The sequence below is a fragment of the Aliirhizobium wenxiniae genome, assembly GCF_019511445.1.
GTDB lineage: Bacteria > Pseudomonadota > Alphaproteobacteria > Rhizobiales > Rhizobiaceae > Neorhizobium > Neorhizobium wenxiniae_A.
Window position 1 is genome coordinate 1 of record NZ_JAEUAN010000011.1, and the last position, 57018, is coordinate 57018.

Genomic DNA, 57018 nt, shown 5'->3' on the forward strand with positions numbered 1-57018 from the left:
TGGTTGCTGAGCTGCTTGGAAATGCTTACGAGCTGGCTACGCGCTGCCACCAGTGTGCGTGTCACCATGTTGTCGAAAGTCTTTACTCGCACGACTTTGTAAAATCCGGCTTCTGCCAACTGCGCTAGTCCATCCGCATCATTGGCATCAGTCTTGTTGAGGGTTTCATTCAGAACCTTTTGCGCATGACGTGCTTCAATGCAGATCGCGGGAATTCTTTCGGCGTTCAGCGCATGATAGAACCATGTCGACAGTGGACCTGTCTCAAAGACGACTAGCTTTGCGTGCGGAGCATGCTTGCGGATGATTTGCGATATAACTTTCGGATCAGAAGGGCATTTCCCCCGCCAGATACGCTTCCTATTCTCTCGGATCGAAACCGCAGTATCTTACAGCGAAACATCAAGCCCGATATATTGGTCCATGGTTGCCTCCCATTTGATGCTGGGCCCGGTTCCAATCGTGAGCCCGTATTTCCATCTTACCGGGGGCAACCACCCATGTCAGATATTGCTAAGGCAATGCCTTTAGGGAAACCGACCCGCGATTACCCCATGTTCAAGAGCTTAAGAGAGCCATGAGCGGGGAATGACGACGTGAAACTTTAGCTGGAATGCGTCATTCAATTGCACTACATTCTCATTGAATGTGGAGATAGCCATGGCCGCAAACGCTCTTGTACAAACACGTATTGATTCCGAAGTCCGGGATCGTGCTTCTGCCGTCCTTCAAAGCATGGGCCTCACGGTATCTGATGCGGTTCGTATCATGCTCACCCGGACTGCTAACGAGGGCGCTCTGCCTCTTGAACTTCTATCCGGCAGTGAGGCCCATGACGCTTGGTTTCGGACCAAGGTGCTCGAAGCGTTAAACGATACTCGACCGGATTTATCGGACGACGAGGCCGAGGCGCACTTTGCTAAACGTCGAGCGGCTGCCCGCCTTAAAGCTGGTGTGCCAGAATCTTGAAACTTACTTGGTCTGCTTTTGCGTTATCGGATCGTGACGCCATCTTCACATACATCGAGGCAGATAATCCCGCAGCTGCCGTCCTGATCGATGAACGGATAGCCGGCTGTCGCACGTCGCTTGCTCGATTTTCCTGCCAGTGGGCGCGTGGGTCGAATTGCCGGGACACGTGAACTCGTCATCAATGGCACGCCTTATGTCGCCGCCTACGCCATTACCGAGACGACAGTTCGGATTCTTCGCGTACTCCATGGCGCGCAAGAATGGCCAGAAATTCTGCCGCTAAGCTGATCGACCACGTTCGTGTGGGGGCAGACGGTTCGATCCCCATCAAGAGCTTTGTAAAGCATGTTTCTCCGGTTTTGCGTCGATGCAGATTGACGAAGGCTCTGTTGATCGAACTCATCGACTGATCGTGACACTCACTGGAACGGTGAAGAACGGGTTTACATCAGCTGGCGGTTTAGGGACGGGGGACGCGCGATGTAGGAGGTCCAGAACCTCGGCATCAAGCTCGCTTACTCCAGAGGGGTCGACCAACTCGACCGCCGTTTCGTTTCCATCGGGCAGGACCAGGAACCGCACCCGAACTGTACCTTCCCGCCGGCGAGCTTGTGCAAGACGCGGATATCGCTTGCGTCGTTCAAGATGTGCCGCTAACTGCCCAAGCCAACGCTGCTTGGAGCGCAAATCCTCAAACTCGCCTCGACCCGTTAAACCTCGACCTCATTGCGGGTCGCATTGACGCCGGACTGGCTGATTTCTCTGTTTGGAAGAGCTTTCTGGAAACCGCGGAAGGTTCTGAGGCAAAGCTATATGGGCCTCGTCTATCAGGCGGCCCATTTGGCCCTGGTGTCGGCATAGGTCTGAGAAAATCAGACGATGAACTCACTGCCAAGGTTAACATGGCACTCGAAAAAATCTCTCTCGACGGAACATTGAAGCAGATCAGCCAAAAATGGTTCGGAGCAGATCTCGTATCGAAGTGAGTTGATAGTTTCAGAGCGCCTTCGAAGATGGACTCCGCCGATGGTGGAGCCCGATAACTTCATCTTCGGTCTGACAATTGCCAGACAAAGTGCACACCGTTTCGCCCGCTAACTCTGAAAGCGTGACATAAACCGGAATAAACTAGCTCTGAGTTTCAGACGATATCGAACGATGATTTCTAAAGTGCCGGGCTTAAGCAAGATAGACTTTGACCGGGCCGACGCGCTGCGGGGGGCATTCTTAAGTCTTTGACGACCCCACGACGACCCACGTTAAGGCGTCATCAGTGCGAATAGGATCGTAGATGTCGTAATTGTCGCCTGCACAATCAACGAAAACACTGTTCATACGGATTGACATCTTCTAATGGCGAAACGAATGCTTTTGCGCCTGACAGAGGAGAACACTGATGGCCGACGAGACAATGACCGCAAACCCGAACGATGTTAAGACCGAAACGCCGGCCGCAGCCCCCGCTGCGAAGAAGACCCGCGCGCCGCGCCGCCCGAAAGCAGTCGCAGAAACAACTGCCGCTGACGTATCTGTCGCGGCACCGGAGACGCCGGCCAAAAAGACCCGCGCCAAGCGCGGCTCCAAGCAGGTTGCCGCGAAAGTTGAAAAGAGCGTTGCAGAACCGAAGAAAGCAACTTCCCGTGCACCTTCGGCCAAGAAGATTGCATCTGCACCGGTCACTACCAGCGACGACATCGCCGATCTGATCAAGCTCGAGGAAGAAAACAAGCAACTGCGCAAACAGCTTTCCGAAAAGCTGCGTGCGGAAAATGCCGATCTGCGCAAGCGCCTCGGTCAGGGCTGATAGCGGGCGTCAGGGTTTCGTCTCGGTCTGTCACGATAGCCCTCCATGCCGATGCAACGTTCACCGGGCCTGTAATCAGGCCCGGTCAATCCGATCCGCTGCAATGCGATGCTGCAGCCACGCCGAGGTTTTGATGCGATGAGAACACCATGGAAATTTGTAGCTGACCTGGTGTCACGTAAGCCGAAAGCGGACGTAATCGACGAAGATCTCCCGCACGAGATAGAAACACCGGCTCTTGAGTATCGGCCCGCCGTTGAAGAGGACGTTGGGTCATTTCAGTCTGCATCTTCTGAACAAGCAGCTGAAATTGAACAGGCGAACGAAACGGAAGCTAGCTCCTCGACGCCAGATCTAACTCCCCAGGCCCCAGCAGAAACAGAGAATAGCGGCCGTGAGCTGACCGCGACAGCTCCCTCCGTCACAACCGATGACGCGGTTTCAAAACCTGAAGCAGGCGAGGGCGCCAACGTTGCTAATCCTGCCCTGCAGGATGAACCCGACCGCCTCGTAACGGCTCGAGAGACAGCAAGACCAAATAAAGATGCCCGGGCCAATTCGAAGAAACTTACGGTCGGTAAGGCGGATGCAAACGCATCAGTTCCAGTGGACAGACCCAAGACAGTCGCCGAGGAAATGGCAGCGCTCGATGCGGAGGTATCGGTGTTGCGTCGACAGCTCTCTGTAAAGCTAGCCGAGCAAAACGCACAATTGCGCAAGATGCTCGAGAGGTTTGAAAGAAGCTAAGGCAACGGGCGCAAGCTGCTCAAAACACCAATGTCTGGGATGGGATTCAGGCGACAGCATGGGTGCACTCGTACTGTCGCCTTTTGCTTTCGACCGTCCATTTCATACTCCGCGACGCAATAGGCGGTTTACCTATTGGCAATAAGGTCCGAGCCTGACTGTCAGCCTGCTGCACAATTTCCATAGTCTCTCGGGCGTTTCCAATGACCACAACATTTGATTCTGACATCTTCAATCTCGCACCGATCGCCATGTGGATCGAAGATTTCAGTGAGGTGAAGACGCTGTTCGATCAATGGCGTGCAGAGGGCGTTACCGACATCAGGTCGTTCCTGGCGCAGGATCGCGATCTCATCGTTTCGTGTTCGACCAGGATCCGGATCCTCGACGTTAACGCAAAGACCCTGGAACTGTTTGAAGCAGACAGCCTGGAGCATCTAAGATCAAATATCGCCTCGGTTTTTCGGGACGATATGCTGGACACCCATATCAACGAATTGGCTGCGCTGTTCGATGGAGAGAATACTTTTTCAAGCACAACGGTGAACTACACGATCTCCGGCCGGCGGCTCGATATCCAACTCCGTGGTGCTGTCCTTCCCGGACACGAGGAAGCGCTCGACAAGCTGTTGTTGACGACCGAGGATATCACCGCTCGCGAAGACGCGAGACGCGCAGAGGCCGAGCAGCGCTTACTGGCGGAGGGCGTGTTTGAACATTCGCCGGTATCATTATGGATTGAGGATTTCAGCCGCATCCGCGCCCTGATCGAGGATATCCGCGACCGCGGCATTACCGATTTCCGCACTTTCATGGATGTGCATCCGGAATTCGTCCATCAATGCATGAGCGAAATCCGTGTCATCGACGTCAATCAGGCAACGCTAGATTTGTTCGGTGCGAAGGATCGCACCGATCTCCTGCAGCGTCTGGGCGAGGTCTTTCGTGACGATATGGAAAAGCCGTTCCGCGAACAGTTAATGGAGCTGTGGAATGGCAAGCTCTTCCACCATCGCGAAGTTATCAACTACGCTCTGGACGGATCGGTACGCCACATCCTTCTGCATTTTTCCGTCTTTCCAGGCCACGAGACGGACTGGTCGCGGGTCCAGGTAGCACTCGCCGACATTACTGCACGCAAGAAGGCGGAGGCCTATCTCGAGTATCTCGGCAAGCACGATGTCCTAACCAAGCTCTATAATCGTGCATTCTATGCAGATGAAATGAACCGGCTGGAGCGCAAGTCGCTACGCCCGGTCTCGGCGATCGTGATCGATCTCAATGGCCTAAAGGGAGCTAATGATCAGCTTGGCCATGACGCCGGCGACGGGCTGCTTCGGCGCTTCGGTGAAATTCTCAACGGCGCAGTCTCTGCACCAAACCACGCATGCCGGATCGGCGGGGACGAGTTTGCAGTTCTGCTGCCCGGTGCAGATGCCAAAACTGCCGGCACGATGATTGAAACGATCGCGGAACTGTTGAAGATAAACAACCAGTTTTACTCCAACGCACCGCTCAGCATGTCCTATGGCGTCGCGACCAGCGAGGTCGGGGAGACGATAGAAGCGGTGGTCAGACGCGCGGACGGGTTGATGTACGACCATAAGAAGGCGCATTACGCCAACCCGGATCTACCGGGCAAGGAATTGCGCAACAGGGCGCGCCCACGGTAAGCCGTTTGTCGAAAGGTGCCCCGTTCGACGGCAACAGCCTATCGTCTCACGAGTTTCAGACAGGTCGGAATAGGTTCTCCGACATGGTGACTATCTTGCAGATGCCGGATGGTAATCTGGATATCGTCAACCACCGGATCGATCAGCACAAACCCGAGATCAGGTGAGATTTCAAGAAGAGTATCGGAGCGTTCAGCATAGCGACGCCCAAAGGGCGAGAACGCGGGAATTCTCGACATGGTTTTTCCGGAGAAAAGGGCAGCCGCAGGAGGCTTGGCGAAGCAGAAGCCGGGACCGACTGCACCCGGCAAAATCGTTCCGCATTCTACGCCTTAAACAAGGCGCTTGCCCATCGTCGTTCTATCCGCCACCTGTCACAAGCAAACGAGCATGCCGGATGATCCGGCCCAATAGAGACGGCTCAGCGCCTGCCAGAACACCTGCTCACAGCACGACGACCGATCACTACGATATTCTCGCCGTTCTTGAAATGGAAAACCGGCGGCTCAAACAGCTTCTTGCGGACAAGCTCCGGTCAGAAAACATGCTGATGAGAGCAATGCTGCAGCGAATTGGGGCCCGCACTGAATGAAATGGATATTACTGCAGCCATCCAGCGCGCAAAAGCGAGCGTGGGCCACATGGCCAAGATAGAGGTCGAGGTGGATGCGCTCGACCAGCTGGAGGGGCCATGCAGATCGGCATCGACGCCGTGCTGCTCGACAACATGACGCCAGCGCAACTGCGCCAGGCGGTCGGATTTGTCGCCGGTCGCGCGATCACCGAGGCCTCAGGCAATATCAACCCGACGACAGCCGCGGAAGCCGCCGCATCCGGTGTCGATCTCATTTCCGTTGGCTGGATCACCCATAGCGCGCCAGTTCTCGATATTGGGCTCGACTACATCTGAGATACGCATCAGATCAGGATAAGTGCATAGTTGCAGCGACCCAGTGTGCAGACAAGTTATGGAAGGCCGCGCGGAGACTATGGCGCGGCCTTCCACACACAGCGCATGGGGTGAGGTAAAGTCCCCAGGCGCTGTCTGCCGCTCCCCCGGGAGCTAGAGAATTGGCGCCGAAAATTCCAGTCATGGCGCAATGGTCGATAAGGCCTCGAAACTTTTCGCGAGCATGGACAACCCGAGCACAACAAGGAAAACGCCGGCCCCCCGGTTTGCGATACCGAGGATCTCAGTACTCAAACGCTGCCTGACTGCCGACACGCCAAGTGCAAGCAGTGACCACCAAGCCAGTGAACCAGCGAACACGCCGATCGGCAAAAGCCCACCAGGGGCTGCAATCTGGCTTGCGAATGCTGCGAGACTTGCGGCACATAATGCAGGCGTTACTGGGTTTAGAAATCCGAAGCAGATTGCGCTACAATAGGCGCGTCCAAAGCTTGATGGTGCACCGCCCCTTGTGACGACCACGAGATCGCGGCGCCATAGCCGCGCTGCGAAATATAGCAGGAGCAATCCTGCCGCAAAGCTGAGAAGGCTTTCAGTTCCAGGCTGGCTCATGAGCGCCATACCACCGAGCAGCGCGATGGTGCTATATACGAGATGCACCGTGGCTATGCCTAGCCCCGCCGCGAGCCCGGCACGCTTTCCTTCGGTGAGCGTGCGCTCGACACACATCATGCTTGTAGGTCCAAACGGTATCGCGATGGAAAGCCCCGCGCCGGCTCCTGCTAAAAGGCATGCCATCCCACTCATGCTTTCCCCCAACCTTGCATGGTGGAGTAAACCGACGCGGGTGGGAGTTTATTCGCGCGGGTCGGAAATTTTCTTAAGGCTTGCCATCAAGCCGCCTTTGATAGAGCTCGGCAAAGGATGTCAATTCGCCCGGGTTGAGATCGGATACGGCCCAATAGGTCAGGTCGCCTTTTATCCAACTCACCACATTCGTACCGTTGAACACGTCTCGTGTGGATATGGCCCGGTCGGTGGAATCAGTGACCGTCACACTGATCGTATGCTGGCGGCGCTTGTAGACCATGACCGGAACCGGAGTGCGACCGATGACATCGATGCGTCCACCGACGAGTGGAAAGCCCTCGGCAGAAAAATCCGGTGTGGTTGGCGCAATGGTCGTCTTTCCGTTGAACCAAGGCTTCACGACATGGCCCTGTGACGAGGCGATATCGAATGGCTGAGGAGCCACCAATCCCCGCAGATGCGCGGTGAGGATTTCACTCTCGATTGTGGCCGCCGGCATGACATCCTCTGTGACGCGAGCCAGATAGCTTCCGCCGAGACCGCCTCCGATGAGCCCAACCAGCAGCGAGGCGGCAATCGGCCACCGCGCATTCGCTGAGCGATTGATATGCGCCGGTCCGGCGTCGCCGACAGGCTCATCCGGTGCGTCAACGGCTTCCCGATCCGGGAAAATGGAGGCGAGAATGGCGCCTCGTAGATGTTCCGGTGCGGGCTCTCCGGGGAGCACATCGACCAGTGCAGAGGAAAGACCAGAAAGTCTGCATGAAATATCTGCCAGTTCCGGCTCACGCTCCAGCCTTTGCTGCATGGAAAGCGTTTCGCCGGGTGACAATTCCCCATCATGATAGGCGTTAAGGAGAAGAAGCGTCTCTTTGTCGATTGTCATTGCTCCGTCTCCTTCAAACGCGACAGAAGCGACTGCCTTGCTTTGGCAAGGCGCGACATCACTGTTCCAACCGGGATGTCGCTGATAGCGGCAATCTCTCGATAGCTCAGTCCATGAAATTCACGCAAAACCAGCGTTTCTCTCAGGTGAAGAGGCAACGTCTCCACTGCCTTCTGTAGTTCTACCGATCGCTGTTTTGCAAGAAGCAGGTCTTCCGGAGTAGGAACGGCACCGTTCATCAAGCCGCCAACTTCGATTTCCTGTTGGACGACTGGTGAAAGATCCTCAAGCGACACGAGCTTTGCCGGTCTGTGACGCTGAAGCCAGGAATAGGCCACGTTGCGAACGATTGTCAGGAACCAGGCCCGAGCATTGCCTTCGGCAAAGCTTTCGATCGCCCGATATGCTTTGATACAGGCCTCCTGCATCACGTCTTCTGCATCGGTTGCACTGCCGGTCAGCCATCGTGCGAGCCGGTACCCCTCGTCAATTCTGGGCAATACGATCTGCGCAAATCGCGCCTTGGCCAATGTCGTCATCGATATGCATGATCACTGGAAGCATACATTACGTTGGCCTCTCGGTCTCATGGCGGCACCAGACACTTCAAGAAGGCACCGAAAATCTCGGGCGAGTCAATGTGAAAGACGAACGAGAGCTTGGTGACGTATTTCGTTGATGTATTAAATGTCGGCCCAATCGCTCATTCATCGAGGAAGCTGCTGTATCGCTCCGCACCTGGCGGGTCGGGTATTGTTGCGACCAGAGGCTGCAGGTGGAAAATCGAGGTGGATGAAGATACGGCAGGCCTCGGCGGAAAATACATAAAAGTTTACACTTAGTTAGATGCTGATGACGAATATATGACGATCGTCAAATCCCAAGCGCAGGCTTCCGTGACCTCCCTATCATCCAGTGAAGCGATCGCTTCAAATGCCGAGTTGCGTGCACTCAACCAGTTGTTCGGTACGGTTCGCTATGGGCGGGATGGCAAGATCGTGTCCGCCAATCACCACTTCGTCCGATTGGTTGGTTACGCGCTCGATGAGTTGATTGGCCTGGATACCTCCATGTTCATTTCGAGCACCTATGGGCGCAATCAGAGGTCGGAACTCTGGGACGCGCTGGGAAATGGAGACATAAGAGAGCAGACTAGCCTCTGGATTGCGAAGTCGGGAAGAGAGCTCTGGCTTGCCTCGCGTTATGTTCCGCTCAAAGACGAGGATGGCGAGGTCACTGAAATCGTTCAGGTTGTCCAGGACGTTACCCAGGAGCAGGATCGTCTGTCTGATGAGCGCGGGCAGATCGCTGCCATCAACCAGAGTCAGGCTGTCATTCATTTTTCGCTCGATGGCGTCGTGTTGGATGCAAACGCGCTCTTCTGCGATGCCATGGGATACGAGCTTGCCGAGATAGTCGGTCGCCGCCATGCCACTTTCGTCGACGCTGAAACGCGTGATAGCCAGGACTATCGCGACTTCTGGAAGTCGCTTGCGAAAGGTGAGCATAAGGCCGGCGAATATCGGCGCCGACACAAGAACGGCAGGGACGTGTGGCTGCAGGCCGTCTATAGCCCCACTTTCGATCTGGCAGGCCGCCCGATCAAAGTCGTCAAATACGCTTCCGATGTTACGGCGGAGAAGTTACGTCGCGCCGATTACGAGTGGCAGGTTAACGCGATCAACAAGTCGAACAGCGTTATCACCTTCGACATGTATGGCACCATCCTCGATGCCAATGATAAATTCCTGGATGCGACCGGCTATAAGCTGGAGGAGATTGTCGGACGTCACCACCAGATCTTTGTCGATGGGTCACATGCTCATGGTGCCGAATACAGCACGTTCTGGGAAGATCTTCGCCGCGGGAAACATCGCTCCGGTCTCTTCAAGCGCTTCGGCAAGGATGGTCGCGAAATCTGGCTGCAGTCCAGCTATAACCCGATCTTCGACGCCGCCGGAAACCCGGTAAAGGTCGTCAAGTTCGCCTCTGTCGTTACCGATGAGCGGCGCCTCCAATCTGAATACCAGGGGCAGATTGCGGCCATTCACCACGGGCAATGCGTGATTTCGTTCGAACTCGACGGCACCATCATCGACGCCAACGAGAATTTCCTGAACGCGACCGGCTACCGCTTCGGTGAAGTCCGTGGCCAACACCATCGCATGTTTGTCGATGCCGACTTCAGCGAAAGTGATGAGTACAAGTTGTTTTGGGCCGACCTTGCCGCAGGCAGGCATCGTGCCGGAGAATACAGGCGCGTCGGCAAGGACGGTCGGCAGGTCTGGCTGCAGGCGACCTATAATCCAATCCTCGATATGAATGGCCGCCCCTTCAAGATCATCAAATATGCGGCAGACGTAACTGCACAAAAGCTCCGACAGGCTGATTATGGCAGCCAGATCGAAGCGATCAACAAATCTCAAGGCGTCGTCGTCTTCGCACTTGATGGGACGATCCTCGACGCCAATACCAACTTCCTCGACATGGTCGATTATGCGATCGACGAGGTGAGGGGACAGCACCACCGCCTTCTCGTAGAGCGGGATCTTGCATCTAGCGAGGATTATCAGGCTTTCTGGGAGACCTTGCGGACCGGCGAATATCACTCAGGTTTGTACAAGCGGATCGGCAAGGATGGTCGAGAAGTCTGGATACAGGCGTCTTACAATCCTATCCTGGATCTGAACGGTCAGCCGGCAAAAGTCATCAAATACGCAACCGATGTAAGCTCAAACGTTGCTCTCGCGGAAGCTTTCGATGACGCAAAGCGGCAGGCTCAGCACGATTCCGCAACGTCTCTGCCCAATCGGGTCAAGCTTTCCGCTTTTATGGAAAGCGGATTAGGTGGCGCAGAGGCAAGCATGGCCATCTTTTATATCGATCTTGATCGCTTCAAGCCTATCAACGACACGTTTGGCCATCATGTTGGCGATCGCGTGCTCGGCGAAGTCGCCGATCGGATGCGGCGCGCCTTGCGAGAGGACCAGATGGTTGCACGCGTGGGCGGTGACGAATTCGTCATCGCAGCCCCAGGCATGCCGATCGATGCGATTGAGCGCTTTTGTCAGCATCTCTACGAGATCATAGCGGTGCCGATCCGTCACGATGGCGGCGACATACACGTCGGAATGTCGGTCGGCATCGCGATCGCTCCGACCGACGGAACGACACCTGACGAGTTGTTGCGAGCTGCTGATGCAGCTCTTTACAGGTCCAAACAGAACGGCCGCGGCCAGTTCAGCTTCTACGCGACGGAGATGAACGAGAAGATTATCGCGCAGCGAAAACTTGCCGAGGATATGCGCCACAGTCTTTCGGCAGGACATTTCTATCTCGAATATCAGCCTCGTTTCGATACCCACGCGAACAAGATCCGAAGTGTCGAAGCGCTCGTGCGCTGGGCTCATCCCGAGCGCGGTCGCATCAGCCCAGCCGACTTCATCCCACTTGCCGAGCAAAACGGACTGATCGTTCCTCTCGGCGACTGGATCCTGAAATCGGCATGCGAAACCGCAGCCTCATGGGAGGGTATCGGGGTATCCGTTAATGTCTCACCCGTGCAGTTCCGCGACGGCAACCTTGTGAAGACTGTCAGGGAGGCCCTAGAATTCTCTGCCCTTGATCCGGTCTTGCTGGAACTTGAAATCACCGAAGGTGTCCTGCTTGAAGATGCGGATCGAGCAATAAAGGTTCTCGATGAGCTGAAAAACCTCGGCGTCAAACTCGCAATGGACGATTTCGGAACCGGATATTCATCGTTGAGCTATCTGCGAAACTTCCCCTTCGATGTCATCAAGATCGACCGCAGCTTTATCAGCGATCTCGATACCCGTGAAAGCGCTCGGCCAATCGTCCAGGCAATCCTGGGCCTCGGTAAAGCGCTCGGTCTTTCCGTGACGGCTGAAGGCGTCGAGACGAAGGAACAACTGGCGCTTCTCGCCGCAGATCAATGCAATGAGGTTCAGGGCTTCCTGATGGCAAAACCGCTAAGAGCTCAGCAGATTGACGAGTTGCTGGCGGAAATGCCGACCTTGAAGCGTGCACGGACAGAGGGCGTGGCGGCGTAATTTCCGGGCAGGATGACTGCGGCGCATAGGCGTGGTAGCTCTCCACGCACGAGATGCGAGGAAAATCAGGATTGCCGACCCAGTTTGATATGTTCTCTGACGAACCGCCTGCGGGAGAGGGGACCGTACCTCTGCAAGTCGGTGAGCGGATGCTCAACCGGCAGATGAGCGAGTCGGAGATGGTCGCTCATCTTGCTGCAACAGGGCGCTATCGGATCCTGCAGAAGCTGGAACCACGTGCGAGGGCCGATTTCATCCGGCCTGAATTTCAGTTGAAGGGTATCATTCTCGACACGGAAACGACCGGTCTCAATCACCGGAAGGACGAAATCATCGAGATTGGACTGATCGCCTTCACATTCGACGAGCGCGGAGCGATTGGCGATGTGACGGGCATTTATGGTGGCCTTCAGCAGCCGAGCATACGGATTCCGGCTGACATTACGAAGTTGACCGGCATCACGGATGAGATGCTAGCCGGTCAAATGATCGACATGCAGGCTGTTCAAGATCTGGTCGCTCGGGCGGACCTCATCATCGCGCATAATGCCGGCTTCGACCGCCCCTTCTGCGAGGTATTTTCGTCAGCATTTTCGGACAAAGCCTGGGCATGTTCGAATTCGGAGATTGATTGGTCGGCGCGCGGTTTTGAAGGCACCAAGCTGGGTTATCTTATCGGACAGGCCGGCTATTTCCACGATGGCCACAGGGCAGTCGATGATTGTTTCGCTTTGCTCGAGGTCCTCGATCGGAAGACGGAGGCCGACATCGCCACGCCATTTGCAGAGCTATATCTCAACAGCCAGAGATCTCGCGTTCGCATCTTCGCTGAAAACAGTCCGTTTGATCTGAAGGATCATCTCAAGGCGCGCGGATATCGGTGGTCGGATGGTAGCGAGGGCCGACCAAAGTCTTGGTGGATCGAAGTTGATGAACACGATTTGGCCAGTGAACTTCACTATCTACGGACCGACATCTACCGCTACCCGGAAGCCGACCCACCGACCAAGTTTCTGACGGCCTTCGACAGGTTCCGGGCCTGATGGCACGAAATTAAGCATTCACTACGATCGAGTTGCGCATATCGCATAGCTGGGCTGCAGCAGGATATCTAACGGGAACCCACGGATCCTGTATAAACGACACCAACGAAGCGATGTACCTCCTCCCACAGAGCTTCGGGTTTCAGGCGGCCCATTCCTCCTCCCAAGGGTAGCCTGGCAAGAACACCGGCACTCCTCCTCCCAGCCGTTGTTCTATTGTTTCGAAAAGCCTGCCGCATCTCCTCCCGCGGCGGGCTTTTTCGTTTGTGGGCGGGCGGCAATCTGATTTCCTGCTACCGATCACGTAAGCAGTACCAACGTGACGGCCGTTCATGGAATTACACACGAGCGGATACAGTCTTTGCTTCGCATCGTGGTAGCGTACGATGCGATGAGCTCACGGTTTTTTCCGGCGTCCTGCTGCATGAGAGCGACTTGCGTCGGCGACGAGCCCGCATATAAAACTTGATAAAATAAGTTATGTATTCTAGTCATGCGCATTCTCTTCGACCAACCAGCAGGATTGCAGTGGCGAGAGTTTTTCCTTGCAACGATCTCAGAATATCGTTGGGTTTGCGCTTTTCGAAAGGTTGCATAAGCGGATGGCGGCGTCGAGGGACGATGGATATGATCTGACTTCGGTCTATCTCGATCAGTGGTGCTATTTCCGCTCCATCCTTACCAGGCGTGTTGGCTCACGCGAACTCGCCGAGGATGCGCTGCAGGAAACCTGGATGCGCCTCTCGACAGTGGAGGTGAGGGAGCCTATCCGGGATCGTCAGGCTCTTATTTTGAGGATCGCCGCAAACATAGCAACGGACCTCATTCGCCGGGAACGGCGCCACAGTTCACGTTGCATAAGCGACGAAGCAGTCTTGCTCGCGGTCGAAGACGAACAGCCTTCCCCTGAGCGAACCACAATCGACAGAGATCAGTTGCGAAGGCTTGTGCTTGCACTGTCAGAGCTCCCCTTGAAGGCCCTGCATGCCCTTCTCATGAGCCGATGCGATGGCCTGACCCATCGCGAAATCGCTCGAAAGCTTGCGGTATCGGAAAGCATGGTTGCGAAATATCTGGCTCAGGCGATGAGACATTGCCGCGACTATCTTCGCGCGTGCGAATAGTTCTCTTTCGAGCTGCAAGTTTGGTTGCGTAATTTCGTCTTGTAAGAGGCATGCCGTAAGCTGCTCACCGTGCCTGATATGCTGAAATGAAGATATTTGCGGTATTTTGAATGTGATGGACGGGAATCCCAAAAATACTAACGCCAGTATCACGCTCAGTGATGAAGCGATCGATTGGCTTGTCCGCTTACGGTCTGGACATGCAACCGAGGCAGACCAGCAGGCATGGCTGGAATGGCGATGTCGCAGTGATGAGCATGAAAATGCCGCGCTTGAAGCTGAGACCATATGGCATGGTGTCGGCTTTGCCGGCAATGACTATAGAAAACGCGACCGTACAAGGCGTATCACCCGAAGGGTGGTCATCGGTGGCAGTCTTGCGGCGCTGGGTGCCGGAGCTGCATTTCGAGCAGATCTTCTTTCACCCATGCTTTTCTCGGACCACGCGACATCTGTTGGCGAGAGGCGCAATGTCGTTCTCAATGACGGCTCGTCCGTCCTGATGAACTCGGATACGGCGTTTTCCGTCGACTACAGCCAGACCACACGGCAACTCACGCTTTATCGAGGGCAGGCGACGTTCCGGGTTTTTCACGATCCGGCTCGGCCGTTCGTCGTAAATGCTGCCAGCGGACGCGCCCAGGCGATCGGCACAACCTTTGATGTCGATATCCGCCAGGGGCAGGTAATTGTCACAACACTTGAAGGCTTGGTCCAGGTCACGACGGACGCCAATGGCTTGCGCGGCCTCAGAGTTGAAGGTGGACATCAGGCTCGATACAGCGCTGATGGCCAGCTATTTCCTCTTCAGATGGTTGATCTCGAAGCCGAAACCGCATGGCAGCGGGGCAAGTTGAGATTTGATCGCCGTCCGCTGAACGATGTCGCCTTTGAATTGCAGCGTTACAAGCGCGAGAAGATCATCATCGCGAACGCCTCGCTCCGATCCCTGGAAGTATCCGGCGTGTTCGACATAAGTGATCCGGAAGCGGTCCTTAAAACGATCGAGGAAAGCTTGGCCGTTCAGGTCATCCGGCTTCCGTTCGTGACCATCATTCGCTGACTGGCGTGATGCCCGAAAGAAAATATCGAGCCCAATCAATAATATGACTGGAATACGAAGGTTTTTTTGATTTCCTGCTGCAAGTTCAGTCGATCCGTTTCGTCAACGCATTGGGCAGCAAGAGTGCGCATTTGCCGCATTCGCCCTCCGATGATGTCGAAATGTGAATTGGGCGAACTATGCGCAACAGATTGAACTTGAAGAACTGGACACCCGCGTCTCCACGAAGGATCGCAGCCGTTTATCTCGCCTCAACCGCATTGTTCATTTCCTTCGATTGTAATCTTGCAGCTCACGCGCAAACTGTCGCTGCGGAAAATCAGATCAATCTCAACCTGCCGGCGCAAGACTTGGGGCGGTCACTGACAAGCTTTGCCGACAAGGCAAATCTGAGGCTCATATTCCCTTACAGCCTTGTTGCAGGCAAGGTTGCGCCGAGACTGGCGGGCTCCTATTCGCCGGAGGGTGCACTTTCAGCCCTCTTGGCCGGTAGTGGCCTTCGCTATGCATTCACGGGCTCCGGTACAGCAACGATTTCCGCGGCAGGTGAGGGCGCTGACGCTGGAGAAGGCGGAGCGACGGACCTTGCACCTATCGTGCTCAAGCATTCCGGGGATTTTGTAAACGCGCCGTATGAGACTGCAGGCTCAAGCAGCTATATCTCTAATGAGCAGATCGAGCGGTTCCGCGGCTCATCGGCCGGCGATGTCTTCAAAGGGACACCCGGCGTCATTGCCGCGTCCAACCATAATGGTGCAGCACTCGATGTGAACATCCGCGGCGAGCAAGGCCAGAACCGCGTTAAGGTCGCGATCGATGGCACACAGCAGACTTCGACGACATGGCGCGGCTATATCGGCGTTGACGAACGCACCTATATCGATCCAGATTTCATCGGCGGTATCAGCATCAACAAAGGCCCGACCGGCGGAGCGGAAGGCGCCGGGACAACCGGTGGCGTGGTCGCGATCCGCACCTTGAATGCAACCGATATCGTCGATGAGGACAAGGAGTTCGGCGCCCGCTTGAAGGTTGGGACGAGCGACAACGCAGCAGCTCCTCCGGCTGGCAACACCTACGAGCAAAGAACAGATGCGCCCGGGTTCTTCGATCTGGAGAATTTTTCTGGCAGCGCGGCTATCGCCACGACGCAGGAGAATTTTGATTTTCTCGCAGCAGTCGCCAAGAGGCGCAGCGGCAATTATTTTGCCGGAAGCCACGGTGATACGACCTTCGATTTTGATGGCAGAACCTATCCACTATCGTTCACCAAGCCTGGAGAGGAGGTCTTCAACACCTCCGAGGAAACCACCTCTCTACTGCTAAAAAGCACAATCCGCTGGGCGGAGGATCATAGCCTGGAACTCGGATATATGAGGTTCGACAGCAATTTCGGCGAGTCCATGGGATCGCTGCTCTTCCAGCAGGATAACGGCTTCAGGCAGGTGAAACTGTCAGACGTGCGTGCAGATACCTACACCGCCCGATATCGCTGGAATCCGGACGACGACCTTTTCGACCTTCGCTTCAATCTGTGGGCAAGTAATGTCGCACAGACAACACGCGCCGTGGCCTCGGCGCCGGATTTTTCCCAGTGGGGCTATATTCCAGCCGACGAGCCGCGTTTCACCGAAACCTGGACATATGGCGGAGATCTCAACAATACCAGCCGGTTCTCCACGGATTTCGGCGATCTGACGTTCAATTACGGCGTTTCGTATCTTCTTGAAGATATGGATGGCGAGCAATATTGCAGCCGAACATATACCAACTCCACTTGCGTCTATCTGCAGCCGAGTGTCGGGACACGATCGATGGCCAGCGCGTTTTCTTCCGCTCAATGGGAGGCGACAGATTGGCTAAAGTTCAACGGTACTTTGAGATATGACGCCTATCGCCTTGAGGATAAGGCTCCAAGCTCTGACACCGGCGTGCGCGGGAAAGATGGCGGCCGTCTGAATCCGACAATCAGCACCACGATCACGCCGATCGAGGGACTGCAATTTTATGCCTTGTATGCTGAAGGTGTGCGCCCTCCGACCATGCGTGAGGCCATGGGCAGCGACGCAAACAGCATTCCTAATCCCAACCTGGATGCAGAAGTGTCACGCAATTGGGAATTAGGTGTCAATCTCAACAGGGACGGGCTGATTTTTGACGATGATCAAGCCCGGCTTAAGCTAGCCTACTTCCGCAATAACTATTCCAGTTATATCTCCCGCGTCGCCTCGAATGCAGGTCCTGGAGAATATGTATTCACCTTCGACAACATCGACAGGTTCATGATTTCCGGCGTGGAGGTTTCAGGAAAGTACGACGTCGGCCCGATATTCTCGGAGGCATCGCTGACTTATTATACCGACTATGCATTCTGCCCGACGACTTCCAGTTGCGGGAATACCGCCGTCACCTACGACTATGCCACCAACCACATCCCGCCGAAGATCCAGACGAGCCTGACGCTTGGTGCACGTCTGTTTGACGACAAACTCACGGTCGGCATGCGCATCCTGCACAGCGGTGAGCGCATGGCGCCTCTGACGACCTCGGATCGGCAGCGTACAGCCGTCTGGCAGCCATACACGGTGGTTGATGCGTTCGCGTCCTACAAGGTCAATGATCACATGACTTTTGATCTCAAGGGCGAGAATACCTTCGATCGATATTATGTCGATGCCATGAATGGCTGGATGCCGTCGCCTGGACGAACCATAAGGGCAAGCCTGACGGCCAAATTCTAGCAGGTGCACTTTCGTGCTGGTCTGCTCCGATCGTGCTTCCAGCTTGGGGGCAGACACTCCCGTTCTCAATCGCTGTTCGTCCATTTCGAAAAGCCTGCCACACCTCCTCCCGCGGCGGGCTTTCTCGTTTTCTCCTATATGCTGAAATCCAGCTCCGGCTGCTCTTGGCTGTCACCATCGTCTTCAGCGCCGGTGAGCGATGAGAGTGTCACCCCAAGCAATCGCACTGAACGCCTGAACGGATAGACCGTCTTCAGCAGCTCCGAGGCAGCATTGAGAACATCTTGGCCACTCGAAAAAGGCAGGGTGCCAGTTCGGCTTCTGGTGGCCTGGGTGAAATCCGAATATTTGATCTTCACCGTTACGGTTTTGCTCGAGATGCGTTTTGCCTCGCAATAGGTCCAGACTTTGTCTGCCAGCGGCTTTAGCTCGCTGGTTGCCCGGTCGAGATCGTCGATATCTCGGCTGAACGTGTCTTCGGCGCCGACCGACTTCCGCACTCGATCAGGTCGGACCTGGCGTTCATCGATGCCACGTGCGATGCCATAAAAGTAAGGGCCTGACTTGCCGAAATGCTGGGTGAGGAATGGTAGAGATTGCGCCTTCAGGTCCGCGCCGGTTTCAATGCCGAGTCGATGCATCTTTTCCGCAGTTGCCGGTCCGACACCGTGAAATTTCTTCACGGCAAGTCCCTCGACGAAGGCCGGGCCATTCTTCGGGGTGATGACAGCCTGACCGTTCGGCTTGTTGAGATCGGACGCCATCTTGGCCAGAAACTTGTTGTAGGAGATGCCGGCGGAGGCATTGAGCCCGGTCACCGCCTTGATCTTTGCGCGGATCTCAAGCGCGATCTCGGTGGCAATCGGCATATCTTTCAGGTTTTCGGTCACATCCAGATAGGCTTCATCGAGCGACAGCGGCTCGATCAGTGGCGTGTATTCGGCAAAGATTTCCCGGATCTGCTGCGAGACAGCACGATAGACTTCGAAGCGAGGTTTTACGAAGATCAGGTCCGGGCATTTGCGTGCGGCAGTGACCGATGGCATGGCCGAATGAACCCCGAACTTGCGCGCCTCATAACTGGCGGCCGCGACCACGCCTCTTGCGGCAGCGCCGCCAACCGCAAGCGGCTTGCCGCGCAGATCCGGATTATCCCTCTGTTCCACCGACGCGTAAAAAGCATCCATATCGACGTGGATTATCTTTCGGGTGGCTGGGGAGGTCATGGCGTCCATCGATGCAATCTCAGCGGCCGGTGAGCACTGGTGTCAGCCACGACGCATTTGGCGGTCATCGTATCCGGGATCACCTTCGATCGGTCCGCATTCGCCACCCGGTCCCCAGACGCTGTCCCGGTAATCAGCCTCGGCGTCGGCGAGCTCCTGATCGAATTCCGGATAGGGACGGGTTTCATCTGGCAGTTCCACCCAGGCGGTATCGTCAGCAAGCGACGTACCGACCTGCAATTGAACCGCGTTAGATTCTGGCCGATCACATGACTCGTAAGGAAATTTGCCGAACTTCATAAGCAGATCAGAGGCCCCCGGCGAAAAGTAGTAGATCGGCTGCTTGTCGCGGCTGCGGTAGAAGGCGGCGACATCCCAGTCGAAACTTCCTAAATGCGGCAGAAACAGCTGCCGATAGTGATCCTGGACAGCCATATGGAAATCACGTTCCGACATTGACGACTTCGCAGGGTCGAGTTTGAGCCAGCTCATGTCCTTATCCTTTCCATATCGGATAGAACAAAATAAGAACAATCGCAATGAGAGTCAAATCATTGCAGGATGATCCGGCATCTGCGGCTACAACAGCGTTGGTTGCTCTAAGGGCTCACCGTCTTTTGCAACGATAGACGAAGCGTAGGGCTCGCGCGACGAGATGATCAGGGCATCCGCCGGCAGTGGCCGGGCAAGCGCCTTTGCCTCATCCCAAGAAGCCCGCATCCAGACCTCGACTTCCTCCTGGGTCAGGAGAAGGACCGGCATGGCATTTTCGTGGATCGGTTCCACCAGTGCATTCGGGTCGGTCGTCAGGAAAACATAGAGATCATCTGTCGTCAGTCCGTCTTTCTCCTTCCTGACGCTCTGCCATTGCGGCACCTGAATGCCGGCAAAAAACATCAGCGATTTCTGCTCGTCGCGCGCGAACCAGGCATTCGGGACCTTGCCGCCCGGTACTTGGCTTTTCGGATCCGGCTCGGCAAAGCTGGTGACAGGGACGATGCATCGATGTTCGACACCAAACCATCGCTTCCAATGCGGAAAGGTGAGCTTTCGAAGGCGAGCGAGCTTGGCATCCAGGCGATTGGTGTCGTCGATCGCAACAGTCTCGCGGGGATTGTCCGGGCGCTAGAAGCATCGCGAGCAACCGGCCTGCGTCTAGTCGTCGGCTGCCGGCTCGATCTGCAAGACGGCATGTCAGTGCTGGTTTATTTCGGTTCGGCAGAATTTTCTCCCTCTGTACCGGCTACGATGACCTCGACAACCTGCTGTCGCGGTTGAAGCGCCGCAAGGCCGAGCTGCTTCGGGTTCTGGAGCGGCCGGAAACGCCGCTGCCTACAAACGCCTCGGAAAGAGATCTGCGCGGCTGTGTCATAAAGCGGAAGATTTCGGGCGGCACGGTCAGCCGCGACGGTCGACAGGCGCGTGACATCATGCTCGGGCTGATGAAGATCAGCCCGTTCCGCTCCTCGCCACCATCGTCGTAGCACGCCGCTGACGATCCGAAGCTCCGCACGCTAATCCAGCACTGCCACCAGATCTGCCCCGCTTACCCCAAAGCGCGGAAGTTCTGCGGAAAATCGGCCAAACTTAACATCTTGAAAAATCAGCAAGCGAAGCAGGATACGAAACCTAATGAGCGGTTTCGTTTCACCACCGGGTAGTTAACCATATTTTCCTGGAATCGCTGCGCGGATAGGCTCTTTCTGATTCGTATTATAGGCCGCAAAGCAGCGCCTGAAAATACGCCGTGGAGTTTCAAAGCTCTATTTCCAAAGGTCCGGTGGATGTGTTGACAGCTGTCAACACGCACATCCAACGGAGTGATCGCTGGCCCGCAACCGAGGCCCCTCCCCCAACTTCAGCAGCCCCGCCATGTTGCCGCAATTGCGTATCGAACACGGCACCGTAGCGAGTGCGTCTCTCACAACGTCGAGGAAGCAGAGCAGCCCCACGCATCACCGTTGACAGCTGTCAACCGCAACTTCGATCCGGCGATTACCGCCTCCCAAGCTTCCGCCATCAAGATAAAATCACGCCGCTCAGCTACTGGTGTAGCCATTGCTCCCGGTAACCAACAAGATCAACCTCATCGATGGCGACTGCAGACACACCCTTACGCGCTGCCGGTGCGATACCAGCCAGCAGGGCCGCGCCCTGGCTTGTCCCCGTCGATCCCGGGACGGCGATCACCTCCCTGCCCGTCAGACCGGTCAAAAGGCTGAGGTAAAGCGCATTGAGCGCAAACGGTCCCTCCACGAGGGTAGGTCCTTTCGCGCGCGCCAGATCGAGGCACGTCTGCGTCATCAGCGCGAAATAGAGGCAGGCTGCGGCCCAGCGCTCATCCGAGGATGCGCCCTCATCCTTCAACCACCTCATCTGCCGTCCCGGAAAAGGCCCCGATCCTGTGGCGATATTCGGAAGCAGCATCAGCCGCTTTTCTATAACGCCCGGCAGGACATTCATCATCCGATCCTGATCCAGTGCCCCAAGTTCAGCGCTTAACACCTCGAATTCCCGGCCACCCATAAAGCGGGCGGACGGGACAACACGCCCATAGGCATCGACATTGGCCAGCGTGTCCCGCGTCGGATCCAGCCGGTCGATATCACCGCCGACAGCGAAATTGATCACCCATGTGCCCGTCGAAACAACGGCGAATGGCACTTCGCGACCCGCAAGATATGGCAGAAGCGAAGCGTTGGAATCGTGGATTCCGCAAAACACCGGCACCGGTCGGGGGAGGGCGATGCCAGAGGCGATCTCGGGAAGGATCGTGCCGACCTGATCGAAGGCCGAATGCACCGGAGCCATGAGATTATCAATACCCAGTGCCTCGACAAGCGATGAATACCGCCCCTCATGCGGCCGCCAGAGATCCGTATGGCAGCCCAGCGACGTCACCTCATTGGCAGCCACGCCGCTCAGCCGAAAGGCCCAATACTGCGGATAGGTCAGGATCGTTCGAACGCTCGAAAACGCATCGGGAAACGCAGTTTTCTGATAGTGGATCTGCGCACCGAGATTAAGCCCGCCGGAAAGGCGAGGCGAAAAGGTCTCGGCAAAATCCGGTCGGATCGCATTATAGGCACGCTGGATCTCTTCGGAATATTGATGCTCGTAATCCAGCACCGGCAAGGCGAGCTTTCCATCCACATTGATCAGCGCGGCAGCGGCTCCGTGCGTCGTGATCGAGATCGCATCGAAGCCAGGCTGTTTGGCAAAAGCCGCAAGGCTCTCGATCAGGAAAGACCAGAGCGCTTCCACGTCATAATGCGGGTAGGGCGGGCCTGACAGAACCCGATTTGGCATGCGCCGCATCTCGATTTCCGCGCCGCTTGCGGCATCGAAGATCACCACTTTCGCATTCGTCTTGCCTATATCGAGAACGGCGATCCGCTGAAAATCACTCATTGCAGATGAAACACCGTGGTGAGATCACTCTGCACCGGCGAATTATCCGGATTGGTCTCCATGATATCGGCCATATGCGCCCACCAGCGCTTCATCACCGGATGTTCCGGCAGGCTTGCCATGGAATGGTCGACCGGTCGCGAAAGCACGCCGAAAAGCGTGTTGCTCTCCCGGTCGAGATGGATGGAATAATCCCGCACACCCGCCTCGCGCAGAAGCGCTGCAAGCTCCGGCCAGATCTCGTCATGGCGCTTGCGATACTCGGCCTCCATGCCAGGGTTCAGTTTCATCTTGAATGCGTGTTTTTCCAAAATCATTTCGTACTCATGAACTTGATGCGACGCACCACGATGGGCAGCGCGATGGTGATGATCAGAAGCAGGCCGACAAAAATCGACATGACGATGCCCGGCACGTTCAAGAGGCCGAGACCGAAGGTAACGAGGCCCATGACGAAGGCCGCGATAACGACACCTGCAATCGTGCCTGCCCCGCCGAGAATGGAAACACCGCCGAGCACGACCATGGTGACGATCTCCAACTCCCAGCCTTGAGCGATCGACGGGCGGGTGGAGCCGAGGCGCGAGGTGAGGCAGACGGCTGCGATACCGGACATCAGGCCTGTCAGCAGAAACAGCTTGAACTTGATCCGCTCGACCGGGATGCCGGAGAAGCGCGCCGCAAACTCGTTATTGCCGATGACGAAAACCTGTCGGCCGAAATTGGTGGCGTGCAGCACGATGCCGAAAATGATGGCCAGCACGATGAACAGCACGAACTCGAACGAGAAGACCCAGAAAACGTAGCCCTGCCCAAAGTAGGCGAAATCGGCCGGATATTTGCCATAAGCCTGATCACCGAGCGTGATGTAGGAAATGCCGCGAAACAGGCTCATCGTGCCGATGGTAACGACGATCGAGGGCAGTTTCAGCACCGAGACAAGCGTTCCGTTGATCGCGCCGCAGACAAGCCCGACGCTGACGCCGACCGCCACCAGCCCCGGCGCACCGATCCCCATCTGGGCTGCCGCACCCATTGCGGTAGAGGCGAGTGCGATGATCGCTGCGACCGAAAGATCGATTTCGCCGACGATGATTAGCATCGCCATGGCAAAGGCGATCATCGCTTTCTCGGTGAAATTGAAGGTCGCGTCCGACAGGTTCCAGGCGTTGAGGAAGTAGGGGGAGGCGAGCGAGTTGGCGATGAAGATCGCCACTGCGACGCCGAACAGCAGCACTTCCCAGCTGCCGAGCAGGCGGCTCATCGGCGTACCCAGCCGATCGGGAATGGCGGAACGGGTTCTGGTTTCAGCAGTCATGTCGCGATTGTCGCTCATGCGGAAACCTCCTTGGCGCCACGATCGCGCAGAATGATGCGCCCGGCCTTGCGTTCGGCGCGGGCATTGAAAACGACGGCGGCGACGATAACGATGCCGGAGATCGCCATCTGTGCGAATGGGGAAATGCCTATGACCGGAAGCGCGTTCTTGATGACACCGAGGAACAGCGCCCCAAGCACGGCACCGGCGACCGAGCCGATGCCACCGGCAATCGAGATGCCGCCGATGACACAGGCCGCCACCGTATCGAGCTCGAAGCCCGCCGCGACATCGACATAGGCGACGGCGTAACGCGACACCCAGAGATAACCGGCAAGCCCTGCCAGCGCGCCTGAAAGCGTGAAGGCGAAAAACCGCGTCCGGCCGATATCGATACCGGCATAGACCGCCGCGGTCGGGTTACCCCCGGAAGCATAGGTCGCGCGGCCGAACTGCGTTCGCGTCAGCACCACCCACATCATCAGCACGATGGCGATCGCCATCCATGACAGGAGCGGCATGCCTAAAACGGGTAGGCGAGGGAAGTTGAGGAAGCCGGGCGTCATCTGGTGCGAATTGACCCAGGCGCCGCCAGACAGGACGAAGGCCATGCCTCGATAAATTGTCAGCGTGCCGAGCGTCACGACGATCGGCGGGATCCTCAGCCACCAGACCAGCACGCCGTTGATCGCCCCCAGCGCCGCACCGATGCCGACAGCCAGAATGACCAGCAGCGCCAGCGGCAAGCCGGGAAAAGCCGCATCCATCATCGCCACCGCCATACCGGTAAAGGCGAGATTGGCGGCAACCGAAAGATCGATCGATTTGGTCAGGATCACCGTCATCTGGCCGAGCGCCAATATGATCAGGATCGACGTGTCGTTGAAAATATTGGCGAGATTTCCGGGCGTCGCAAAGCCGGGCGCACGGGTGGCAAACCCTGCCACCATGATGGCGATAATGCCGACCAGAAGCAGCTCGCGGTGTTTCAAGAGTTTCTTCATCTGAGCCCCCTCACGCATTGCCGGTGGCGGCGCGCACCAGCGTCTCGGCGCTCAGCTGCGACCGCTCGAATATCCCGGCCGACAGGCCTTCGCGCATCACCAGCACCCGGTCCGACACGCCAAGAATTTCCGGCAGTTCGGAAGAGACCATGATGATAGACAGGCCTTCGGCCGCCAGTTCGCTGATGAAACCGTGCACCGCCGCCTTGGAGCCGATATCGATCCCCTTGGTCGGCTCGTCGAGAATGATCACCTTGGGAAGTGTCGCCAGCCATTTGCCGATCACCACCTTCTGCTGGTTGCCGCCCGAAAGCGTACCGACAGGTACGGAAAGCGCTGCCGCACGCAGATCCAGTCGCTCGGCATATTTGCGCGCCAGCGCCAGCTCATTGGCGGCCTTCAGGAAACCCGATCGCGAGGTGCGCGCCAGCGAGGGCAGCGACATGTTCTGAAAGATCGGCATCGGCAGCGCCAGACCATGGCGGCCGCGCTCTTCCGGCACATAGACAATACCGGCCGCAATCGCATCGCGCGGCGAGCGGATGGAAAGCGTCTCGCCCTCCAACACCAGTTGACCGGAAGATGGCCGCGTCACACCGAACAGCGACTGGCAGATTTCCGAACGACCGGCACCGACCAGGCCATAGACACCGAGAATTTCGCCGCGCTTCAGGTCGAAGGAGATGTCGCGATATTCCGTCGGGTGACAATAGTTCTCGACCGAAAGCACCGTCTCACCGATCTTGACCTCGACCTTGGGAAAGATGTTTTCGACATCGCGACCCACCATCATCCGCACGATCGTATCCTGTGGGGTGTCGGCCAGCCGCCCATGGCCCACGGCCCGGCCATCGCGAAACACCGCGAAATTCTCGGCGATCTCGTAAACCTCGTCGAACTTGTGGCTGATGAACAGGATCGCCTTGCCCTGCCTCTTCAAGCCCTCGACGATGCGAAACAGATCGTCGATCTCCTTGCGGGAGAGGGCAGCGGTCGGCTCGTCCATGATGACGATCCGGGCCTCAACCGACAGCGCCCGGGCAATCGCCACCAGATGCCGCTGCGCAATCGAGAGATCTTTTAGCCGTATGGTCGGATCGATCTCGCTTTCCAGCGCGTGAAGCAAGTCGCTCGCGCGCGCATTCATGGTCTTCCAGTCGATCAGACCGAAGCGCGTGCGCGGCGCATGCCCGAGAAAAATGTTTTCCGCCACCGACAGTTCGTCGAACAGCACGGTCTCCTGATGGATCGCGGTCACACCCGCATCGACGGCATCCTGCGCGCTCGTAAAACTCACCGGCTGACCATCGATCAGGATCTCGCCTTCGCTCGGCACATAGATCCCGGTAAGGATCTTCACCAGCGTCGATTTCCCCGCGCCGTTTTCGCCGATCAGGGCCGTCACTTCACCAGGATAAAGCGAGATATTGACGCCATCCAGCGCCTTAACAGCGGGAAAAATCTGGGAAATTCCGCGCATTTCGAGGATCGTCGTCCGGCCCGCGGATTTCGAATCCTGAATAGGCGCCACCTCCATGCCCGTCCGTTCAACTGCGGTCATCGTCATATCTGCCAATTAAAAGTCATCACCGGTCCGGCGCCAAAAAACTGGCGGCGCCGGACCTTGAAGTCCCGGGAGGGATCAGAAGATCTTCGAGAACTCGTCGATATTCTTGGAATTGTAGATGAACGGATCAGCCATCGCAGCTTCGCCATTCTCACCGATCTTGATCTTGCCCATGCGGCCGGCTTCGATTTCCGAGCCCGGCTTGCCGTCCGTGTCGCCCTTCACCAGGTGATAGGAAATCTGGGTGGCGCTGTAGCCGAGATCGATCGGGTTCCAGATGGCGAATTCCTTGGTCGCACCGGACTTGATGGCGCCCGCCATTTCGGATGGAAGGCCAAGACCGGTCACATAGACCTGGCCGATCTTGCCAGCATCCTTCACCGCCTGCGAAGCAGCCAGCACGCCGACCGTCGTCGGTGCCACAATGACCTTCACATTCGGCTGCGAAGTCAGAAGCCCCTGTGCTTCACGATAGGACTTGTCGGCAAGGTCATCACCATAAACCGTGGTGGCGAGGTTGAGACCGGCAAAATCCTTCAGCTGCTTCTTCATCTCGCCAATCCAGATATTCTGGTTGGTCGAGGTGGTGGTGGCGGATAGGATGGCGAAATCGCCCTTGCCGCCTTCGAGATGGTTCGCCGCCAGCTGCAGGCACATCTTGCCGATAAGCTCGCTGGACGACGGGTTGAGCTGCAGGATACGGCCTTCCGGTGCAACACCGCTATCCCAGGAGATAACCTTGATGCCGCGCTGGGCCGCCTTCTTCAGCGCCGGCACGACGGCATCCGGGTCGTTGGCGGAAATGGCGATCGCATCGACGCCTTGTGCGATCAGCGAGTTGATCACTTCGATCTGGCCTTCGGCCGTCGTCGAGGTCGGACCGGTATAGATGATCTCGACGCCGCCGAGTTCCTTTGCCGCTTCCTGTGCGCCCTTGTTGGCGGCTTCGAAGAAGCCGTTGCCGAGCGATTTCACCACAAGCGCGATCTTCATGTCGGCAGCGGAAGCCGCTGACGACATCATGGTGACGGCCAAAGCCACACCGAGTGCGAGTTTTTTAGAAAGTTTCATGCCAATTCTCCTCCCAAAGATTGAACGGATGTCCATTTCCTCCCGCCGCCCTCAAGCGACCGACGGGGTATCTTCCTCCTGCGTGGCGTTCCCCGCCCCCGCAATGATCAAGCGAACGCCAGCATCCTCCACCATTTTCATGGCATCTTCCGAAACCCCGTCATCGGTGATGATGGTCGTCACGCGCTCCAGCGGACACAGGATCATGCTCGAGCGCCGCTGGAATTTCGATGAATCGACCATAACCACCAGTTCTTCGGCCTGGCTCATCAATTTCTGCTCACTCTGGATCACCAGCGCGTCCGGCTCCATGATCCCGAGCGGGCCGATGCCCTGAGCCCCGATAAACATGCGGCGAGCGTAGAAATTGCGAATTGCGTCATTGTCGAAAGGTGACAGGATCAGGCTCTGCTCACGATAGATCGTACCGCCCGGCACCGTCACATTGTTCTTCGAGTGCTTGACCAAATGTTCCGCGATCGCAAAGGAATTGGTCATCACCTGCATGCGGCGCGCGGCCATGTAATGCACCATCTGGAAGGTCGTCGTTCCACCATTGATGATGATCGATTCACCTTCGTCGCACAGATCGACGGCCTGGCGCGCAATTGAGCGTTTCTTATCGATATTTACGGATTCCGACACGCGGAACGAGCGGGCGGCCAGCTGGCCGATCTGCGGCGGGTGCACCGCTTCCGCGCCGCCACGCACCCGGCGAAGCTTTCCCTGCACATGCAGAGACGCGATATCCCGGCGGATCGTTGCCTCGGACGCATCCGTCAGGTCGGCAATATCCTGCACCGTAATCACAGGCTTTTCCTGGATCGCGCTCAAGATTATGCGATGTCGTTCACGTTCGTGCATGGTCTCCTCCTGAGGCCAACTATTATCAGTTTCTAAAAGTTGTCAATCACAAACGATCATGCAGATCGTTATTGCAACGCAACATGATTGAAGTTGATCAATTACGATTGACAAGCGACCAAACATCGCGCGATATCCTGTCGCACAAACGGCGCAGGAGGACCAGCGCCGTCACAAAATACCGTCAGGGAGGACGACATGTCGGGCCAAATCCGCCTTCTCGATAACCGCTGGGATGATGCTTACGCCGAAAAGCTCGATGAGCCGGGCAAGCTGCTTTATCGCTCAAATCTTCTGGGCAGCGACAAGCGCATCACCAATTACGGCGGCGGCAACACCTCCGCCAAAGTCATGGAAACCGATCCGCTGACCGGCCAAAAGGTCAAGGTCATGTGGGTCAAAGGTTCCGGCGGCGATGTCGGCACCATCAAGCTCGATGGCTTTTCCACTCTTTACATGGATAAGCTGGAAGCGCTGAAGGGTATCTATAAGGGCGTCGAAGATGAAGACCGGATGGTCGGCTTCCTGCCGCATTGCACCTTCAACCTCAATCCGCGCGCCGCATCCATCGATACGCCGCTGCACGGTTTCGTTCCCTTCACCCATGTCGACCACATGCACCCGGATGCGATCATTGCCATCGCAGCCTCGAAGAATTCAAAAGAACTGACACAGCGGATTTTCGGCACCGATATCGGCTGGCTACCCTGGCGCCGCCCCGGTTTCCAGCTCGGGTTGGATCTCGAAGCCTTCGTGAAAGCCAATCCGACCGCAAAGGGCGTCGTGCTCGAAAGCCACGGCCTGTTCACCTGGGCCGATGACGCCAAGGATTGCTACCTGCTGACGCTCGAAATCATCAACAAGGCGATCGAGTGGTTTGCCAAGGAAACCGAAGGCAAGACGATCTTCGGCGGCACGGTTGCAAAGAGCCTCGGTGCGGAAGAACGCCGCGCCATTGCCGCAAAACTGATGCCGGAAATCCGCGGCCGGATCGGCAAGGCTGAACGCAAGCTCGGCCATTTCGATGATCAGGATGCCGTGCTCGAATTCGTCAATTCGAAGAACCTTGCACCGCTGGGCGCACTCGGCACATCCTGCCCGGATCATTTCCTGCGCACGAAAATCCGCCCGCTGATCGTCGATTTCGATCCTTCCAAGCCGGATGCGGATGCCGTGGTTGCCGGTCTCGACAAGGCGCTGGAAGATTACCGCGCCGATTACACCCGCTATTACGAGACCTGCAAGCACGACAACTCGCCAAAGATGCGTGACCCCAACCCGGTCATCTTCCTGGTTCCGGGCGTCGGCATGCTCTCCTTCGCCAAGGACAAGGCAACCGCCCGTATCGCCGGTGAGTTCTATGTCAACGCAATCAATGTCATGCGTGGCGCTTCCACCGTTTCCGAGTATCAGGGCCTGCCGGAACAGGAAGCCTTCGATATCGAATACTGGCTGCTGGAAGAAGCGAAGCTGCAGCGCATGCCGAAGCCGAAAAGCCTTGCCGGCCAGGTGGCATTCGTCACCGGCGGTGCCGGCGGTATCGGCCGCGCCACCGCAACCCGCCTGATCGACGAGGGTGCCTGCGTGGTTCTGGCGGATATTGACCAGAACGCGCTCACCGAAACGGAAGCGGATTTCGCCAAGCGTTTCGGCGCTGACGCCGTGCGCGGCGTCAAGCTGGATGTGACCGATGAAAATGCGGTGGCCAAGGCGTTTGTTGAAGCGTCCGTCGAATTCGGCGGCGTCGACATCCTCGTCTCCAACGCCGGCATCGCCTCTTCGGCACCGGTGGAAGACACCACGCTTGCCATGTGGAACAAGAATATTGACATTCTGGCGACAGGCTATTTCCTCGTCTCCCGCGAGGCCTTCCGCCTGTTCCGTCGCCAGAAGATCGGCGGCAACGTCGTTTTCGTTGCGTCCAAGAACGGGCTGGCCTCGTCGCCCAATGCGTCCGCCTATTGCACGGCAAAGGCTGCCGAAATCCATCTCGCCCGTTGCCTTGCTCTGGAAGGGGCCGATGCCGGCATCCGCGTCAACACCGTCAATCCGGATGCCGTTTTGCGCGGTTCGAAAATCTGGAGCGGCGAGTGGCGCGAACAGCGGGCCACGTCTTCCAAGATCGACGTGACCGAGCTGGAGGAACATTACCGCAAGCGTTCGATGCTCAAGCTCAACGTCTTCCCGGAAGACATTGCCGAGGCGATCTACTTCCTCGCCTCGGACCTCTCGGCCAAATCGACCGGCAACATCATCAATGTCGATGCCGGTAACGCCCAGAGCTTTACCCGCTAAGCACATCGGCTTGCCACCGTGGAATTTCATCCCGGTGGCAGGTCGCGGCTACTTGCGCAGGATGACCCAGATCGCGTGGATGATCCCGGGTATATAACCGCAAAGTGTCAGCAGAATATTCAGCCAGAAATGCAGGCCGATGCCGACCTGCAGGAACACGCCCACAGGCGGCAGGATGATGGCGAGAAGGATGCGAATGACGTCCATAAAACCCTCGTCTTTGAAATAATTGCACGTGATAACGCAGGTGAAGCCAGTTCGTTCGCCTGGCGGAGGAGGAAAAATGACGGATCAGATGATTTCCGCCGATGTGATCGGCGAACACAACAAAAACAATGAGGTAGCTCTCGCCTCCGACTATGCCGCGCTTGGCGAAAACCTCTCCCGCCGCGGTGTCGAAATCGAAGCGATCACCAAAAAGGTCTGCGAATTCTTCGTCGCTGTTCCCTCCTGGGGTGTCGGTACAGGCGGCACGCGCTTTGCCCGCTTTCCGGGGCAGGGCGAGCCGCGCGGCATCTTCGACAAGCTGGAAGACTGCTCCGTCATCAATGAGCTAACGAGAGCAACTCCGACCGTCTCGCTGCATATCCCGTGGGACAAGACGGACCCGAAGGACCTGAAAGCAAAGGGAAATTCGCTCGGCCTCGGCTTCGATGCGATGAACTCCAACACCTTTGCCGACGCACCCGGCCAGGCGCATTCCTATAAATACGGTTCGCTCAGCCACACCGATGCCGGAACCCGCGCCCAGGCTGTCGAGCACAATATCGAATGTATCGAGATCGGTAACGCCATCGGTTCAAAGGCGCTGACGGTCTGGATCGGCGACGGCTCGAACTTTCCGGGTCAGGCCAATTTCACCCGCCAGTTCGAGCGCTATCTCTCCTCGATGGCCGATATCTACAAGGCTCTGCCGGACGACTGGCGGCTGTTTTCCGAACACAAGATGTACGAACCGGCCTTCTATTCGACAGTCGTGCAGGACTGGGGCAGCAATCTTTTGATCGCCCAGACGCTCGGCGAAAAGGCCTTCTGCCTCGTCGATCTCGGCCACCATGCGCCCAATACCAATGTCGAAATGATCGTCGCCCGCCTGATCCAGTTCGGCAAACTTGGCGGCTTCCATTTCAACGATTCCAAATATGGTGACGACGATCTCGATGCCGGTTCGATCGAGCCCTATCGCCTGTTCCTCGTCTTCAATGAACTGGTCGATGCCGAAAAGCGCGGCGTGAAGGGTTTCCACCCGGCCCATATGATCGACCAGTCGCATAACGTAACCGACCCTATCGAAAGCCTGATATCGAGCGCCAACGAAATCCGCCGCGCCTATGCCCAGGCCCTGATCGTCGACCGCAATGCCTTGGACGGTTATCAGCAGGACAACGATGCCCTGATGGCGACCGATACCCTGAAGCGTGCCTACCGCACCGATGTCGAGCCGATCCTTGCCGAAGCCCGTCGCCGTGCCGGCGGTGCAATCGACCCGATCGCCGCCTATCGCAAGAGCGGTTACCGCCAGAAGGTCGCCGCAGAGCGCCCGGCAGTCGTTGGCGGAAGCGGCGGTATCGTCTGATAACTCGAAACCTGCTTGGGGCCGTTCTTACAATGTAGGAGCGGCCCTTTTCTTATACGCATTTGTTTCATCAGGCATATTTACGGTCAAAAAGCCTCCTTCATTTCCGCCTATCTAACGGAAATGTTTGAAGAAAACTGGTATTTTGACTGCCGTCAACGACGGGTTCTGACGATTATCCCGTTCGTTTGAGGCCCTCGCTCGCATTGGCCCTTATCAAGGCCATCAGCATCGGTCCGAGCGAGAACTCGGCACGCTCGGCTCTTGCCGACAGGTCTCTCAGATAGCCGCCGGCGGAGTGGATATGTCCGGCACGCTCAAGAATGCAGGCGAGCGCCACGGCGGCATTTTCCTGCCCCAATGTCTCGCAGGCTTGCTGATAAGCTGACGGGCTGACACCGAGCATTGATCGGACCAGAACGGCGGTTGCGATGAAATCACGCCAATTGCCGATCTCACCGCCTCTGGCATAATCCAGCATTTGCGGGCAGGCTCGCAGCACCATGCTCAGCGGAAACGTCTTTGGCGTCTCGCTCTGCCGCAGCTTGGTTTGCTCGGTTTTTCCTTCAAGCTCCTTCTCAGAGCCATGTTCAAGTTCATAGATGGATTCGGAATCTGAATTCTGTATGTGGCATCCATTCTGGATGTCATTGGTGTCTGTTTTTTCGGTTTTTACTTGTATTTCCAGACGATTGACGATTTCAGCACGAAGAGCGTCCATTTCGTCGAGCAGGGTTTCGACCGTTTCCCGGTTGGGGGAGCGCGGCAGGCGGGAGATCAGGGTTTCGTAGATCTCTTCCATCACGCACCAGTCACCCTCTGCACCTTCTTCCACGGCAGCGGTGAGAAGCTTTCGGATATCGCGACGGCAAAGGGTGAGGGCTTCCTTGGCGCGCTTGAAGCGGATCTTTTCGGCAGCGACCTGTTGGGCAAGACCGGCAAGCTCGGCAGCGCGCAGCATCAGAGGCTCAAGGTCGAAACCGTAAGCGTCCTCAATCTGGCCGCCATGTCCACGATGGGCGTAGCGTTTGCCGTTCGGGCTGTCGCGACGGTGGATGAGACCGGCTTCGATAAGGGCGGCGAGATGACGTCGCAGTGTCGTGCCGGCAATGCCATGGGCACGAACCGAAAGCTGGGCATTCGACGGAAAGACGACAAGCCTGTCGCCGGGCGCAAATTCGTTCTTCGGATGGAAGGTCAAAAGCGCATCGAGAACCGCAAGCGCACGGTCATGAAGACCGAGCAGCTGACGCGCTTCGGAGATATCGCGGAACACTTTCCATTTTTCGACAGGACGCTTCATCCGGTCGTCGGAGGATTGAAGCTGGCCTTTCATCAAGGCGAGCGTCATCGGCCGCCGCCCGAAAGGCGTCGTCACAAGTCCAGTTCGCATCTTTCCCTTCACCTTTCTTCAGGCAAAAGAAAACCGCTCACCAAAACGGTGCCAAAAACTCTTGACTGTGATTCGTGGAAATGCGATTCTGCAGGTGCTTAATCAGAGAGAAGCTTCCACGACGGAAACGTTTTGGGGGCTTTTTTCTTTTGGTCGGTCCTAATCCTTCATGATCCGGCGATATTCGGCATAAAGATCGTCCAGGCTGTCGGCGATAAACTCACCGAAACCCACGGCATCCCTGGCCTTCAACGCCAATGTGTAGTTCTTCCCGTCGTTGCGGATTTCGGCCGAAACCGCCCTTGCAACGCTTTTATCCTTCGGAACCCATTTCGACTTCTGCGGCGGCCGTGCGTAACCCGAAGCTTTCTTGCGGGTCAGGGCATCGAAGACGAAGGCAAAACGGGCATCTCCGTTCAAACCGTCAAGATCGGTCGCGGCCAGGACTTCGCGCAGTTTCGCAAGATTGGCGGGCCGTTCGAGAAGCAGCTTGAGTTCATACCAGCGATCACGACCCGGCAGCTTGGCGCCGCCGATCGCGTCGAGAATGTCGCGGGGCATGTTGGCGACCGACATCATCTTGGAGAGCGTCGCCTTATCCGCAGATAAGGCGGTCATCACAATCGTGCTGTCATTGTCGTAGTGTAGCTCTGAAAGCCGACGGGCAAAGGTCGCCTTTTCGATGAAGGAGAGATCGGCACGAGCGGAATTTTCCTGCCCTTGGGCAATCACATGTTCGCGGTCGGAGATCGGCTTGACCACCGCGCGGACATTGCGGCCAAGCGCGGTTGCGGCCTTCAGCCTGCGGTGGCCGAAGACCACCATATAGCGGCCGTCATGATGCGGGTGAGGGCGCACGAGGATCGGGCTCGTCTGGCCGTTCTCACGGATGGCGGCGACCAGATCTTCAAACGCCTGCGGATCCTCTTCCAGGCGGTCGCGGATGAAGGATTCCTCGATCGTCTCGGGCGAAAGCTCGACGACGGTTTCGCCTTCCAGCATTTTGTCGGCACGTTCCGCCAGCTCGTCGATCGTCGACATGATCGTCCGGGATGCGCCCTTGACGGTATAATCGAGCGCCACGCCGTTATCCGGCCGGCCCTCGTTCATCACATTGGCAAACGGGTTCTTGCGCGCCATCACATCCTCCCCCAGGCACGGTGGATCAGCCCCTGGATCTCGAAATTGACGCTGTCCATGCAGTCTATGGCGCGGTCATAGGTTTCGCGGGTGAAATTGGCGCGTTCAACTTCATAAAGCGTCTGCTTGGTCAGGCCGGCATCGGAGATCGCCGTAGACTTCACCATCGGATTTTTCAGAATTTCTTCCGCCAGCATCGACTGCATGAAACCGAGCATCTGCGCCTGCGGTATATCGGTCGGCTCGTATCTGGTAATCAGATACCGCAGCCAGTCCATTTCGACATTAGCGCCGGCGCGTTTGATCGTCTTGATGATATTGCCGAGCATCAGCAGGAACTGGCTCATCGACATCAGGTCGAGCATCTGCGGGTGGACGGTGATCAGCACCGAGGTAGATGCCGTCAAAGCCGTCAGCGTCAGGTAACCGAGCTGCGGCGGGCAATCGACGATCACCACGTCATAGCGGTCCTCGACCTGCTGCAGCGCCTTTCCGAGCCGGGTGAAGAAACGCTTGCCCTCGCTCGAGGTCTGCATGGCAAGCGGGGTGTCGTATTCGTATTCCTGCAATTCCAGATTGGCCGGGATGATGTCCAGGTCCGGGAAATTGGTCTGCTGGATGATATCGGCGATCGGTTTTTTCTCGTCGTCATAACGGATCGCGTCATAGACGGACGGGTTCTTGTCCAGTTCAGGCTGGAAACCGTGAAGTGCCGAAAGCGAGGCCTGTGGGTCGAGGTCGATCGCAAGAACACGATGGCCGGTCAGCGCCAGATGCTGGGCAAGATGGGCCGTCGTCGTCGTCTTGCCGGAACCGCCCTTGAAGTTGACGACGGCAATCACCTGCAGCTTGTCGCCATCCTTGCGATGCGGCACGTATTTCTTGGCATCGGATTTGCCGGTTTTGTCGAGAAAGAAGCGCAACTCGCGCATCTGCTCGCCGGTATAGAAACGGCGGCCGCCGGTGGAGGTTTTTGGGGTCGGTCCCTTGCCTTCGAGATGCAGGCGCTTCAGATTGTTGGGGCTGACGCCGAGATAGTGTGCCACTTCCGCCATGGAGAACAGGCGCAACGTCTTTCTTGCATTCGGAGGAAATTTTTCCATCCGCAATTGGTCGAGGCGACGCGAGATCTCTGCACCCTGGAGCAGGATCTTCTCGTCGAACTCAAAGGACGGCAATTTCGAATGCGCGTTCATGCAGGGACCGTTCTGGCGACAAAACTCAAGTTTCTCGGAAACTGCCGCCAGTATCTGCCTTTCTCGAAGGCTTACAAGAAATTTCTAGTAAATCGCTGCTTAATCCAACGGAATCGGATTCATCGAATTTAGAGTTATCTATCTGATAAAATTATACTTTCCAGATTTTGCAACGGCATCCGATGCAAAAGCCCTTAGCCGGCAAAGGCCTCGGCGGCAGTCCGAGGCACCTGTTTTGTCTCCGCAAAGTGAGAATCAGTCTCAACAGAATCGGAGTGAGTCGCGCCAGTTGACCGCAGCCGGATAAGCGATGGGCAGGGCGGAAAATCGGATCAAAAAGTGTCCGGCTAATGTTCCTTCCGGCATCGCATTCCAGCGCGATCAGAAAACTCGGCGCTCAAATGCCGCAGGTGAAAATGAGAAAATTTTCCTTGCGCAAGAGATTGGGGAGTTGCCAAGTCGCGATCCTTCTTTTAGAATAATTCTAAGATTTATGAGTATGGGTCTCAGGTTTTTAGCCCAGCATTTGAAGAAGGAGAGCTACCATGTCTAAAGAAAATTCCTGCAAGGCCTGCTCGTATTATGAAGATCACGTCGTAAACGCAGGTTCCGCTCCGGCAGATGCCGGTCTCTGTCGCGTCAACCCGCCGGTTACGCAGCCGGCGGCCGATGCCCGCGGCTTCTGGCCGGTTGTTTCCGCCAACGACTGGTGCGGCCAGTTCGACGGCGACGCCAAGGCTGCTTGATAGCGCCGAGAACAGACAATCAGAAAGGGCGGCTCTTGGGGCCGCCCTTTTCTTTTGTCCAAACGGGATTTCTCTCAGTCTGTCGCTGAGCCCAAACGCCGGCAACAGGAGATGTGCCGATCGTCCATGAATGTGTTTGTGGAGCGTGTTGACTCATAATTAGGTGCCATACTATATGTCGCCTTATGGAAAATCTTGAACACAAACACCTTGCCGTTCTCGATGAAGCCACGCGGCGCGGCGAGCAGGACACCGGCAATATGCGGCTCTGTTTCGAGGTGCTGGCCTTGGCGGCAGCAATCGACCGTTCCTGCGCGGCGCGCCTTGCGCCCTACCGCCTCTCGGAGGGAAAGTTTGTCTTGCTGTCTCTGCTGCGCGATCTGCCGGATGGGCTGGCGCCCTATGAATTGGCAGAGCGGGCCGGCGTGACGCGTGCCACCGTAACCGGACTGCTCGACGGGCTGGAACGCGACGGGTTTCTCTTGCGGCATGGAGACAAGGACGATCGGCGCAAGATTTCCGTCCGCCTGACATCCATGGGGAAGGCGATGGCGGAAGATCTGTTTGTCGAACACAGCCAATGGATCGGTTCCCTTTTTGCGGGTTTTGAGCCACGGGAGCGCGAGGTTTTTAGCGGATTTTTGCTGCGTGCATGGCGCAATGTGGAAATGCCGTTGGACGCCGGTCAAGCAACCGGTGCAGGCACGTCGCCGTGAGCGCCGGCCAACCGGCAAGACGTGTCAGGGATGTCTCCCCTGAACGCGTTGCGCTTTTGAATGGCGGGACTGCCGAAGCCGCGACGCTGACGGAATGCCTGGCCGTCGATTTTGCCGCCCTCATGCGGACTTCCCTGACCGACATAGGCCGGGATGCCATTGTTGAGATGGAGCAGATGGCGGGGGAGGGGATTTCCCGGCGCATGGTGCGGGCTTCACGACTGATCCATGCGCATCTAGGCATCACTGTGATGGAAGAGCTGAGCCGCCATGCCTCCGATACGGTGCGTGGCTGGGCGTGTTTCATGGTCGGGATAATCGAAGGCCGCACACTTCGCGAGCGTCTTTCCCTGATCCGGCCGCTGGCCGATGATCATCATTTCGGCGTGAGGGAATGGGCCTGGATGGCGGTGCGGCCTCATATTGCCGATGAACTGAATGATGCCATCGCACAGCTTGCCGGATGGACGGGTGAGGGGTCCGAGCGGTTGCGTCGGTTTGCCAGTGAAGCGACCCGACCACGGGGTGTCTGGTGCTCTCATATCCGCGCTTTGCGCCAAAGACCGGAGCTGGCCTTGCCGATCCTTGAGCCTCTGCGTGCCGACCCGTCAACCTATGTGCAGGATTCCGTTGGCAACTGGCTGAACGACGCCGGAAAAGACCGGGAAGACTGGGTGCGAGACCTCACCAGCCGCTGGTTGGAGGAATGCGGCGGTCCCGCAACATCGAGAATCTGTAAACGCGGCTTGCGATCGATCGACGGCCAAACCTGAAAATCCGAAGGTGTCTTTCATGGCCTATTATCTGGTAGAACTCTACAGCCCCAAACCCGCATGGCTGGCACTCGATCGGGCCAGCCGCGCCGGTTTTTTCGAAGCGGTAGGCGCCGGCATGTCGAATTTCACGGCGCTCGGTATCGAGGCGGTTGCCCTGGGTGAAACAGAGGCTTGCGCGGTTCACGCGGCCCCGCAGCAGTTCTTTGCAATCTGGCGTGCGCCCGATGCGAAGGCGTTGGATGTGCTGATCTCGGGTATCGCCGGCTCGGGCTGGCATGACTATTTCGGTGAACGCGGTTGGCAGCGGCATCGATCTGCATGGCCACCTCGCAAAGCTTGCAGCTATCTAGTGCTTGGTGATGTGCTGCAGGAAGGCTTGGCTATCTTCTGTTAATGGCAACCGGGAATAGGCTTTTTATCCTCGTTGGCTTTGCCTCAAGGCTCGGCTAGAACATTTCCATGAGCGACAATGTCATCAAGTTCCAGCGACCGAAACAGCCAAAGCCGCCGCGCCAGACGCCGCCGTGGCTGAAGCGCGTTCTCACCATTCTTGCCGTGATCGCCGCTTTCGCGGCGATCTACATCTATTTCAGCCTGACCGGAACATCGCCGCAAGGCGCTCCGGGGTAGAGCACTTCCGCCTTTCTTCGAAAGGCGAAACAGCTCTATCTCTTTGTTTTAACGCAATTCCGGACGCAAAACCGGTTCCCACTTTTGCTGGAATTTCTCTCAGGACGCTTACTTGACGAAAAGCTGCCGTGGGAAATTGGTCAGCTTCTCATAGCCGGTTTCGGTGATCGTGATGGTTTCCGACATGCCGAAGCCGCGGGCGAGCACGTAAGTGTGGAAAGTCTGGCCGGGTTCGAAGACCCAGGTGCTGTTTTCAGCCGATTCCAGCGGCTCGCCGCCATTCGGCTGCAGGAGCAGGCCGACCGAATAGAAGGTCTTGTTCGTGTAGGTTTCGCGTAAGGCCGCCGAGAGCACGCCGTCGCGATAGATCGCATCGGGCACGCGCACCGAAACGCCGGGCTTCACTTCACGGATTGCGGCATCCTGAATGGCGATCAGCTTTTCAACGACCTTGTAATCGTCGTCCTGAACCGGTCCGACCCGGATCGGGCGCATGAAACGGGCGTGGTAATGCTTGACGTTCGGCGTCGTCTCGATCTGGACGATATCGCCTTTCTCCAGCACCCGGTCGGAATAACCGCCATGCAGATGGAAGGCGCGTTCGCCCGACGACATGACGCCAGGACCCGGAAGGTCGGAACCGGCGCGGATCATCGCGGCGCAGACTTCGGCTGCCATTTCGCGCTCGCTGACGCCGACCGCGGCGCTGTCGATTGCTGCCTGCATGCCCGCTTCGGCGGCCTTTGCTGCGCGGCGCTGATAGGCGATTTCGGCGGGTGACTTGATGAGGCGCATCCGCGGCGTCATGGCGCTTTCGTCCTGCCAGACGATGCCCGGCAGGGCAGATTTCAGATATTCGTAACGACCGGCCGAGAGCGGCCACGCGGAAAGCTCGATGCCGAGTTTTGCGCTTTTGCCGATACGGCTTTCAATCGCGGATGCGGCAACTGCCATGCGGTCATCGCTATCGGTCCACATCACCCGGTCGGGGAAGACGCAGGTGCTGTCGAGATAATATTCCTCGACGTCACGGCAGAACAGGGTCGGCTCGCCCTCTGCCGGGATGATGGCGAACTGCAGCGTGCCATAGGCACGGGTGAAATAACCGGTAAGCCAGGTGACTGTTTCGGGCAGGAAGGCGACGAGGCCATCGAGCTGTTTCTTCTTCAGCTCGGCCTGGACGCGGGAGAGGCGGGACAGGAATTCGGCGCGTTCGAACCAGTAGGCAGGCGTAACCATTATTCTTCCTCGATCGGGATATCTTTGAAAATCAGGCGTTCTGGACCAGTTCCGCAAAGCGGGTCAGCATGGTCTTGGCCTCGGCGGCTTCGTGGGCCTGCGCCTTGAGGTCATCGATATTGGCGCCATCGAGCGTCATCCGTTCGCGGTTTTCTTCGAACCAGATGACGGCCTGCGCCTTGGTGACTTCCGGATGGCCCTGGATGCCCCAGATATCCGTGTCCTTATAGCGCCAGATATGGTTGGGGCAGTCGTCGGAATAGGCAAGGATCGTCATATCCGGATGGGCGGCCTTCACCTCGTCATTGTGCCAGACGAACATATAGGCGCTGTCGACTAGATCTCGGCAGAGCTTGTCGGTGCGGGCAGCCTCGGTGAGCGGCAGGTCCTTGTAGGCGATTTCGCAGGAGGTGCGGCGAAAAACCTGGTCGCGGCCGCAGAGCGCGGAAGCGAGGATCTGGCTGCCGAAGCAGATGCCGAGCATGGGGATTTCAAGCTCTTCCGCCTCGCGGATCAGGTCGTGTTCGCGCAGGATGAAGGGCACGTCCTCATAGGCGCCATGCGGGCTGCCGGAGAGAAAAATGCCGTCATAACCCTTCAGCGTCTCGGGGAACTGGCCGTCATAAGCCCAGTAGCGATCGACCTTCAGGCCCCAGGCTTCGAAGCGGTCGTCGAGCTTTGCGATGGACTGAAACTTGCGGCCATTGCCGAGATAAAGAAGGCGCTTGCCCATGTCATTCCCCGTTTTCAAAATCAGCACACCAGTGGTATACCAACGGTGTGCACGGCGCAATCGGGAAATCGTGGCAATCACCCGGTGCCGTGTTATGCATCCGACCGGAAAGCTGAAAACGGCCGTACACCTTGGAAGGGGAAGGCATGCGCATCGATCTCAATTCCGATCTCGGCGAGGGGTTTGGCCCATGGACGATGGGCGACGATGCGGCGATGCTCGATATCGTCAGCACCGCCAACATTGCCTGCGGCTTTCATGCCGGTGACCCGGACATCATGCGAAAGACGGTGCGACTGGCGAAGGAGCGCGGCGTCGCGATCGGTGCGCATCCCGGCTATATGGACCTGATCGGTTTCGGCCGGCGGCGTCTACTGGGATTGAATATTTCGGAAGTGGAAACGCTGGTCGCCTATCAGGTCGGCGCGCTGGCGGCGGTTGCAGCCCTTGAAGGCCATCCGATGACGCATGTGAAGACGCATGGGGCGCTCGGCAATGTCTGTGCCGATGACGACGAGATGGCGCTTGCCGTCGGCCGGGCGATCAGGGCCGTCGATCCGAAGCTTGCCTTCATGGTGATGCCGGGAACGGCGACGGCTCGGGCGGCGGAAACGCTCGGCCTGACGCCGATCAACGAGATCTATGCCGACCGGACCTATGCGGACAATTTCAATCTCTCACCGCGCTCGGAACCGGGCTCGGTGATCCATGATCCGGAACTGCTGGTGAAGCGGGTGATCGACATGGTTTCGGCGGGCTGCCTAACTTCGACTTCGGGCAAGCGGCTGGAGGTGCCGATCGGGTCGGTTTGCGTGCATGGGGACACGCCGGGGGCGGTGGTGATGGCACGGCAGTTGCGTGAGGCGCTGGAGAGGGCCGGGTGGGTGATTGGGTCTTCGGTGTAGTGGTTTGGTTGATAGAAACCGGAAGCGCGAAGAGCGGACTTAAGGCTGCTGATAAGGGCCGAAACCTCTCCGTCGTCATCCTCGGGCTTGTCCCGAGGATCTGCTGCCGTTCCGGCCATCTGCAACGTCACAGTCTCGGCACCGTGGTTAGATCCTCGGGACAAGCCCGAGGATGACGGCGTCATTTGGGAGGACAACCCTCGTTTCTCTTGAGGCCAGCAATCACGGCGGCGAGGCGATCTTCTGCATGGATGGCCTGTTCCTCAGCAAAATCCGCTGAAATCGCCCGGAACAGAAACTGCTGGCCGGTCGGTAATTGGGCCAGGCGGGCGAGATCGAAGGAGGCGATGGTGGCGATTTTCGGGTAACCGCCGGTCGTCTGGCCGTCGGCGGTGAGCACGATCGGCTTGCCCGATCCCGGTATCTGTATGGAGCCGACGACGGTGGCATCCGAGACGATGTCATGGCCCTTGAATGCCTGAAGCGCGGGGCCATCGAGAACCATGGCCATGCGGTCGCGCGACGCGGTGGCGCGATAGGGCTGGCGCAGGAACATCTTCCACGCATTCTCATCGAAATAATCGTCCTGCGGGCCGGGGATTACGGCGATCGGGCCGTGGCGGCGCAGGTAAGGCGTGCCGAGGGTGCGAGGGGCAAGTTTTTCGCCATCGCCGAGCGGTAGGGTATCGCCGGGGCCAAGCGCCTTGCCGTGAAGGCCACCGACTGCGGTTCGCAAATGGGTGGAGCGGCTACCGAGCATCTTTGGGATGGCGATGCCGCCGGAGATGGCAATGTAACCCCAGACGGCACCGCGCAAGGTGCCGACGGTCAGCGTTTCGCCGGCCTTCAAAAGATGGCTTTCCCAGGTGGAAACCGGTCTGCCGGCAATCTCGACCTGACAACTGCCGCCGGTGACGGCGATGAGGGTGTCGCGATCTGCGGTGAACGTGCTGCCGGTCAGCGCGAACTCGATGGCGGCGGCATGTGCGTCGTTGCCGACCAGCGCATTGGCGATCGCATGGGCGTCGCGATCCATGGCGCCGGAGGTGGAGACCCCGCGGGCGCGAAAACCGTAACGGCCGTCATCCTGAACGGACATCAGCGGGCCGGCGCGCAGGATGGTGAGGAGAGCGGTCATCGGGCGATCTCCTTCAATTCGGCGGTGCCGGCTGCGACCTGTGCGTCCAGGTCTCGCGCTTCCTCGGTGTCGATACTGCGGAAGGTGATGCGGTCGCCAGCCTTCAGCAGGAAAGCCTCGGCGCGGGCGGGGTCGAAAAGCTTGAATGGCGTTCGGCCGAGAAAGCGCCAGCCGCTCGGGCCGGGGACGGAATTGATGCTCGACTGCCGGCCGCCGATGCCGATCGCGCCGGCCTCGATCCGCTGACGCGGCACGGCAAGTCGCGGCGTGTGCAGAATGTCCGGAAGACCGCCGAGATAGGCGAAACCGGGGGCGAAGCCGATCATGTAGACGCGGTATTCGGCGGAGGCGTGAAGCGCGATGACATCGGCTGTGCTCATGTTCTTCAGTGCTGCGAGTTCGTCGAGATCCGCCTGATGTTCACCGCCGTAGAGGACCGGGAATTCCAGCAGTCGGCCGGTTTCCGATGCCGCCGTGTCATGCATTGCCCGCTGCATCAGCGCTTCGCCGAGAGCCGCACCGCGCAGGATTTTCGGATCGTAGATCACGGTCAGTGAGCGATAGGTGGGGATGGTTTCGAGGATGCCTTCTACCGGATTGGCGGCAAGCGATGCATCGAGCGACAGGACCTTGAGGTTTGCCGCCTCGCTGACCGTATCCGAAAACTCTATTGCGATGCCGCGATCGCCGCAGCGGAGGATGCGCGGATAGGCGTTCTCGCCTGTGAGTGCGGGGCCGGGCCGGGGCCTGAACTGCATGTCTTGTCTATCCTGTCGCGGTCAGGTGCCGGTGGCCGGGATCCGTTTAAGAGCGTCAAGTTCGCCCAGAACCTTGCTGGCTACCTGAAAGCCGGTCTTTTCCAGAGCCTCGTCGGTCGAGCCGCCGATATGCGGTGTCAGCACCAGATTGGGGCAATCGAGAAGCGGATTGTCGGTGGTAATCGGCTCGACCACAAGCACATCGAGACCGGCACCGGCGATGGTGCCGTCCTTCAGCGCCGCGGCAAGCGCGCCCTCGTCTATCAGCGCGCCGCGGGCGGTGTTGATCAGGATGCCGGACTTACCAATCAGCGCCAAGCGGCGGGCATCGATCAGCGGCTTTTCCTCAGGGATGCCGTGCAGCGAGACGACATCGGCCCATTCGCAGAGGCTGTCGAGATCGGGCAGAAGCGTGATGCCGTCGCGCTGCAATTCTTTGGCCGGCGTGTAGCGCGATACGGTTGCGACTTCCATGCCGAAGGCCTGGCCCAGCTTGGCGACCAGCTTTGCAATATGGCCGTAACCGAACAGGCCGAGGCGGCGGCCAGAGAGTTCGAACGTGCGGTGATGCTGGCGGAACAGCGTGTCGCCGGTGCGCGAGGCATTGTCGGCGGCAATCAGCGAACGAGAGCAGGCAAGCGCCAGGCCGATCACCAGTTCGGCGACCGACTGGGCATTGGCGCCGGGCGTGTTGTGCAGCGGGATGCCGCGGGCGGCAAGCGACGGCTTGTGCACCTTGTCGGTGCCGGTGCCGTGAACGCCGACGACCTTCAGATTGGGTGCGGCTTCGATTTCGCGGGCCGAAAGGCCGTGATTGCGGGTGATGACCGCCGTTGCGACGGCAAGATAGGGCTCGAGATCTGCAAAGGCGGTGGAGGCCGCGATGTGGACGGTGAGCCCTTTTTCTTCCAGCATGCGGATGGCGCTTTTGGCGATCGGCTGGACGATGAGGCAGTCGCAACGGATATCGGACATGATCAGGCTTTCAATGGCGGGTCGAGGCAGAGCGCGGAAACGAGCCGTGCCGCCTGCGTGAAATCGGCAATCTCCATCTGCTCGTCCGGATTATGGCTGCCATTGGCATTGCGGATGAAGACCATGCCGGTCGGCACGCCGGCATCGGCAAACACCGCCGCATCATGGCCCGCACCGCAGGCCATGATCTCGGCCTCGATACCATGCTCCTTTGCCAGTCCGGCGAGCGAGGCGACAATAGCGTCGTCCATCTTCGCCGCTTTGCTGTCGGTCAAACGGCCAAGCTCGAATTTGACCCGGTGCTCCGCCTCGATGCGGGCAACGGCGTCAGTGACGACGGCCTGCATTTTTGAAAGTGTTTCCGGCTCCTGGCTGCGGACATCGAGTGCGAAGGAGAGCTTGCCGGCGATCTTGCTGAAGGCCGCTTCCGAAGCATCGGTTGAAAACTGGCCGAAGGTGACGACGAGATCCGCACCTTCCGCCTGCAGCCTGTCCCAGGCCTTGTCGAGCTCGACGACAAGCGCGGAGGCGGCGCGAACGGCATCGCTGCGATATTCGCGCGGGGTTGCACCCGAATGGGCATAGACCCCGATGCATTTTGCTTCGCGATAGCGGAAGGAGCCGCGAATGCCAGTGACGATGCCGATCGGCAGTTTTTTCTCGATCAGCACCGGCCCCTGCTCGATATGCGGCTCGATGAACATCGCGATGTTTTTTGGGTCGAGATAAGACTGGCCCGAGCGCAGGAATTCCGTGTCGCCGCCGGCAGCATCGATGGCGGCGCCGAGCGAGATCTGGTCGGAGGAGCGCTTGACCTGATCGAGTTCGCGGCCTGTCAGCCGGCCAAGCGCGGCGCGGCTGCCGATATAGGAGGCACCGAACCAGGTGCTTTCCTCGGCGCGGATCGCCATGACGGTGATGTCGCGCGGCGGGCGGATGCCGGCGCGGACATAACCGGAAATCACCGACAGGCCGAGCAGCACTCCGGCCGCGCCGTCGAAATTGCCGCCCATCGGCACGGAATCGAGATGCGAGCCGATGAAGATGCCCGGGCCTTCCTCGCGGCCTTTCATCACCATGTAGAGATTGCAGCCGGGATCGGTCGTGACTTCAAGGCCGAGCTTGCGCGCCTCGCGGCGCACCATGTCATGGGCGATCTGTTCGCCCAGACCATAGGAGGTGCGGGTGATGCCGCGATTGGTGCCGGTGCGGCGTCGAAGCTCGTCGAACAACCGCTCTGCGAGCTGGATGTCGACCGGAGCGGCGTTGCTGAGCGCTGAGGTTTCAACCTCGGCCTTTTCTGCCAGAACTGTCATGCGCGGGTCAGTCTTCCGATAATGCTGTCTTTTACATGGGAAAGGTGGTCGCGCATCAGTTGTGCGGCATCGTCTCCACGGCTTTCGCGCAGGGCTGAAACAATGGCGAGGTGTTCGCGGCAGGTGGCGTCGAACCGTTCTGGCATGCTTCGAAGGTCGAAGATCTGGGTCTGGCGACGCAGTGTGCGGATGATATGGGCCAGTTGCGGATTGCCGGCCGCATCGCCGATGCCGCCATGCAGGCGGTCGTCGACATCGCGCACGGAGCCGCGATCGGGCTTGCCTTCGCCGCCTTCCGGGTGACCGAGCAGCGTTTTGAGATCCGCCTCCAGTTCATCGAGTGCCGCCGCCGGCATGTGACCTGCAGCAAGACGCGCGGCTTCCGGTTCGAGCAGCAGGCGCACCTGCAGCGCGTCCATATAATCCTCAATGCGCATTTGCTTCACCTGCAGGCCGCGGCTTCCCTGGCGGATCAACAGGCCTTCGCCTTCGAGCATCAGCAGCGCATCGCGGATCGGGGTGCGCGACATGTTGAGAGTTTCGGCCAGCCGACGTTCGGTCACCATCGCGCCGGGCTGGGCGGCACCGGAAAGGATCAGGTTCAATATCTGCTCGTAGGCCTGCAGCGCCAGCCGCTTATCGGTTTCAATCAGCATAAATATCCCGTCCCTCCCTTTAAGGAGATGGCTTCAAATGACTGTCTGGTGCCACACGTTATGGCGGTTGTCACCAGTTGTTGCGCCCAAAGGCTGTCTATCCTCAGCGATCCCATTTTTCATGCGGTTTTGGTGCGGCGCAATTTTTGTATTCCGCTGGTTGACGAGTGGTATACCAAACCGTATCGTGAAGCAACATCGAGCTTTGACGATCTTGTCGAAAGGACGAACCTGTGAGTGCCATGCCGCAACCGAACCTCCCCTTTTCGAAGGCGGAGCATCTGCAGCGACAGGACCGGCTGAGGGCCGAGCTTGCAGCGCGCGGCGTCGATGCCATGCTCGTGTTCGCACAGGAAAGCATGTACTGGCTTACCGGCTACGATACCGGTGGCTTCGTCTATTATCAGTGCCTCGTCGTGCCGACAGATGGCCGCCAGCCGGTGCTTCTGACCCGCCGCCCGGATCTGGTGCAGGCGCGTCAGACGAGCATTATCGAGGATATCCGCATCTGGTGGGATGCCGAGGATGCAAACCCGGCCGCCGACCTGAAGGTGATCCTTGAAGAGCTTGACCTTGGCGGAAAAAAGATCGCCATCGAACTCAATACCCACGGCCTGACGGGATGGAACCTCTATCGCACGCAGCAGACGATCGGGAACTGGTGCGAGCTGGAGGACGACCGCCACCTGATCCGCTGGCTGCGCGTCTGCAAGTCGCCGGCGGAAATCGAATATACCCGCAAGGCGGCCCGTATTCTCGATACGTCGCTGAATGCCGTGATCGCCGCTGCGCGTCCGGGCATTCTCGACAGCGATCTCAAGGCAACCTATCTCACTTCGATCCTGGGTCAGGGTGCGGACATGCCGCCGAATGCGCCGCTGTTCAATTCCGGTCCGCGCGCGGTCTATGGTCGTGGCGTTTCCGATCCGCGCCGCCTGGAAGAACAGGACCAGATCCTCGTCGAATATCCGGTCGCCTATCGTCGTTATAACGTGAAAACCGAATGGACGATCCTGTTCGGAAAAGTCTCCGATGCGCATCGCAAGATGTACGATGTCGGCATGGAGACGCTGAGGAAAATGACCGAGATCGCCCGCCCGGGCACGACGCTCGGCGAGATCTTCGACGTTTATGCCGATGGTCTCGACAAGGGCGGCTACAAGCGCGCCCGTTATGGCGCGACCGGCTATTCGGTGGGTTGCACCTTTGCGCCGACCAGCATGGACGTGCCGCCGATGATCTATTCCGGCAATCCGACCGTCTGCCAGCCGGGCATGACGCTGTTCTACCACGTGATGAACGGCGATGCCGACACCGGGCTTGCGATGGGCGTGGGCCACACGCTTCTCGTCACCGAAGGTGCGCCGGAAGTGCTGACAGGATTGCCCGACGAGCTGACCGTGATCAGCTGACGGGACAAAGGAATAAAGCCGGGAAAACCATAAAAACAATGCCGCCCGGCTTCAGTCAAAAACCGACTTCAGAGGGAAAACGATGACGACATTCATGATTACCCGCCGCGGCATGGTGATGGGCCTTGCAGCAACCGCGCTTCTGCCGGCTCTCGACATGACCGATGCGCTGGCAGCCGGCACGCCCAAGGAAGGCGGCACGCTGAAGATCAGCCATTCGACGCGTATCGCAACGCTGAACGTGCTGAATTGCTCGGGCCCGGCCGAATATCCGGTGGTCGACATGCTCTATTCGGGCCTGACCCGCATGGGGCCCGACAACAAGCCGATGGCCGATCTCGCCGAGCGCTGGGAAGGCAGCGAAGACGCCAAGACCTTCACCTTCCATCTGCGCCAGGGCATCGTCTTCCACGACGGCACGCCCTGCACGGCAGACGATGTGGTTGCCACCTTCCAGGCGATCCTCAACCCCGACATTCCGGCTGCTGCCCGTTCCGTCCTCAACATGATCGACAAGATCGAGGCCGTCGATCCGGTAACCGTCAAGTTCACGCTGAAGACGCCGTTTGCCGATCTGCCGATCTCGACGGCACATGCCAATGCCCGCATCATCTCCAAGGCCGCTCTTTCCGGTCCGCGCGAGAAACTCGACACGACAGCGAACGGCACCGGGCCATTCAAGCTCGAGACCTATGACAGCGCCCGCATGGTGCGCCTCGTCAAGAACGAGAACTATTTCATCAAGGGCAAGCCGCATCTCGATGCCGTCGAGATGATGCTGTTCCCCGATCTTGCCGCCGAAAGCGCCAATTTCCTCTCCGGTGCCGTCGATGTCATGCTGGTCGTCCAGCAGGCGGATTTCCAGCGTATTGCCGATGCAACCGGCATTACCGCGCAGCGCATTCCGTCGGGCCGTTTCGTCAACATTACCATGCGTCAGGACCAGAAGCCTTTCGACGACGTGCGGGTCCGCAAGGCGCTTGCCATGTCGGTCGATCGCCAGATGATGGTCGATGTCGTGCTCGAAGGCCTCGGCCGCCCGGCCTATGACAACCTCGTCTCGCCGGAATTCCCCTATGCGATCGAGACGCCCGAGATCCCTTATGATCCGGCTGCTGCAAAGAAGCTGCTGGCCGAAGCAGGTTATCCGGACGGGATCAAGATAAAGCTGGTCGCCTCCAACCGCCCGGCGATCCGCGCGCAAGTGGCAATCGCGCTGAAGCAGATGGCGCTGCCGGCCGGATTCGACATCGAAGTCGAGACCATGCCGCATGACACCTATCTCGCCAATGTGTGGATGAAGGGTCAGTTCTACATGGGTTATTGGGGCATGCAGGCAACCGAAGACGCAACCTTCAACCTGCTTTTGACTTCCAACGCATCCTACGAAGACACCGCCTGGAAGAACAAGGATTTCGACAAGCTGATCGCGGATGCCCGCGCTACCGTCGATCCCGCCAAGCGCAAGGAACTCTATGCCAAGGCGCAGCAGCTGCAGCTGGACGAAACGCCCTATATCGTTCCGATTTTCGAGGACATCCTGACCGCCAGCGGCAAGGGTACGGAAGATTGGACGATCGCGCCGCTGTCCCGCTACTACTATGCCGAAAACGTCTGGCTGAATAAGGCCTGATCCGCATGACCAGGGCTTATCTTCTTCGCCGCCTGCTGGCCGTGCTGCTCGTGCTTGCGATCGTAACCTTCGCCGTTTTCGCCATCACGACGATGCTGCCGGGCAATGCTGCAATCATGATCTTAGGGGAATATGCCACCCCGGAGGCTGTCGCCGCACTCGAAAAGCAGCTGCATCTGGATCAGCCCTGGTATGCGCAATACCTCAGCTGGGTCGCCGGTATTCTTCACGGCGACTTCGGCACCTCGTTGCGTCTTTCCCTGCCGGTGACCCAGGTCGTCGGCGAGGCCTTCGTCAACTCCGCCATGCTGGGGGCGACGGCGCTGGTCGCCGTCACGATTACCGCCATCCCGCTCGGGGCGCTTGCCGCCTTGAAGCGCGGTACCGGCATGGATCTGGGCCTCGGCCTGTTCAGCTATCTCGGCACGGCGCTTCCGGAATTCGTCACCGCGACGCTGCTTCTGGTCTTCTTCGCAGCGCCGCAGCACGGGCTTTTCCCCGCCGGTGGCTTCGTTGCGCCTTGGGAGGATCTCGCCGGTTTCGGTGCGCATGTCGTGCTGCCCGCGGCAACGCTTGGCCTCGTTCTGATGGCGCATATTTCAAGGCAGGTGCGGTCCGAAATGTCGGAAGTGCTGTCTTCCGACTATATCCGCGCAGCAAGGCTGAAAGGCCTGACCGAAAAGCGTGTGATCCGCCGCCATGCGCTGCCGAATTCGCTGGCGCCGGCAATTGCCGTCATCTCGCTCGATATCGGCTACCTGCTCGGCGGGATCATCGTGGTGGAGGAAATCTTCGCCTGGCCGGGTCTCGGACGCTTGCTGATCTATGCGCTGGAAAACCGCGACCTGCCCGTCATCCAGGCCGTGACCCTGCTTCTCGCAGCCGTCTATGCCCTGTCCAACCTTCTGTCGGACATCGTCATTGCCCTGCTCGACCCGAGGGTGCGTTATGCGTAATTTCTTCTCATCTCCTACCGCCATCATGGGCACGGCGCTGCTTTCGATCGTGCTGTTCGCCGCGATCTTCGGCCCGATGATCGCGCCTTATGATCCGCAGGCCTTCGATCCGTTGAACCGCCTGCAGGGCCCGTCGATGGCGCATCTGTTCGGCACCGACCAGTTCGGCCGCGATCTTTTGTCTCGCGTTTTGACCGGCGCGCCCTCGACCGTCGCCTTCGGTGTCGGTGCAACGCTGCTCGGCGTCGGCATCGGCTCGATCATCGGTGTCGTTGCCGGCGTTTCCGGCGGCTGGATCGACTCCACCATCATGCGCGTTCTCGACGGGCTTCTGGCCGTGCCGGATCTGCTGTTCACGCTGTTGATCGTCACCATTCTCGGCGGCGGCATGGAACATGCGATGCTGGCGGTCTCGATCGCCTTTGCGCCGGGCATGGCGCGTATCGCCCGCAGCGCGGTTCTCTCGGTTCGTACCCGAGACTATGTGCGGGCGGCGGTCGCGCGTGGGGAATCCGGCGTCTATATCGTCACCTGCGAAGTGCTGCCCAATGCGCTGAGCCCGATCGTTGTCGAGGCGACGATCCGCGTCTCTTTTGCGATTATGATCGGCGCGACGCTCGGCTTCCTCGGCCTCGGCGCACAGCCGCCGAGCACCGAATGGGGGCTGATGGTGGCGGAAGCCCGCCAGTTCATGTTCCGCAATCCCTGGTGCGTGGCGATCCCCGGTCTTTCGATCGCCATTGCTGCACTCGGTTTCAACCTTTTCGGCGACGCCCTGCGTGACGCCCTCGACCCTAAGAGGAGCCACGGATGACACTGCAGACCATGACGCAGGATGTGATTGCCGCTGCCGAAAAGCCGGCGCTTTCGATCATAAACTATTCGCTGTCCTACAAGACCGCCAACGGGCTCATCTCGGCGCTGAAGAACATCGACCTGACGATCCCGAAGGGAAAGACGGTCGGTCTCGTTGGCGAGAGTGGCTCGGGCAAGTCTTCGATGGCCTGGTCGGTGATGCGCTATCTGCCGCCGAATGCGGTTGAAACCGGCGGCGCCATTCGCCTTGCCGGTGAGGAATTGCTGGACCATACGCCGTGGCAGATGGCCGATATTCGCGGCAAGCGGATGTCGATGGTGTTTCAGGACCCTTCGACCTCGCTCAATCCGACCATTCGGCTCGGCGAACAGATCGCCGAAGTCTTGATGCGCCATCGCGGCCTGACCAAGGCGCAGGCTTGGGCAGAAGCGGAAGTGGCGCTGGCCCGCACCGGCATCACCCGGCCGAAGGAAATGCTGCAGCGGTTTCCGCACGAGGCATCGGGCGGCGAAAAGCAGCGTGTGGTGATCGCCACCGCCTTTGCCTGCGAGCCGGAACTGATCATTTTCGATGAGCCGACCACGGCGCTCGATATCCTGACTGCGCGGCAGATCCTCGACCTGTTCAACCAGTTGCGCGACGAGACGAATGTTTCGGCACTTTATATCTCGCACGATCTCGGGCTGGTTTCGCGCGTGGTGGACGAGGTTTCGGTGCTGCACAAGGGTGTCATCGTCGAGCGCGGGCTTGTCGGCGAAGTCTTCGCCAAACCTTCCGCGCCCTATACGAAACAGCTGATCGGTGCGGTGCCGAACCCGGATCGCTTTATTGGCGTCGATGCGCCGGCCGAGCCGAAGACGCTGATAAAGCTTGACGGGATCGGTGTGCACTACGGCGCGCCGTCGAAGATCCAAAAAATGTTCTGGCCGGAAGATGCCGAAAAGGTCGGCTTCTGGGGCGCGAAGGACGTCAATTTCGAGGTTCGCAAGGGCGAGCTGCTCGGCGTCGTCGGCGAAAGCGGATCGGGCAAGTCGACCATCGCCAAGGTTCTTGCCGGCCTGCAGGATTTTCAGGGCAATCTCGAAATCGAGGGCAAGACGGTCACCGGCCGCAAGGCGATCGACCGGGCCTATCGTCGCCGGGTGCAGATCGTCTTCCAGCATCCGGATGCCTCGCTCAACCCGCGCCAGAAGATCGGCACGATCATCGCCCGGCCGCTGAAGCTTTACGGCGTCGTGCCGCGCGAAAAGATCAAGGCGCGGATTGCCGAACTGCTGGAGATGGTGCGGCTGCCGGCCGAATATGCCGATCGTTATCCGCACCAGCTTTCCGGCGGTGAAAAGCAGCGCGTGGCGATTGCCCGCGCCTTTGCGGCGGAACCGGAACTGGTGATCTGCGACGAGGTAACGGCGGCGCTCGACGTGTCGGTGCAGGCGGCGGTGGCCGAACTGCTGGTCAAGCTGCAGAAGGATACGGGCGCTGCCTGCGTGTTCATCACACACGACCTGAACCTGATCCGCCAGCTCGCACATCGCATCGCCGTCATGCATCACGGCAAGCTGGTCGATTTCTTCGACAGGCCGGATGCGCGCTCGGAAGATCGCGATCCCTATACCAAGGCGCTGCTCGATGCGGTGCCGGTTCATACGCCTGTGGAGGCTTTCGAAATCGCATGAGCATGTATGTTCCCCAGGAGTTTGCCGGTTCAACCCGCGGCGGTCGGCAGGTCTTGCTGAAGTTCAAGCAGGCGGAATTCGAAACCCGTCTGGCCGCGACACGCCAGCGGATGCGCGAGCGCGGTCTCGATGCGCTGATCGTGTTTTCGCAGGAAAGCCATTACTGGCTGACGAGCTATGACACCGCCGGTTACGTGTTCTTCCAGGCCGGTCTGGTGCTTTCCGATGACGGCAGCGATACGGTGCTTCTGACCCGCACGCCGGATCTCAGGCAGGCGAATGTCGCTTCGCTCTATGACGATGTGCGGGTCTGGCTGAACGCCGAGGATGCCAACCCGGCCAATGATCTGCGCGCCATCATGGCCGAGAAGGGGCTTTCCGGCAAAAAGGTCGGCGTCGAATATGCGACCTATGGCCTGACCGGGGCCAATGCCCGGATGGTCGATACGGCGCTCGATGGTTTCTGCGTCACCGAGGATGCGTCCGACATCATCCGTACCGGGCGGCTGGTGAAATCCGCAGCCGAGCTTGAGCATGTGCGCATGGCGGGCAAGCTGGCGGATGCCGCGGTGCGTGCGGCGATCGATGTGACGAAGCCCGGCATTCCCGACACCGTGCTTTCGGGTGCGGCACTCACCTCGATGCTTTCCGGCGGTGGTGACATTCCCTCCGGCGGACCGCTGGTCAATTCGGGGCCGCGCGCGCTTTACGGCCGGGGCATCGGCGGGCCGCGACTGATCGAGGAACAGGACCAGATCCTCGTAGAGCTCGCAGGCTCGCATTGCCGCTATCATGTCGTGGTCGAGCATACGCTGGTGACCGGCAAGCCGGACCCGCGGCAGTTCGACATGCTGAAGGTGGCGAAGGAAGCGCTCGACGGCATCAAGGATGCCGCAAGGGCAGGAGTGGCGCTCGGCACGCTCGACGATATCCATCGCCGCGTGCTGGACGATGCCGGTTTTGCCAAGGCGCGATATGCCGCCTGCGGTTATGCGTTGGGCTGCACCTTCAAGCCGACCTGGATGGACGTGCCGCCGATGATCTATTCCGGCAATCCGCTGATCATGACGCCGGGCATGGTGTTCTTCGTCCATATCATGATCCCCGACGCGACCACGGGGCTGGTTGCCGGCGTCGGCCAGACCTTTGCGATCACCGACGGCGCGCCGGAAGTGTTCAGCGACCTTCCGGTGGAACTCTATTGCTGCTGAGCGCAGCTCCTAAAATCCAAAAGACAAGAGCAGGCATTCATGGATCTTCAACTGAGTGGAAAGACCGCGCTGGTGTTCGGCGCGGGTGGTGGACTGGGCGGCGCAATCGCCCGCTCGCTGGCAGCGGAAAAGGCCAATGTCGTCGTTGCCGATATCGATCTTGCCGCTGCCGAAAAGACGGCGCAGGCGATCGAGGCTGAAGGGCACAAGGCTTTCGCGCTGCAATGGGATATCGGCGATCTGACGGTGATCGAAAAGCGGCTGGCGCTGATCGCTTCCACCTTCGGTCCGGTGGACGTGCTGGTCAACAACACGGGCGGCCCGCCGCCGACGCCGGCTACTGGTCAGGCACCGGAAATCTGGTCGAAATATTTCGACAGCATGGTGCGCTCGGTGATCGCGGTAACCGACGCGATCCTGCCGTCGATGCGCGAGCGCGGTTTCGGCCGCATCATCACCTCGACTTCTTCGGGCGTCGTAGCGCCGATCGCCAATCTGGGCATTTCCAACAGCCTGCGGCTGGCGCTGGTCGGCTGGTCGAAGACGCTGGCGCGCGAAGTTGGCCGTGACGGGATCACCGCCAATGTCGTGCTGCCGGGCCGCATCGCCACGGGCCGCATCGTGTTTCTCGACGAGCAGAAGGCCAAGCGCGAAGACCGGCCGGTGGCGGATGTGACCAAGGAAAGCACGGGTTCCATTCCGGTCGGCCGCTACGGCGACCCAAAGGAATATGGCGATGCCGTCACCTTCCTGGCCAGCCCGCGCGCATCCTACATCACCGGTTCGGTGATCCGTATCGACGGTGGCCTTCTCGCCAACATCTGATTAGAAATCGAGATCAAGACCTGCGGTTCTAGCGGGCATATGGGAGAAAGACATGACATTCAGCACGCAGTCCAAGGGCGTCTATGCGATCGCCGCCACGCCGTTTCATGACGATGGCGCGATCGACTTCAACTCGGTCGATCGCCTGACGGATTTTTACGAAGAGAGCGGCTGCACCGGCATCACCATTCTCGGCATCATGGGCGAGGCGCCGAAGCTGGAAGCGGATGAAAGCCGGGCGATCATCAAGCGGGTGGTCGAGCGCGCCAAGGTGCCGGTCATCGTCGGCGTGTCGGCACCGGGTTTTGCCGCCATGCGGTCGCTTGCCCGCAGCTCGATGGATATGGGTGCTGCCGGCGTGATGATCGCACCGGGCCAGGGCGCAAAGACCGACGAGCAGACCATCAACTATTTTGCCGGTGCCGTGGAAGCGGTCGGTGAAGACGTTCCGTGGGTGCTGCAGGATTATCCGCTGACGCTCAACACGGTGATCGCCACCAGCGTGGTCGCCAAGATCATCACCAACCACCCGTCCTGCCTGATGCTGAAGCACGAGGACTGGCCGGGTCTCGAAAAGATCTCGAAGTTGCGCGCCATGCAGAAATCCGGTGAGCTGCGTGAGTTCTCCATCCTCTGCGGCAATGGTGGCATGTTCCTCGATTTCGAACCGGAACGCGGCGCCGACGGCGCGATGACCGGCTATGGTTTCCCCGACATGCTGAGCGAGCTTGTATCACTGTTTGCCGAGGGCAAGCGCGACGAGGCGCATGACCTGTTCGACGCGCATCTGCCGCTGATCCGCTACGAGCAGCAGCTCGGCGTGGGCCTGGCCGTGCGCAAGCACATCCTGAAACGCCGCGGCGTGATTGCGTCGGATGCGCAGCGGAAGCCGGGTCAGATGCTGACGGCGACGGCAAGGGCCGAGGTGGATTACTTGTTGGCGCGTGTTGCAAGGCACGATAAGCGGGCGGCGCTGTAAAGCTGCTCGCTGCAGGGAGGAAGAAAGCGGCGCTCGCCGCTCTCTCCGTCATGCTCGGCCTTGTGCCGAGCATCTGCTGTCGTTTCGATTACCTCGACGTCCCGGTTCTGGTGACGTGGTTAGATCCTAGGGACAAGCCCTAGGATGACGAAACGAGGGGCGAACGTCTCTCAAAGAGAGAGACCGGCGGAATTCTGCCGGTCCTTCTCTATCAATCCAGCGGCTTATACGCGATCACGTCCATCTCGACCTTGACGTCGACCATCATCGGGGATTCGACGGTGGAGCGGGCCGGTGGGTGGTCGATGAAGTGTTTCTGGAAGACGGCGTTGAAGCTTGAGAAATCGCGGGCGTCGTCGAGCCAGACATTGACCTTGACGACATGTTCCAGCGTGCAATCGGCCAGAGCCAGAACCGACTTGATGTTCTCGATCACCTGTTCGGTCTGGGCGACGATATTGCCGACGATGACTTCGCCATCGACGGTCGGGACCTGGCCCGAAACATAGACGAAATCACCGGCGCGAACGGCCTTGGCGAAGGGGCGGCGCTGGCCGCCGGCCTGGGCGTCGGCGACATCGTAACGGATGAGTTTTTTGCTGCTCATGAATTCGTCTTTCTATTCCAGTAGTGAAATCAGGGTGCTTAATGCGCTTCCTGCACGAAATGGCCCGGCGAAACTTCGCGGTATGTACGCTTGGGGGCCACATAGTCAAACGGCCGGACCGGGCTTTTAATTTCTTCGGTTAGCGGCGGCGGTGTCTGGCCGCGGCGTGACGGATCGGGGATCGGCACCGCCGAGATCAGGCGCTGCGTATAGGCATGCTGCGGATTGTCGAAGATCGCCGCACGCGGGCCGATCTCGACGATTTCGCCCAGGAACATAACCGCGACGCGGTGGCTCATGCGCTCCACCACGGCCATGTCATGGCTGATGAAGAGATACGCGAGGCCGCGCTTTTCCTGCAGGTCGAGCAGAAGGTTGGAGACCTGCGCCTTGACCGAGACGTCGAGCGC

At 58.5% G+C, this 57018-nt stretch carries 54 protein-coding genes and 5 pseudogenes (1 of these 59 only partly in view); 31 read left to right on the forward strand and 28 right to left on the reverse strand.

The window, feature by feature from the left end:
- A partial coding sequence (locus JNB91_RS14610; protein ID WP_346269347.1) for an IS110 family transposase occupies window positions 1-374 on the reverse strand: 374 nt, incomplete at its 3' end.
- 286 nt (window positions 375-660) lie between these two features.
- Here JNB91_RS14610 and JNB91_RS14615 point away from each other — a divergent pair.
- Both JNB91_RS14615 and JNB91_RS14620 read left to right on the forward strand, forming a co-directional pair.
- Complete coding sequence (locus JNB91_RS14615; protein WP_220326256.1) at window positions 661-969, forward strand: type II toxin-antitoxin system RelB/DinJ family antitoxin; 309 nt, start codon at window positions 661-663, stop codon at window positions 967-969.
- Window positions 966-1260, forward strand: a pseudogene (locus JNB91_RS14620) (type II toxin-antitoxin system RelE/ParE family toxin). Before JNB91_RS14615 ends, JNB91_RS14620 begins: the two are co-directional and overlap by 4 nt.
- A 111-nt stretch (window positions 1261-1371) precedes the next feature.
- On the opposite strand, the gene JNB91_RS31640 reads toward JNB91_RS14620, so the two are convergent.
- A complete protein-coding gene (locus JNB91_RS31640) occupies window positions 1372-1659 on the reverse strand; it encodes an energy transducer TonB (protein ID WP_220326257.1) in 288 nt (95 codons plus the stop codon).
- Between JNB91_RS31640 and JNB91_RS14630 the strand changes: the two genes are divergently transcribed.
- The 5 genes and pseudogenes from JNB91_RS14630 to JNB91_RS14650 form a co-directional block, all read left to right on the forward strand.
- A complete protein-coding gene (locus JNB91_RS14630; RefSeq protein ID WP_346269336.1) occupies window positions 1584-1958 on the forward strand; it encodes a transporter substrate-binding domain-containing protein in 375 nt (124 codons plus the stop codon). The two genes, JNB91_RS31640 and JNB91_RS14630, sit on opposite strands and share 76 nt — an antisense overlap.
- A 410-nt stretch (window positions 1959-2368) precedes the next feature.
- Complete coding sequence (locus JNB91_RS14635) at window positions 2369-2776, forward strand: SyrB-like regulator (protein WP_220326258.1); 408 nt, start codon at window positions 2369-2371, stop codon at window positions 2774-2776.
- A 108-nt stretch (window positions 2777-2884) separates the two neighbouring features.
- The gene (locus JNB91_RS14640; protein WP_220326259.1) at window positions 2885-3523 is read left to right on the forward strand and encodes a hypothetical protein; all 639 of its coding nucleotides are present in this window, start codon (window positions 2885-2887) and stop codon (window positions 3521-3523) included.
- 203 nt (window positions 3524-3726) lie between these two features.
- Entirely contained in the window at window positions 3727-5196 is a 1470-nt protein-coding gene (locus JNB91_RS14645; RefSeq protein ID WP_220326260.1) for a sensor domain-containing diguanylate cyclase, read from the forward strand.
- Window positions 5197-5795: 599 nt separating this feature from the next.
- Window positions 5796-6106, forward strand: a pseudogene (locus JNB91_RS14650) (nicotinate-nucleotide diphosphorylase); the annotation flags it as partial.
- A 180-nt stretch (window positions 6107-6286) separates the two neighbouring features.
- On the opposite strand, the gene JNB91_RS14655 reads toward JNB91_RS14650, so the two are convergent.
- The 3 genes from JNB91_RS14655 to JNB91_RS14665 form a co-directional block, all read right to left on the reverse strand.
- Window positions 6287-6913: a LysE family translocator gene (locus JNB91_RS14655; RefSeq protein ID WP_346269337.1), complete on the reverse strand. Its 627-nt coding sequence runs from the start codon at window positions 6911-6913 to the stop codon at window positions 6287-6289.
- 73 nt (window positions 6914-6986) lie between these two features.
- Window positions 6987-7802 (reverse strand): anti-sigma factor family protein, encoded by an 816-nt coding sequence (locus JNB91_RS14660; RefSeq protein ID WP_220326262.1) that lies wholly within the window; start codon window positions 7800-7802, stop codon window positions 6987-6989.
- Window positions 7799-8341, reverse strand: coding sequence for a sigma-70 family RNA polymerase sigma factor (locus JNB91_RS14665; protein WP_220326263.1), 543 nt, complete (start codon window positions 8339-8341; stop codon window positions 7799-7801). Before JNB91_RS14665 ends, JNB91_RS14660 begins: the two co-directional genes overlap by 4 nt.
- A 324-nt stretch (window positions 8342-8665) precedes the next feature.
- Between JNB91_RS14665 and JNB91_RS14670 the strand changes: the two genes are divergently transcribed.
- From JNB91_RS14670 to JNB91_RS14690, 6 genes and pseudogenes are all read left to right on the forward strand, one after another.
- Entirely contained in the window at window positions 8666-11872 is a 3207-nt protein-coding gene (locus JNB91_RS14670) for a bifunctional diguanylate cyclase/phosphodiesterase (RefSeq protein ID WP_220326264.1), read from the forward strand.
- A gap of 53 nt (window positions 11873-11925) precedes the next feature.
- Window positions 11926-12915 carry a 3'-5' exonuclease gene (locus JNB91_RS14675; RefSeq protein WP_430736286.1) on the forward strand — a complete coding sequence of 330 codons (990 nt, stop codon included), beginning with the start codon at window positions 11926-11928 and terminating at the stop codon, window positions 12913-12915.
- A 602-nt stretch (window positions 12916-13517) separates the two neighbouring features.
- Window positions 13518-14039, forward strand: a complete 522-nt coding sequence (locus JNB91_RS14680) for an RNA polymerase sigma factor (protein WP_220326265.1) — start codon at window positions 13518-13520, stop codon at window positions 14037-14039.
- Between the two features lie 115 nt (window positions 14040-14154).
- Entirely contained in the window at window positions 14155-15102 is a 948-nt protein-coding gene (locus JNB91_RS14685; protein ID WP_220326266.1) for a FecR family protein, read from the forward strand.
- 179 nt (window positions 15103-15281) lie between these two features.
- Window positions 15282-15632: pseudogene (locus tag JNB91_RS31645) on the forward strand (STN domain-containing protein); the annotation flags it as partial.
- 66 nt (window positions 15633-15698) lie between these two features.
- Window positions 15699-17843 carry a TonB-dependent receptor domain-containing protein gene (locus tag JNB91_RS14690; RefSeq protein WP_220326267.1) on the forward strand — a complete coding sequence of 715 codons (2145 nt, stop codon included), beginning with the start codon at window positions 15699-15701 and terminating at the stop codon, window positions 17841-17843.
- Window positions 17844-17977: 134 nt separating this feature from the next.
- Here JNB91_RS14690 and dinB read toward each other — a convergent pair whose 3' ends face one another.
- From dinB to JNB91_RS14705, 3 genes and pseudogenes are all read right to left on the reverse strand, one after another.
- Window positions 17978-19069 carry a DNA polymerase IV gene (gene dinB, locus JNB91_RS14695; RefSeq protein ID WP_430736287.1) on the reverse strand — a complete coding sequence of 364 codons (1092 nt, stop codon included), beginning with the start codon at window positions 19067-19069 and terminating at the stop codon, window positions 17978-17980.
- A gap of 42 nt (window positions 19070-19111) precedes the next feature.
- On the reverse strand, window positions 19112-19561 hold the full coding sequence (locus JNB91_RS14700; protein WP_220326269.1) for a hypothetical protein: 450 nt from the start codon (window positions 19559-19561) through the stop codon (window positions 19112-19114).
- A gap of 87 nt (window positions 19562-19648) precedes the next feature.
- Window positions 19649-20125: pseudogene (locus JNB91_RS14705) on the reverse strand (SOS response-associated peptidase family protein); the annotation flags it as partial.
- Here JNB91_RS14705 and JNB91_RS14710 point away from each other — a divergent pair.
- Complete coding sequence (locus JNB91_RS14710) at window positions 20075-20347, forward strand: hypothetical protein (RefSeq protein ID WP_220326270.1); 273 nt, start codon at window positions 20075-20077, stop codon at window positions 20345-20347. The pseudogene JNB91_RS14705 and the gene JNB91_RS14710 overlap by 51 nt on opposite strands.
- Window positions 20281-20517 (forward strand): annotated as a pseudogene (locus JNB91_RS14715) (IS66 family transposase); the annotation flags it as partial. The gene JNB91_RS14710 and the pseudogene JNB91_RS14715, both read left to right, overlap by 67 nt.
- Window positions 20518-21112: 595 nt before the next feature.
- On the opposite strand, the gene JNB91_RS14720 reads toward JNB91_RS14715, so the two are convergent.
- From JNB91_RS14720 to JNB91_RS14750, 7 genes are all read right to left on the reverse strand, one after another.
- The gene (locus tag JNB91_RS14720; RefSeq protein WP_220326271.1) at window positions 21113-22480 is read right to left on the reverse strand and encodes an FGGY-family carbohydrate kinase; all 1368 of its coding nucleotides are present in this window, start codon (window positions 22478-22480) and stop codon (window positions 21113-21115) included.
- Window positions 22477-22797 carry an L-rhamnose mutarotase gene (rhaM, locus tag JNB91_RS14725; RefSeq protein WP_220326272.1) on the reverse strand — a complete coding sequence of 107 codons (321 nt, stop codon included), beginning with the start codon at window positions 22795-22797 and terminating at the stop codon, window positions 22477-22479. Before rhaM ends, JNB91_RS14720 begins: the two co-directional genes overlap by 4 nt.
- The gene (locus JNB91_RS14730) at window positions 22794-23798 is read right to left on the reverse strand and encodes an ABC transporter permease (protein WP_220326428.1); all 1005 of its coding nucleotides are present in this window, start codon (window positions 23796-23798) and stop codon (window positions 22794-22796) included. The genes rhaM and JNB91_RS14730 overlap by 4 nt, the downstream gene beginning before the upstream one ends.
- Before the next feature lie 14 nt (window positions 23799-23812).
- Complete coding sequence (locus JNB91_RS14735; protein WP_220326273.1) at window positions 23813-24802, reverse strand: ABC transporter permease; 990 nt, start codon at window positions 24800-24802, stop codon at window positions 23813-23815.
- Window positions 24803-24812: 10 nt separating this feature from the next.
- On the reverse strand, window positions 24813-26339 hold the full coding sequence (locus tag JNB91_RS14740; RefSeq protein WP_223218187.1) for a sugar ABC transporter ATP-binding protein: 1527 nt from the start codon (window positions 26337-26339) through the stop codon (window positions 24813-24815).
- A 105-nt stretch (window positions 26340-26444) separates the two neighbouring features.
- Window positions 26445-27440 (reverse strand): rhamnose ABC transporter substrate-binding protein, encoded by a 996-nt coding sequence (rhaS, locus tag JNB91_RS14745; RefSeq protein WP_220326275.1) that lies wholly within the window; start codon window positions 27438-27440, stop codon window positions 26445-26447.
- A gap of 51 nt (window positions 27441-27491) precedes the next feature.
- Entirely contained in the window at window positions 27492-28304 is an 813-nt protein-coding gene (locus JNB91_RS14750; protein WP_220326276.1) for a DeoR/GlpR family DNA-binding transcription regulator, read from the reverse strand.
- A gap of 198 nt (window positions 28305-28502) precedes the next feature.
- Between JNB91_RS14750 and JNB91_RS14755 the strand changes: the two genes are divergently transcribed.
- Window positions 28503-30599 carry a bifunctional rhamnulose-1-phosphate aldolase/short-chain dehydrogenase gene (locus tag JNB91_RS14755; RefSeq protein WP_220326277.1) on the forward strand — a complete coding sequence of 699 codons (2097 nt, stop codon included), beginning with the start codon at window positions 28503-28505 and terminating at the stop codon, window positions 30597-30599.
- Window positions 30600-30647: 48 nt separating this feature from the next.
- Here JNB91_RS14755 and JNB91_RS14760 read toward each other — a convergent pair whose 3' ends face one another.
- On the reverse strand, window positions 30648-30806 hold the full coding sequence (locus JNB91_RS14760) for a YqaE/Pmp3 family membrane protein (protein WP_220326278.1): 159 nt from the start codon (window positions 30804-30806) through the stop codon (window positions 30648-30650).
- A gap of 76 nt (window positions 30807-30882) precedes the next feature.
- Between JNB91_RS14760 and rhaI the strand changes: the two genes are divergently transcribed.
- A complete protein-coding gene (gene rhaI / locus JNB91_RS14765) occupies window positions 30883-32175 on the forward strand; it encodes an L-rhamnose catabolism isomerase (protein ID WP_220326279.1) in 1293 nt (430 codons plus the stop codon).
- 175 nt (window positions 32176-32350) lie between these two features.
- On the opposite strand, the gene repC is transcribed toward rhaI, so the two are convergent.
- The 3 genes from repC to repA all read right to left on the reverse strand — a co-directional run bounded on the left by repC (window position 32351) and on the right by repA (window position 35904).
- Entirely contained in the window at window positions 32351-33568 is a 1218-nt protein-coding gene (gene repC, locus JNB91_RS14770) for a plasmid replication protein RepC (protein ID WP_220326280.1), read from the reverse strand.
- A 159-nt stretch (window positions 33569-33727) separates the two neighbouring features.
- Window positions 33728-34708, reverse strand: a complete 981-nt coding sequence (gene repB / locus JNB91_RS14775; protein ID WP_220326281.1) for a plasmid partitioning protein RepB — start codon at window positions 34706-34708, stop codon at window positions 33728-33730.
- Window positions 34708-35904: a plasmid partitioning protein RepA gene (repA, locus tag JNB91_RS14780; protein ID WP_220326282.1), complete on the reverse strand. Its 1197-nt coding sequence runs from the start codon at window positions 35902-35904 to the stop codon at window positions 34708-34710. The genes repB and repA overlap by 1 nt, the downstream gene beginning before the upstream one ends.
- 545 nt (window positions 35905-36449) lie before the next feature.
- On the opposite strand from repA, the gene JNB91_RS14785 reads away from it, so the two are divergent.
- The 5 genes from JNB91_RS14785 (at window position 36450) to JNB91_RS14805 (ending at window position 38772) form a co-directional block, all read left to right on the forward strand.
- Entirely contained in the window at window positions 36450-36650 is a 201-nt protein-coding gene (locus JNB91_RS14785) for a hypothetical protein (RefSeq protein WP_220326283.1), read from the forward strand.
- A 185-nt stretch (window positions 36651-36835) separates the two neighbouring features.
- Complete coding sequence (locus JNB91_RS14790; RefSeq protein WP_220326284.1) at window positions 36836-37366, forward strand: MarR family winged helix-turn-helix transcriptional regulator; 531 nt, start codon at window positions 36836-36838, stop codon at window positions 37364-37366.
- Window positions 37363-38139, forward strand: a complete 777-nt coding sequence (locus tag JNB91_RS14795; RefSeq protein WP_346269339.1) for a DNA alkylation repair protein — start codon at window positions 37363-37365, stop codon at window positions 38137-38139. Before JNB91_RS14790 ends, JNB91_RS14795 begins: the two co-directional genes overlap by 4 nt.
- Window positions 38140-38158: 19 nt before the next feature.
- Complete coding sequence (locus JNB91_RS14800; RefSeq protein WP_346269340.1) at window positions 38159-38536, forward strand: DUF6616 family protein; 378 nt, start codon at window positions 38159-38161, stop codon at window positions 38534-38536.
- 65 nt (window positions 38537-38601) lie between these two features.
- A complete protein-coding gene (locus JNB91_RS14805; protein ID WP_220326286.1) occupies window positions 38602-38772 on the forward strand; it encodes a hypothetical protein in 171 nt (56 codons plus the stop codon).
- A gap of 108 nt (window positions 38773-38880) precedes the next feature.
- On the opposite strand, the gene JNB91_RS14810 is transcribed toward JNB91_RS14805, so the two are convergent.
- Both JNB91_RS14810 and JNB91_RS14815 read right to left on the reverse strand, forming a co-directional pair.
- Window positions 38881-40011 (reverse strand): M24 family metallopeptidase, encoded by a 1131-nt coding sequence (locus JNB91_RS14810; RefSeq protein WP_220326287.1) that lies wholly within the window; start codon window positions 40009-40011, stop codon window positions 38881-38883.
- A 31-nt stretch (window positions 40012-40042) separates the two neighbouring features.
- A complete protein-coding gene (locus JNB91_RS14815) occupies window positions 40043-40744 on the reverse strand; it encodes a type 1 glutamine amidotransferase (protein WP_220326288.1) in 702 nt (233 codons plus the stop codon).
- 146 nt (window positions 40745-40890) lie between these two features.
- Between JNB91_RS14815 and JNB91_RS14820 the strand changes: the two genes are divergently transcribed.
- Entirely contained in the window at window positions 40891-41649 is a 759-nt protein-coding gene (locus tag JNB91_RS14820; protein ID WP_220326289.1) for a LamB/YcsF family protein, read from the forward strand.
- 181 nt (window positions 41650-41830) lie between these two features.
- On the opposite strand, the gene JNB91_RS14825 is transcribed toward JNB91_RS14820, so the two are convergent.
- The 5 genes from JNB91_RS14825 to JNB91_RS14845 are packed head-to-tail and all read right to left on the reverse strand — an operon-like array spanning window position 41831 to window position 46492.
- Window positions 41831-42787 carry a 5-oxoprolinase subunit C family protein gene (locus JNB91_RS14825; RefSeq protein WP_220326290.1) on the reverse strand — a complete coding sequence of 319 codons (957 nt, stop codon included), beginning with the start codon at window positions 42785-42787 and terminating at the stop codon, window positions 41831-41833.
- On the reverse strand, window positions 42784-43545 hold the full coding sequence (gene pxpB / locus JNB91_RS14830; protein ID WP_220326291.1) for a 5-oxoprolinase subunit PxpB: 762 nt from the start codon (window positions 43543-43545) through the stop codon (window positions 42784-42786). The genes JNB91_RS14825 and pxpB overlap by 4 nt, the downstream gene beginning before the upstream one ends.
- A gap of 21 nt (window positions 43546-43566) precedes the next feature.
- Complete coding sequence (locus tag JNB91_RS14835; RefSeq protein WP_220326292.1) at window positions 43567-44520, reverse strand: NAD(P)-dependent oxidoreductase; 954 nt, start codon at window positions 44518-44520, stop codon at window positions 43567-43569.
- Between the two features lie 2 nt (window positions 44521-44522).
- Complete coding sequence (locus JNB91_RS14840) at window positions 44523-45836, reverse strand: hydantoinase/carbamoylase family amidase (RefSeq protein ID WP_220326293.1); 1314 nt, start codon at window positions 45834-45836, stop codon at window positions 44523-44525.
- The gene (locus tag JNB91_RS14845) at window positions 45833-46492 is read right to left on the reverse strand and encodes a GntR family transcriptional regulator (protein WP_220326294.1); all 660 of its coding nucleotides are present in this window, start codon (window positions 46490-46492) and stop codon (window positions 45833-45835) included. The genes JNB91_RS14840 and JNB91_RS14845 overlap by 4 nt, the downstream gene beginning before the upstream one ends.
- Window positions 46493-46734: 242 nt before the next feature.
- Between JNB91_RS14845 and JNB91_RS14850 the strand changes: the two genes are divergently transcribed.
- The 8 genes from JNB91_RS14850 (at window position 46735) to JNB91_RS14885 (ending at window position 56001) form a co-directional block, all read left to right on the forward strand.
- On the forward strand, window positions 46735-47904 hold the full coding sequence (locus JNB91_RS14850) for a M24 family metallopeptidase (protein WP_220326295.1): 1170 nt from the start codon (window positions 46735-46737) through the stop codon (window positions 47902-47904).
- 82 nt (window positions 47905-47986) lie between these two features.
- Entirely contained in the window at window positions 47987-49537 is a 1551-nt protein-coding gene (locus JNB91_RS14855) for an ABC transporter substrate-binding protein (RefSeq protein WP_220326296.1), read from the forward strand.
- Between the two features lie 5 nt (window positions 49538-49542).
- On the forward strand, window positions 49543-50493 hold the full coding sequence (locus tag JNB91_RS14860) for an ABC transporter permease (RefSeq protein WP_220326297.1): 951 nt from the start codon (window positions 49543-49545) through the stop codon (window positions 50491-50493).
- Complete coding sequence (locus tag JNB91_RS14865) at window positions 50486-51307, forward strand: ABC transporter permease (RefSeq protein ID WP_220326298.1); 822 nt, start codon at window positions 50486-50488, stop codon at window positions 51305-51307. The genes JNB91_RS14860 and JNB91_RS14865 overlap by 8 nt, the downstream gene beginning before the upstream one ends.
- Window positions 51304-52986 carry a dipeptide ABC transporter ATP-binding protein gene (locus tag JNB91_RS14870; protein ID WP_223218178.1) on the forward strand — a complete coding sequence of 561 codons (1683 nt, stop codon included), beginning with the start codon at window positions 51304-51306 and terminating at the stop codon, window positions 52984-52986. Before JNB91_RS14865 ends, JNB91_RS14870 begins: the two co-directional genes overlap by 4 nt.
- 2 nt (window positions 52987-52988) lie before the next feature.
- Window positions 52989-54197 (forward strand): M24 family metallopeptidase, encoded by a 1209-nt coding sequence (locus JNB91_RS14875; RefSeq protein WP_220326299.1) that lies wholly within the window; start codon window positions 52989-52991, stop codon window positions 54195-54197.
- A 39-nt stretch (window positions 54198-54236) separates the two neighbouring features.
- A complete protein-coding gene (locus tag JNB91_RS14880; RefSeq protein ID WP_220326300.1) occupies window positions 54237-55022 on the forward strand; it encodes an SDR family oxidoreductase in 786 nt (261 codons plus the stop codon).
- A 52-nt stretch (window positions 55023-55074) separates the two neighbouring features.
- Window positions 55075-56001 (forward strand): dihydrodipicolinate synthase family protein, encoded by a 927-nt coding sequence (locus JNB91_RS14885; RefSeq protein WP_220326301.1) that lies wholly within the window; start codon window positions 55075-55077, stop codon window positions 55999-56001.
- A gap of 211 nt (window positions 56002-56212) precedes the next feature.
- Here JNB91_RS14885 and JNB91_RS14890 read toward each other — a convergent pair whose 3' ends face one another.
- Window positions 56213-56608, reverse strand: coding sequence for a RidA family protein (locus JNB91_RS14890; RefSeq protein WP_112508375.1), 396 nt, complete (start codon window positions 56606-56608; stop codon window positions 56213-56215).
- Between the two features lie 38 nt (window positions 56609-56646).
- On the reverse strand, window positions 56647-57018 hold the 3' end of the coding sequence (locus JNB91_RS14895) for an ABC transporter ATP-binding protein (RefSeq protein ID WP_220326302.1). 1431 nt of this gene lie beyond the right edge of the window; 372 of the gene's 1803 nt are visible here — the last part of the coding sequence; its start codon lies off the right edge, out of view; the stop codon is at window positions 56647-56649.

Coding starts and splice junctions, on each gene's coding strand:
- JNB91_RS14615 (WP_220326256.1), top strand. CDS start 661: ATGGCCGCAAACGCTCTTGTACAAACACGTATTGATTCCGAAGTCCGG.
- JNB91_RS14635 (WP_220326258.1), top strand. CDS start 2,369: ATGGCCGACGAGACAATGACCGCAAACCCGAACGATGTTAAGACCGAA.
- JNB91_RS14640 (WP_220326259.1), top strand. CDS start 2,885: ATGCTGCAGCCACGCCGAGGTTTTGATGCGATGAGAACACCATGGAAA.
- JNB91_RS14645 (WP_220326260.1), top strand. CDS start 3,727: ATGACCACAACATTTGATTCTGACATCTTCAATCTCGCACCGATCGCC.
- JNB91_RS14655 (WP_346269337.1), bottom strand. CDS start 6,913: ATGAGTGGGATGGCATGCCTTTTAGCAGGAGCCGGCGCGGGGCTTTCC.
- JNB91_RS14660 (WP_220326262.1), bottom strand. CDS start 7,802: ATGACAATCGACAAAGAGACGCTTCTTCTCCTTAACGCCTATCATGAT.
- JNB91_RS14665 (WP_220326263.1), bottom strand. CDS start 8,341: ATGACGACATTGGCCAAGGCGCGATTTGCGCAGATCGTATTGCCCAGA.
- JNB91_RS14670 (WP_220326264.1), top strand. CDS start 8,666: ATGACGATCGTCAAATCCCAAGCGCAGGCTTCCGTGACCTCCCTATCA.
- JNB91_RS14675 (WP_430736286.1), top strand. CDS start 11,926: ATGCGAGGAAAATCAGGATTGCCGACCCAGTTTGATATGTTCTCTGAC.
- JNB91_RS14680 (WP_220326265.1), top strand. CDS start 13,518: ATGGCGGCGTCGAGGGACGATGGATATGATCTGACTTCGGTCTATCTC.
- JNB91_RS14685 (WP_220326266.1), top strand. CDS start 14,155: ATGGACGGGAATCCCAAAAATACTAACGCCAGTATCACGCTCAGTGAT.
- dinB (WP_430736287.1), bottom strand. CDS start 19,069: ATGACCTCCCCAGCCACCCGAAAGATAATCCACGTCGATATGGATGCT.
- JNB91_RS14700 (WP_220326269.1), bottom strand. CDS start 19,561: ATGAGCTGGCTCAAACTCGACCCTGCGAAGTCGTCAATGTCGGAACGT.
- JNB91_RS14710 (WP_220326270.1), top strand. CDS start 20,075: ATGTTCGACACCAAACCATCGCTTCCAATGCGGAAAGGTGAGCTTTCG.
- JNB91_RS14720 (WP_220326271.1), bottom strand. CDS start 22,480: ATGAGTGATTTTCAGCGGATCGCCGTTCTCGATATAGGCAAGACGAAT.
- rhaM (WP_220326272.1), bottom strand. CDS start 22,797: ATGATTTTGGAAAAACACGCATTCAAGATGAAACTGAACCCTGGCATG.
- JNB91_RS14730 (WP_220326428.1), bottom strand. CDS start 23,798: ATGACTGCTGAAACCAGAACCCGTTCCGCCATTCCCGATCGGCTGGGT.
- JNB91_RS14735 (WP_220326273.1), bottom strand. CDS start 24,802: ATGAAGAAACTCTTGAAACACCGCGAGCTGCTTCTGGTCGGCATTATC.
- JNB91_RS14740 (WP_223218187.1), bottom strand. CDS start 26,339: ATGGAGGTGGCGCCTATTCAGGATTCGAAATCCGCGGGCCGGACGACG.
- rhaS (WP_220326275.1), bottom strand. CDS start 27,440: ATGAAACTTTCTAAAAAACTCGCACTCGGTGTGGCTTTGGCCGTCACC.
- JNB91_RS14750 (WP_220326276.1), bottom strand. CDS start 28,304: ATGCACGAACGTGAACGACATCGCATAATCTTGAGCGCGATCCAGGAA.
- JNB91_RS14755 (WP_220326277.1), top strand. CDS start 28,503: ATGTCGGGCCAAATCCGCCTTCTCGATAACCGCTGGGATGATGCTTAC.
- JNB91_RS14760 (WP_220326278.1), bottom strand. CDS start 30,806: ATGGACGTCATTCGCATCCTTCTCGCCATCATCCTGCCGCCTGTGGGC.
- rhaI (WP_220326279.1), top strand. CDS start 30,883: ATGACGGATCAGATGATTTCCGCCGATGTGATCGGCGAACACAACAAA.
- repC (WP_220326280.1), bottom strand. CDS start 33,568: ATGCGAACTGGACTTGTGACGACGCCTTTCGGGCGGCGGCCGATGACG.
- repB (WP_220326281.1), bottom strand. CDS start 34,708: ATGGCGCGCAAGAACCCGTTTGCCAATGTGATGAACGAGGGCCGGCCG.
- repA (WP_220326282.1), bottom strand. CDS start 35,904: ATGAACGCGCATTCGAAATTGCCGTCCTTTGAGTTCGACGAGAAGATC.
- JNB91_RS14785 (WP_220326283.1), top strand. CDS start 36,450: ATGTCTAAAGAAAATTCCTGCAAGGCCTGCTCGTATTATGAAGATCAC.
- JNB91_RS14790 (WP_220326284.1), top strand. CDS start 36,836: ATGGAAAATCTTGAACACAAACACCTTGCCGTTCTCGATGAAGCCACG.
- JNB91_RS14800 (WP_346269340.1), top strand. CDS start 38,159: ATGGCCTATTATCTGGTAGAACTCTACAGCCCCAAACCCGCATGGCTG.
- JNB91_RS14805 (WP_220326286.1), top strand. CDS start 38,602: ATGAGCGACAATGTCATCAAGTTCCAGCGACCGAAACAGCCAAAGCCG.
- JNB91_RS14810 (WP_220326287.1), bottom strand. CDS start 40,011: ATGGTTACGCCTGCCTACTGGTTCGAACGCGCCGAATTCCTGTCCCGC.
- JNB91_RS14815 (WP_220326288.1), bottom strand. CDS start 40,744: ATGGGCAAGCGCCTTCTTTATCTCGGCAATGGCCGCAAGTTTCAGTCC.
- JNB91_RS14820 (WP_220326289.1), top strand. CDS start 40,891: ATGCGCATCGATCTCAATTCCGATCTCGGCGAGGGGTTTGGCCCATGG.
- JNB91_RS14825 (WP_220326290.1), bottom strand. CDS start 42,787: ATGACCGCTCTCCTCACCATCCTGCGCGCCGGCCCGCTGATGTCCGTT.
- pxpB (WP_220326291.1), bottom strand. CDS start 43,545: ATGCAGTTCAGGCCCCGGCCCGGCCCCGCACTCACAGGCGAGAACGCC.
- JNB91_RS14835 (WP_220326292.1), bottom strand. CDS start 44,520: ATGTCCGATATCCGTTGCGACTGCCTCATCGTCCAGCCGATCGCCAAA.
- JNB91_RS14840 (WP_220326293.1), bottom strand. CDS start 45,836: ATGACAGTTCTGGCAGAAAAGGCCGAGGTTGAAACCTCAGCGCTCAGC.
- JNB91_RS14845 (WP_220326294.1), bottom strand. CDS start 46,492: ATGCTGATTGAAACCGATAAGCGGCTGGCGCTGCAGGCCTACGAGCAG.
- JNB91_RS14850 (WP_220326295.1), top strand. CDS start 46,735: ATGCCGCAACCGAACCTCCCCTTTTCGAAGGCGGAGCATCTGCAGCGA.
- JNB91_RS14855 (WP_220326296.1), top strand. CDS start 47,987: ATGACGACATTCATGATTACCCGCCGCGGCATGGTGATGGGCCTTGCA.
- JNB91_RS14860 (WP_220326297.1), top strand. CDS start 49,543: ATGACCAGGGCTTATCTTCTTCGCCGCCTGCTGGCCGTGCTGCTCGTG.
- JNB91_RS14865 (WP_220326298.1), top strand. CDS start 50,486: ATGCGTAATTTCTTCTCATCTCCTACCGCCATCATGGGCACGGCGCTG.
- JNB91_RS14870 (WP_223218178.1), top strand. CDS start 51,304: ATGACACTGCAGACCATGACGCAGGATGTGATTGCCGCTGCCGAAAAG.
- JNB91_RS14875 (WP_220326299.1), top strand. CDS start 52,989: ATGTATGTTCCCCAGGAGTTTGCCGGTTCAACCCGCGGCGGTCGGCAG.
- JNB91_RS14880 (WP_220326300.1), top strand. CDS start 54,237: ATGGATCTTCAACTGAGTGGAAAGACCGCGCTGGTGTTCGGCGCGGGT.
- JNB91_RS14885 (WP_220326301.1), top strand. CDS start 55,075: ATGACATTCAGCACGCAGTCCAAGGGCGTCTATGCGATCGCCGCCACG.
- JNB91_RS14890 (WP_112508375.1), bottom strand. CDS start 56,608: ATGAGCAGCAAAAAACTCATCCGTTACGATGTCGCCGACGCCCAGGCC.